52 protein-coding genes (2 of these 52 running past the window's edge) are annotated in these 56,113 nt (G+C 71.4%); 17 read left to right on the top strand and 35 right to left on the bottom strand.

The features are described 5' to 3' along the window. Positions 1–54: the 5' end (the start) of a 50S ribosomal protein L19 gene (rplS, locus tag ABD169_RS12940; RefSeq protein WP_046454561.1), read on the bottom strand. 294 nt of this gene lie to the left of the window's left edge; the window shows 54 of its 348 coding nt (coding positions 1–54); its start codon is at positions 52–54; its stop codon lies beyond the left edge, outside the window. A gap of 266 nt (positions 55–320) precedes the next feature. On the opposite strand from rplS, the gene ABD169_RS12935 reads away from it, so the two are divergent. Further along, a complete protein-coding gene (locus tag ABD169_RS12935; RefSeq protein ID WP_344032823.1) occupies positions 321–2,441 on the top strand; it encodes a RecQ family ATP-dependent DNA helicase in 2,121 nt (706 codons plus the stop codon). 73 nt (positions 2,442–2,514) lie between these two features. On the opposite strand, the gene trmD is transcribed toward ABD169_RS12935, so the two are convergent. The 10 genes from trmD to ABD169_RS12885 all read right to left on the bottom strand — a co-directional run bounded on the left by trmD (position 2,515) and on the right by ABD169_RS12885 (position 13,271). Further along, positions 2,515–3,261: a tRNA (guanosine(37)-N1)-methyltransferase TrmD gene (gene trmD / locus ABD169_RS12930; RefSeq protein ID WP_046454540.1), complete on the bottom strand. Its 747-nt coding sequence runs from the start codon at positions 3,259–3,261 to the stop codon at positions 2,515–2,517. Further along, positions 3,258–3,932: a ribosome maturation factor RimM gene (gene rimM / locus ABD169_RS12925; RefSeq protein WP_046454539.1), complete on the bottom strand. Its 675-nt coding sequence runs from the start codon at positions 3,930–3,932 to the stop codon at positions 3,258–3,260. The genes trmD and rimM overlap by 4 nt, the downstream gene beginning before the upstream one ends. Next, complete coding sequence (locus ABD169_RS12920) at positions 3,929–4,225, bottom strand: RNA-binding protein (RefSeq protein WP_046454538.1); 297 nt, start codon at positions 4,223–4,225, stop codon at positions 3,929–3,931. The genes rimM and ABD169_RS12920 overlap by 4 nt, the downstream gene beginning before the upstream one ends. A 2-nt stretch (positions 4,226–4,227) precedes the next feature. Beyond that, positions 4,228–4,659, bottom strand: a complete 432-nt coding sequence (gene rpsP, locus ABD169_RS12915; RefSeq protein WP_046454537.1) for a 30S ribosomal protein S16 — start codon at positions 4,657–4,659, stop codon at positions 4,228–4,230. Between the two features lie 182 nt (positions 4,660–4,841). Continuing rightward, the gene (locus ABD169_RS12910) at positions 4,842–6,335 is read right to left on the bottom strand and encodes an aminopeptidase P family protein (protein ID WP_344032819.1); all 1,494 of its coding nucleotides are present in this window, start codon (positions 6,333–6,335) and stop codon (positions 4,842–4,844) included. After that, positions 6,332–7,630, bottom strand: a complete 1,299-nt coding sequence (locus ABD169_RS12905) for an alpha/beta fold hydrolase (protein WP_344032817.1) — start codon at positions 7,628–7,630, stop codon at positions 6,332–6,334. Before ABD169_RS12905 ends, ABD169_RS12910 begins: the two co-directional genes overlap by 4 nt. A gap of 34 nt (positions 7,631–7,664) precedes the next feature. Continuing rightward, entirely contained in the window at positions 7,665–8,630 is a 966-nt protein-coding gene (locus ABD169_RS12900) for an ABC transporter permease (RefSeq protein ID WP_046454227.1), read from the bottom strand. Further along, a complete protein-coding gene (locus ABD169_RS12895) occupies positions 8,627–9,592 on the bottom strand; it encodes an ABC transporter permease (RefSeq protein ID WP_231580778.1) in 966 nt (321 codons plus the stop codon). Before ABD169_RS12895 ends, ABD169_RS12900 begins: the two co-directional genes overlap by 4 nt. Next, positions 9,589–11,439, bottom strand: a complete 1,851-nt coding sequence (locus ABD169_RS12890; protein WP_046454226.1) for a dipeptide ABC transporter ATP-binding protein — start codon at positions 11,437–11,439, stop codon at positions 9,589–9,591. The genes ABD169_RS12895 and ABD169_RS12890 overlap by 4 nt, the downstream gene beginning before the upstream one ends. A gap of 71 nt (positions 11,440–11,510) precedes the next feature. Then, positions 11,511–13,271 (bottom strand): ABC transporter substrate-binding protein, encoded by a 1,761-nt coding sequence (locus tag ABD169_RS12885; RefSeq protein WP_046454225.1) that lies wholly within the window; start codon positions 13,269–13,271, stop codon positions 11,511–11,513. Positions 13,272–13,495: 224 nt separating this feature from the next. Between ABD169_RS12885 and ABD169_RS12880 the strand changes: the two genes are divergently transcribed. Together ABD169_RS12880 and ABD169_RS12875 are read left to right on the top strand one after the other, a co-directional pair. Then, a complete protein-coding gene (locus ABD169_RS12880; protein ID WP_344032813.1) occupies positions 13,496–14,647 on the top strand; it encodes a glutamate--cysteine ligase in 1,152 nt (383 codons plus the stop codon). After that, positions 14,644–16,017 carry an extracellular solute-binding protein gene (locus tag ABD169_RS12875; RefSeq protein WP_344032811.1) on the top strand — a complete coding sequence of 458 codons (1,374 nt, stop codon included), beginning with the start codon at positions 14,644–14,646 and terminating at the stop codon, positions 16,015–16,017. Before ABD169_RS12880 ends, ABD169_RS12875 begins: the two co-directional genes overlap by 4 nt. A 37-nt stretch (positions 16,018–16,054) precedes the next feature. Here the strand turns inward: ABD169_RS12875 and ABD169_RS12870 are convergent, their stop codons facing one another. Together ABD169_RS12870 and ffh are read right to left on the bottom strand one after the other, a co-directional pair. Continuing rightward, entirely contained in the window at positions 16,055–17,188 is a 1,134-nt protein-coding gene (locus ABD169_RS12870; RefSeq protein WP_344032809.1) for a hypothetical protein, read from the bottom strand. 42 nt (positions 17,189–17,230) lie between these two features. Next, positions 17,231–18,805, bottom strand: coding sequence for a signal recognition particle protein (gene ffh / locus ABD169_RS12865; RefSeq protein WP_046454221.1), 1,575 nt, complete (start codon positions 18,803–18,805; stop codon positions 17,231–17,233). 44 nt (positions 18,806–18,849) lie between these two features. Here ffh and ABD169_RS12860 point away from each other — a divergent pair, with 44 nt between their 5' ends. From ABD169_RS12860 to ABD169_RS12850, 3 genes are all read left to right on the top strand, one after another. Then, on the top strand, positions 18,850–19,503 hold the full coding sequence (locus tag ABD169_RS12860) for a hypothetical protein (protein ID WP_344032807.1): 654 nt from the start codon (positions 18,850–18,852) through the stop codon (positions 19,501–19,503). A 175-nt stretch (positions 19,504–19,678) separates the two neighbouring features. Beyond that, entirely contained in the window at positions 19,679–20,965 is a 1,287-nt protein-coding gene (locus ABD169_RS12855) for a hypothetical protein (RefSeq protein ID WP_344032805.1), read from the top strand. Positions 20,966–20,984: 19 nt separating this feature from the next. After that, positions 20,985–21,881, top strand: a complete 897-nt coding sequence (locus ABD169_RS12850; RefSeq protein WP_344032803.1) for a GlcNAc-transferase family protein — start codon at positions 20,985–20,987, stop codon at positions 21,879–21,881. Here ABD169_RS12850 and ABD169_RS12845 read toward each other — a convergent pair. The 5 genes from ABD169_RS12845 to ABD169_RS12825 form a co-directional block, all read right to left on the bottom strand. Further along, entirely contained in the window at positions 21,872–22,720 is an 849-nt protein-coding gene (locus ABD169_RS12845; RefSeq protein WP_344032801.1) for a 3-hydroxyacyl-CoA dehydrogenase, read from the bottom strand. The two genes, ABD169_RS12850 and ABD169_RS12845, sit on opposite strands and share 10 nt — an antisense overlap. A gap of 192 nt (positions 22,721–22,912) precedes the next feature. After that, positions 22,913–23,578: a hypothetical protein gene (locus ABD169_RS12840; protein ID WP_344032799.1), complete on the bottom strand. Its 666-nt coding sequence runs from the start codon at positions 23,576–23,578 to the stop codon at positions 22,913–22,915. A gap of 118 nt (positions 23,579–23,696) precedes the next feature. Continuing rightward, positions 23,697–26,921, bottom strand: a complete 3,225-nt coding sequence (locus ABD169_RS12835; RefSeq protein ID WP_344032797.1) for a tetratricopeptide repeat protein — start codon at positions 26,919–26,921, stop codon at positions 23,697–23,699. Positions 26,922–26,940: 19 nt separating this feature from the next. Continuing rightward, positions 26,941–27,816: a signal recognition particle-docking protein FtsY gene (gene ftsY / locus ABD169_RS12830; RefSeq protein WP_046454214.1), complete on the bottom strand. Its 876-nt coding sequence runs from the start codon at positions 27,814–27,816 to the stop codon at positions 26,941–26,943. Positions 27,817–27,858: 42 nt separating this feature from the next. Continuing rightward, complete coding sequence (locus ABD169_RS12825) at positions 27,859–28,782, bottom strand: Lrp/AsnC family transcriptional regulator (protein WP_344032795.1); 924 nt, start codon at positions 28,780–28,782, stop codon at positions 27,859–27,861. A gap of 205 nt (positions 28,783–28,987) precedes the next feature. Between ABD169_RS12825 and ABD169_RS12820 the strand changes: the two genes are divergently transcribed. From ABD169_RS12820 to ABD169_RS12810, 3 genes are all read left to right on the top strand, one after another. Further along, the gene (locus ABD169_RS12820) at positions 28,988–30,343 is read left to right on the top strand and encodes an MFS transporter (protein ID WP_344032793.1); all 1,356 of its coding nucleotides are present in this window, start codon (positions 28,988–28,990) and stop codon (positions 30,341–30,343) included. Positions 30,344–30,418: 75 nt separating this feature from the next. Continuing rightward, positions 30,419–32,050: a thiamine pyrophosphate-binding protein gene (locus ABD169_RS12815; protein WP_344032791.1), complete on the top strand. Its 1,632-nt coding sequence runs from the start codon at positions 30,419–30,421 to the stop codon at positions 32,048–32,050. Positions 32,051–32,053: 3 nt separating this feature from the next. Continuing rightward, positions 32,054–33,043, top strand: coding sequence for a C-terminal binding protein (locus ABD169_RS12810; RefSeq protein WP_344032789.1), 990 nt, complete (start codon positions 32,054–32,056; stop codon positions 33,041–33,043). Between the two features lie 73 nt (positions 33,044–33,116). Here the strand turns inward: ABD169_RS12810 and ABD169_RS12805 are convergent, their stop codons facing one another. After that, positions 33,117–33,578 carry an Lrp/AsnC family transcriptional regulator gene (locus ABD169_RS12805; RefSeq protein ID WP_344032786.1) on the bottom strand — a complete coding sequence of 154 codons (462 nt, stop codon included), beginning with the start codon at positions 33,576–33,578 and terminating at the stop codon, positions 33,117–33,119. A 93-nt stretch (positions 33,579–33,671) separates the two neighbouring features. Between ABD169_RS12805 and ABD169_RS12800 the strand changes: the two genes are divergently transcribed. Beyond that, the gene (locus ABD169_RS12800) at positions 33,672–34,115 is read left to right on the top strand and encodes a rhodanese-like domain-containing protein (RefSeq protein ID WP_344032784.1); all 444 of its coding nucleotides are present in this window, start codon (positions 33,672–33,674) and stop codon (positions 34,113–34,115) included. 118 nt (positions 34,116–34,233) lie between these two features. On the opposite strand, the gene ABD169_RS12795 is transcribed toward ABD169_RS12800, so the two are convergent. From ABD169_RS12795 to ABD169_RS12785, 3 genes are all read right to left on the bottom strand, one after another. Then, a complete protein-coding gene (locus ABD169_RS12795; RefSeq protein WP_344032782.1) occupies positions 34,234–35,652 on the bottom strand; it encodes an HNH endonuclease signature motif containing protein in 1,419 nt (472 codons plus the stop codon). A gap of 177 nt (positions 35,653–35,829) precedes the next feature. Next, positions 35,830–39,525, bottom strand: a complete 3,696-nt coding sequence (locus ABD169_RS12790) for a chromosome segregation SMC family protein (protein WP_344032780.1) — start codon at positions 39,523–39,525, stop codon at positions 35,830–35,832. Between the two features lie 113 nt (positions 39,526–39,638). Continuing rightward, positions 39,639–40,283, bottom strand: a complete 645-nt coding sequence (locus ABD169_RS12785; RefSeq protein WP_344032778.1) for a pyridoxamine 5'-phosphate oxidase family protein — start codon at positions 40,281–40,283, stop codon at positions 39,639–39,641. 144 nt (positions 40,284–40,427) lie between these two features. On the opposite strand from ABD169_RS12785, the gene pdxR reads away from it, so the two are divergent. Beyond that, a complete protein-coding gene (pdxR, locus tag ABD169_RS12780; protein ID WP_344032776.1) occupies positions 40,428–41,909 on the top strand; it encodes a MocR-like pyridoxine biosynthesis transcription factor PdxR in 1,482 nt (493 codons plus the stop codon). A gap of 4 nt (positions 41,910–41,913) precedes the next feature. Here pdxR and ABD169_RS12775 read toward each other — a convergent pair whose 3' ends face one another. Then, the gene (locus ABD169_RS12775) at positions 41,914–42,354 is read right to left on the bottom strand and encodes a VOC family protein (RefSeq protein ID WP_344032774.1); all 441 of its coding nucleotides are present in this window, start codon (positions 42,352–42,354) and stop codon (positions 41,914–41,916) included. A 138-nt stretch (positions 42,355–42,492) separates the two neighbouring features. Further along, positions 42,493–43,035: a hypothetical protein gene (locus ABD169_RS12770; protein ID WP_344032772.1), complete on the bottom strand. Its 543-nt coding sequence runs from the start codon at positions 43,033–43,035 to the stop codon at positions 42,493–42,495. A gap of 123 nt (positions 43,036–43,158) precedes the next feature. On the opposite strand from ABD169_RS12770, the gene ABD169_RS12765 reads away from it, so the two are divergent. The 4 genes from ABD169_RS12765 (at position 43,159) to ABD169_RS12750 (ending at position 45,464) form a co-directional block, all read left to right on the top strand. Further along, positions 43,159–43,791: a DJ-1/PfpI family protein gene (locus tag ABD169_RS12765; RefSeq protein WP_344032770.1), complete on the top strand. Its 633-nt coding sequence runs from the start codon at positions 43,159–43,161 to the stop codon at positions 43,789–43,791. Beyond that, positions 43,772–44,251, top strand: a complete 480-nt coding sequence (locus ABD169_RS12760) for a MarR family winged helix-turn-helix transcriptional regulator (RefSeq protein ID WP_344032768.1) — start codon at positions 43,772–43,774, stop codon at positions 44,249–44,251. The genes ABD169_RS12765 and ABD169_RS12760 overlap by 20 nt, the downstream gene beginning before the upstream one ends. Then, positions 44,244–44,732: a DUF1648 domain-containing protein gene (locus ABD169_RS12755; protein ID WP_344032765.1), complete on the top strand. Its 489-nt coding sequence runs from the start codon at positions 44,244–44,246 to the stop codon at positions 44,730–44,732. Before ABD169_RS12760 ends, ABD169_RS12755 begins: the two co-directional genes overlap by 8 nt. A gap of 102 nt (positions 44,733–44,834) precedes the next feature. Beyond that, complete coding sequence (locus tag ABD169_RS12750; RefSeq protein WP_344032763.1) at positions 44,835–45,464, top strand: GyrI-like domain-containing protein; 630 nt, start codon at positions 44,835–44,837, stop codon at positions 45,462–45,464. On the opposite strand, the gene ABD169_RS12745 is transcribed toward ABD169_RS12750, so the two are convergent. Continuing rightward, on the bottom strand, positions 45,434–46,438 hold the full coding sequence (locus ABD169_RS12745; protein ID WP_344032761.1) for a hypothetical protein: 1,005 nt from the start codon (positions 46,436–46,438) through the stop codon (positions 45,434–45,436). The two genes, ABD169_RS12750 and ABD169_RS12745, sit on opposite strands and share 31 nt — an antisense overlap. Before the next feature lie 170 nt (positions 46,439–46,608). Between ABD169_RS12745 and ABD169_RS12740 the strand changes: the two genes are divergently transcribed. Then, positions 46,609–46,806, top strand: a complete 198-nt coding sequence (locus ABD169_RS12740) for a hypothetical protein (RefSeq protein ID WP_344032759.1) — start codon at positions 46,609–46,611, stop codon at positions 46,804–46,806. 10 nt (positions 46,807–46,816) lie between these two features. Here the strand turns inward: ABD169_RS12740 and ABD169_RS12735 are convergent, their stop codons facing one another. The 8 genes from ABD169_RS12735 to ABD169_RS12700 form a co-directional block, all read right to left on the bottom strand. Further along, positions 46,817–46,990 (bottom strand): hypothetical protein, encoded by a 174-nt coding sequence (locus ABD169_RS12735; RefSeq protein WP_344032757.1) that lies wholly within the window; start codon positions 46,988–46,990, stop codon positions 46,817–46,819. Positions 46,991–47,142: 152 nt separating this feature from the next. After that, on the bottom strand, positions 47,143–47,712 hold the full coding sequence (locus ABD169_RS12730) for a cysteine hydrolase family protein (protein ID WP_344032755.1): 570 nt from the start codon (positions 47,710–47,712) through the stop codon (positions 47,143–47,145). Positions 47,713–47,749: 37 nt separating this feature from the next. Next, positions 47,750–48,712 carry a bifunctional DNA-formamidopyrimidine glycosylase/DNA-(apurinic or apyrimidinic site) lyase gene (mutM, locus tag ABD169_RS12725; protein ID WP_344032753.1) on the bottom strand — a complete coding sequence of 321 codons (963 nt, stop codon included), beginning with the start codon at positions 48,710–48,712 and terminating at the stop codon, positions 47,750–47,752. A gap of 14 nt (positions 48,713–48,726) precedes the next feature. Beyond that, positions 48,727–49,425, bottom strand: a complete 699-nt coding sequence (gene rnc, locus ABD169_RS12720; RefSeq protein ID WP_052961284.1) for a ribonuclease III — start codon at positions 49,423–49,425, stop codon at positions 48,727–48,729. A 16-nt stretch (positions 49,426–49,441) separates the two neighbouring features. Beyond that, entirely contained in the window at positions 49,442–49,645 is a 204-nt protein-coding gene (gene rpmF / locus ABD169_RS12715) for a 50S ribosomal protein L32 (protein WP_046454512.1), read from the bottom strand. Positions 49,646–49,656: 11 nt separating this feature from the next. Then, positions 49,657–50,211 (bottom strand): YceD family protein, encoded by a 555-nt coding sequence (locus tag ABD169_RS12710; RefSeq protein ID WP_344032750.1) that lies wholly within the window; start codon positions 50,209–50,211, stop codon positions 49,657–49,659. A gap of 17 nt (positions 50,212–50,228) precedes the next feature. Then, positions 50,229–50,723 carry a pantetheine-phosphate adenylyltransferase gene (gene coaD, locus ABD169_RS12705; protein ID WP_046454513.1) on the bottom strand — a complete coding sequence of 165 codons (495 nt, stop codon included), beginning with the start codon at positions 50,721–50,723 and terminating at the stop codon, positions 50,229–50,231. Positions 50,724–50,886: 163 nt separating this feature from the next. After that, positions 50,887–53,073, bottom strand: a complete 2,187-nt coding sequence (locus ABD169_RS12700) for an ATP-dependent DNA helicase RecG (protein ID WP_344032748.1) — start codon at positions 53,071–53,073, stop codon at positions 50,887–50,889. Between the two features lie 170 nt (positions 53,074–53,243). On the opposite strand from ABD169_RS12700, the gene rsmD reads away from it, so the two are divergent. After that, positions 53,244–53,825, top strand: coding sequence for a 16S rRNA (guanine(966)-N(2))-methyltransferase RsmD (gene rsmD / locus ABD169_RS12695; protein ID WP_344032746.1), 582 nt, complete (start codon positions 53,244–53,246; stop codon positions 53,823–53,825). 167 nt (positions 53,826–53,992) lie between these two features. Here the strand turns inward: rsmD and ABD169_RS12690 are convergent, their stop codons facing one another. Continuing rightward, entirely contained in the window at positions 53,993–55,459 is a 1,467-nt protein-coding gene (locus ABD169_RS12690; RefSeq protein ID WP_046454516.1) for an NAD-dependent succinate-semialdehyde dehydrogenase, read from the bottom strand. 103 nt (positions 55,460–55,562) lie between these two features. Continuing rightward, positions 55,563–56,113 carry the final stretch of a 4-aminobutyrate--2-oxoglutarate transaminase gene (gene gabT / locus ABD169_RS12685; protein ID WP_046454517.1) on the bottom strand. It continues 793 nt past the right edge of the window, so the window shows 551 of its 1,344 coding nt (coding positions 794–1,344); its start codon lies off the right edge, out of view — the gene reads right to left on this strand; the stop codon is at positions 55,563–55,565.

Below are 56,113 nucleotides of genomic sequence, written 5' to 3'. Positions count from 1 at the left end.
CTCGGGGATGTCGCTCCGGAGCGACGCGGCATCGACGTGATCGAGCTTCTGCATGATGGTCTCTCTCTGCGGCCGCCGCAAGTCGGGGCGCGGATTCTGAAGATTTGAAAAGATGATGAGTGCTGCACGGTGTGTGCGGACCCTTGCGGCAGTACCGCACCGTGGCACGAGGATCTATTATGCCACAGATCCGGGTGCGGTGTCGCCGGTTGCGAGCTTCGGGTCTCCGTCCGGCTCCCCGACCCGCCCGGGCTCCCGGGTTCGAGCGCGCCTGCGCGCGATCCGGGGCCGATGTCGGCGGCGGCTGACATGATCGAGGCATGAGCCCCGAACTGCAGAGCACCACCGCCGCGTCCACGCACGACGAGGCCCTCGCGCTGCTCCGGCGGCTCACCGGTCGCCCCGACGCGGTCTTCCACGACGGCCAGTTCGAGGCCATCAGCGCGCTCGTCGACGAGCACCGGCGCGCGCTCGTGGTGCAGCGCACCGGCTGGGGCAAGTCCGCGGTCTACTTCGTCGCCACCGCGCTGCTGCGGGCGCGCGGCGCAGGCCCGACCCTGCTCGTCTCACCCCTGCTCGCGCTCATGCGCGACCAGGTCTCTGCGGCCGAACGCGCGGGCGTGCGCGCCGCCGCGATCAACTCGGCCACGGCCGACGAGTGGAGCGAGATCGAGGCGAAGCTCGCGGCCGACGAGCTCGACGTGCTGCTCGTCTCGCCCGAGCGGCTCAACAACCCGCGGTTCCGCGAGCAGCAGCTGCCCGCGCTGCTCGCGCGCATGGGCCTGATGGTCATCGACGAGGCGCACTGCATCTCGGACTGGGGGCACGACTTCCGCCCCGACTACCGCCGCATCGCCGCCCTGCTGGCCGAGCTCGACCGCAGCGTTCCCGTGCTCGCCACCACCGCCACCGCGAACGCCCGCGTGGTCGCCGACGTCGTCGAGCAACTCGGCGACGACGTGCTCACGCTGCGCGGCTCCCTGGCGCGCGCATCGCTCCGGCTCGGTTGCCTCCGGCTCCCCTCCTCGCGCGAGCGTCTCGCGTGGCTCGTCGCGCACCTCTCCGAGCTGCCGGGCAGCGGCATCGTCTACGCGCTCACCGTCTCGGCCGCCGAAGACACCGCGCAGCTGCTGCGCGACGCGGGCCACGCGGTCGCCGCCTACACCGGCCGCACCGACCCCGAGGAACGCGCGCAGCTCGAAACCGCGCTCAAGCGCAACGAGGTGAAGGCGCTCATCGCCACCAGCGCGCTCGGCATGGGCTTCGACAAGCCCGACCTCGGCTTCGTCGTGCACCTGGGGGCGCCCTCCTCCCCCGTCGCGTACTACCAGCAGGTCGGCCGCGCGGGCCGCGCCACCGACCACGCCGACGTGCTGCTCCTGCCCGGCACGGAGGACGCCGAGATCTGGCGCTACTTCGCCACGGCATCCATGCCCGATCCGGAACGCGCGACCGCGGTCATCGCCGCGCTGGGCGACGAACCGCTCTCGACGCCCGCCCTCGAGGCCCGCGTCGACATCCGCCGCACCCAGCTCGAACTGCTGCTCAAGGTGCTCGACGTCGACGGCGCCGTGCGCCGGGTGTCCGGCGGCTGGATCGCGACGGGCGCGCCGTGGCACTACGACGCCGAGCGCTACGCCCGCATCGCGGCCGCGCGCAAGGCCGAGCAGCGTTCGATGCTCGAGTACGAACGCGGCGCGGTCTGCCGCATGGAGCTGCTGCAGCGCGACCTCGACGACCCGAACGCCGCGCAGTGCGGCCGCTGCGATGTCTGCGCCGGCGCCTGGTACCCGAGCGATGTACCGAGCGCCGCCGCCGAACAGGCATCCGGCCGGCTCGCGCTCGTCGGCGTCCCGGTCGAACCGCGCGGGCAGTGGCCCACGGGCACCGACCGACGCGGGCTGCCGGTGCGCGGACGCATCGCCGTCGAGGAGCGTCCCGAGCCGGGCCGCACCATCGCACGGCTCACCGACCTCGGGTGGGGCGGTGCCCTGCGCGAGGTCTTCGCCGCGGGCGCGGTCGACCGTCCCATCGACGAACGTCTGCTGAGCGGCGCGCTCACCGCGCTCCGCGACTGGCCGTGGCAGCAGCGCCCCGTCGGCGTCGTCGCGATGCCGTCGCTGGGACGACCGCAGCTGGTCTCGAGCACCGCCGCGGCGATCGCCGAACGCGGTCGGCTGCCGTTCCTCGGCACGCTCGGCGTCGACCCCTCGATCCCTGTCACGGGCCCGGGCGGCAACAGCGCGTTCCGTCTGGCCTCGGTCTGGAACCGCTTCGACGTCTCCCCCGAACTCGCGCAGACGGTCGCGCAGGCGCCAGGCCCGCTGCTCCTCGTCGACGACCTCATCGACAGCCGCTGGACCATCACGGTCGGCGCCCGGCTGCTCCGCGCGGCGGGCGCCCCTGCGGTCCTCCCGTTCGCGCTCGCCTCGGTCGGCTAGGAGCGGGCAGCGGCAGCACCGCGGTCGCGCGAGGGCCGCAGCGGCGGGAACGATTCCGCGCGGAGCACGCGGGCTACGCCTCGCGCAGCTCCTCGGGAAGGAGCTCGGGGCGCACTCGGCGGGTGCGCTCGATGCGCTGCTCGCGGCGCCAACGCTCGACGGCGGCGTGGTTGCCGCTCAACAGCACGGGCGGCACCTCGCGGCCGCGCCACTCGGCGGGCTTCGTGTAGCTCGGGTACTCGAGCAGGCCGTCCTCCTCGTGGGATTCCTCGACCAGACTCTCGGGGTTGCCCACGACGCCGGGCAGTAGGCGGCCGATCGCCTCGATCATCGCGATCGTCGCGACCTCGCCGCCGTTCAGCACGTAGTCGCCGATGCTCACGAGGCGCACGCGCCCGCGCTCGGCGTACTCGTCGAAGACGCGCTGGTCGATACCCTCGTAGCGGCCGCAGCCGAACACCAGGTGGCGTTCTTCCGCGAGCTCGCGCGCCATGCGCTGCGTGAACACGTCGCCGGCGGGCGACGGGAAGATGATGAGCGGCTCCGCGCCGCCGTCGGGCACGGACTCCGAGCCCGCCGAGCCGGAGGCCGAATCCGCCAGGATCCCGTCGAGCATCTCGCCCCACGGCTCCGGCTTCATGACCATGCCGGCTCCGCCGCCCGCGGGAGTGTCGTCGACGGTGCGGTGCTTGTCGTGAGCGGCCTCGCGCAGGTCGTGCACGCGCAGGTCGATGAGCCCGCGGCTCTTGGCCTTGCCGAGCAGCGAGAGCTCGAGCGCATCGAAGTAGCCGGGGAAGATCGAGACGACGTCGATCCTCATGCGGTCGGCCCCGACTCCCCCTCGGCGGGCGACTCGTCGGCGTTCGCGGAACCGCCCGAAGCGGGTCCGCCGGCCTCGATCGCCGCGCTCTCGTCGAAGAGTCCGGGCGGCGGGGTCACGATGACGACGCCGGCCTCGGGATCGACGCTCGGCACGATCGCCTCGACGAACGGGACGAGCACGGTGCCGCCGGGCGTGTGCACCGACAGCAGATCCTGCGCCGGGAAGTGCTGCACCTCGGCGACGGTGCCCAGCTCGACGGTGCCGAGCTCGGGGTCCTCGCGGCGCACCGAGAGGCCGACGAGCTGGTGGTCGTACCAGGCGTTCTCCTCGGCGCCGGCCGCGACGGCGTCCTCGTCGATCCAGAGGATCGCGCGAACGCCGCTCTCGACCGCGGTGCGATCCGGCAGCTCTTCGAAGAAGGCAACGGGCGTCTCGTTGAACCAGCGGAGCTCGCGCAGCGTGAGCGTGCGGCCGAACCACTGCGAGTCCTCGGGGACCTGCAGCTGGAACACGGCGCCCGGCACGAAGCGCAGCTCGGGGTTGTCGGTGTAGAGCTCGACCTTGACGCCGCCCTTGAGCCCGTGGGGCTTGGTGAGCCGACCAACGCGGAGGCTCCCCGCACCCTGAGCGGGTCGGGGAGCCTTCGCGCGGCCTGATGCTGCGCTCACGCGCGAGCCTCGACGTTCGGGGCGTCCGACGTGTCGGATCCGCCCTCGGCATCGGTGTCGACCACGTCGACGCGAACCCGATGACCGTCGGCCAGCGAGCCGATCACGGTGCGCAGCGACTGCGCCGTGCGACCACCGCGTCCGATGACGCGGCCCAGGTCGCGCGGGTTCACGCGCACCTCGAGCAGCTCACCCCGCGGAGTCTCGCGCGCATCGACGCGCACCTGCTCGGGGTGATCGACGATCCCCTTGACCAGGTGTTCGAGTGCTTCGGCGAGCGCGGGGGCAGCCATTCTTAGGCCTCTGCCGTCTCAGCCGCGGCCTCGTCGGCAGCGGGAGCCTCGTCGGCGGCCTCGGCTGCGGGAGCAGCGGGCTTCTCGGCCTTGGGGCGCAGGACCGGCTTCTTGGCCGAGTCGGCCTCGAAGGCGACCTTGGCCTCGGGAGCGAGGATCTTCGACTCGGTCTCGCCCTCGCCGGTGAACTTGCCCCAGTCGCCGCTCAGCTTGAGGATGGCCGCGACCTGCTCGGTCGGCTGCGCGCCGACGCTCAGCCAGTACTGCGCACGATCCGAGTTGACCTCGATGAACGAGGGGTGCTCGGTCGGGTGGTACTTGCCGATCTCCTCGATGACGCGACCGTCGCGCTTGGTGCGCGAGTCGGCGACGACGATGCGGTAGTAGGGGGCCCGGATCTTGCCGAGACGCTTCAGGCGGATCTTGACTGCCATGATGCTCCTTCAGTGATGAGTTCGGGCGCTCGGCCCGATGATGAAAAACGCCGCGACTCGACCGGCGAGGCCGGCGCGGCGCGAAGCTGACGCGCGGATCGCGCGAACCCGTCAATCCTGCCACGATCCCGACAGAAATGCAATTTTTGTCAGGATCAGGGATTTTTCGGACTCGCGGTGAATCAGGCCATCTCCGTCATCCAGCGTTCGATCCCCGCGGCATCGATCGGGAGCCCGTCGCTGAGCACCTCGATGCCGGTCTCGGTGACGATCAGATCGTCCTCGAGCCGGACGCCGATGCCCCGCAGCTCGGGCGGGATCGTCTCGTCCCAGGCGTGGAAGTACAGGCCCGGCTCCACCGTGAGCGACATGCCGGGTTCGATCGTGCCGCCCAGGTAGGCCTCGTAGCTCGAGGCGTCGCAGTCGTGCACGTCGAGCCCGAGGTGGTGGCCCACCCCGCACACGATGAACCGACGGTGCTGCTGCCCCGTCTCTGAGAGCGCCTCGTCGACCGACACCGGGAGCACGCCCCAGTCGGACAGGCCCTGCGCCAGCACCTCCATCGATGCCGCGTGGAAGTCCGCCCAGGGCTTGCCCGGCTGCACCGCGGCGAGCCCCGCCCGGTGCGAGCGCTCGACGAGGTCGTGCACCTGCCGCTGCACGTCGCTGAACCGTCCGCTCGCCGGTACGGTGCGCGTCACATCGGCCGTGTAGCCGCTGCGGTTCTCCACGCCCATGTCGAGCAGCAGCAGCGCTTCCGGATCGATCTCGCCGTCGGCCCGCACCCAGTGCAGGATCGGCGCGTGCGCGCCGGATCCCACGATCGTCGCGTAGCCGGGCGCCTGCCCCACCGTGCGCGCGTGGCGGTCGAAGGTGCCCTGCAGCCAGCGCTCCCCGCCGCGCTCGATCGCGCGCGGGATCTCGCGCCGCACCTCGACGAAGCCGTCGATCGTGTTCGCGACCGCGCTGCGCAGCTCGGCGATCTCCCACGCATCCTTGATCCGACGCAGCTCGGAGAGCACGCGTGCGAGCTCCGCCGAGCGCCGCCGTCCGTCGAGCTGGGCGCCGGCGCCGCGCGCGACGACGGCCGCGCCCGCGATCAGCGCGTCGTCGACGACGTCCAGCTCGGCGATCGGGCGCACGCGGATCCCGAGCGCGGCCTCGAGCTCGGCGGCGCCGGGCTGCGGTCCGACCCACAGTTCGCCGTGCGCCGCGTCGGCGTGGAACGCCGCGTCGCCGGGACGCGCGGGCGGCGTGATGTAGAGCGTCGCGTCGTGCCCGCCCGCGACGGGCCGCAGCACGAGCACCCCGTCCTCGACGGCGTAGCCGACGAGCCAGAGGAAGTCGCTGTCGGCGCGGAAGTCGAAGAACGTGTCGTTCATGCGCAGCTGCGCGCGCCCGGCGGTGACCACGAGGGTCCGCCCGGGCAGCGCCTCGGACAGTCGGCGGCGGTGCGCCTCGGCCGCCGGGATCGCGCCCGACTCCACCCGCGGGGTGCGGTCGGCGTCGCCCCAGCCCGTCTGGATCCACTCGGTGAACCCGGGCGTGGTCGCGAGCAGGGGCATGCGGGGATCCCGGCGCTGCGAGCGGGAGTTCGCCGTGCTCGACTCCCAGTCGACGGCGCGGACCGCCTCCCCCAGGCCGTTCAGTTCGATTCCGTGGTTGTGCGCGCTCATTGCTTCCTCTCGCTGACCGTGCCGCCGAGCCGGTGCTCGAGGGCGGTGAACAGGCGCTCCGCGACTCCGTCGTGGTGCACGCCGTCGTGCTCGTACTCGTTGGTGACCCAGGCGTTCACTCCCGCGACGCGGGAGGCCGTGTCGAGCGACAGCCCCGAATCGACGTAGAGGTCGTCGAAGTACACGGCGGCCTCGACCGGCACCTCGTTCGCGGCGAGCCGCTCGGGGTCGTACATCTCGATCGGCCAGGCCCGCTCGGCCAGCAGCTCGACCCCGGCGCGGAACCCGCGCAGGGCGCGGATCTCGTCGAACATCCAGGGGAAGACCGTCTCGCCGGTGAACAGCAGCGGGCGCGCGGACTCCGCGAATTCGGGGCGCCGATCGCGCTCGCGCTGCGCGGCCCAGGCCGAGGGGCCGGGTCCGTAGATGGCCTCCTGCAGCGCCATGTAGAGCGGATCCGCGGTGAACGCGGATCCCGCGCCGACCGCATCGACGAAGGTGTCGCTCAGGCGCGTCTCGGCCTCGTCCACGAATGCCTCGTCGAGCACCCAGTGGACGCGGTCGAACCCGGGTCCCATGCCGAAGCCCATACCGAGGGTCTGGAAGCGGCGCACCGTGAGGCGGTCGCCGTCGGTCAGGCGCACGTCCTCCGCCTCGAGCAGGTCGGCGATGCGGGCGACCCGATCCGTGAGGTGCGGGGTGCGCTCGCGGAAGATGCGGTTCTTCTCGACCATGCGCGGGAAGGTGCGTCGGTAGACCTCGTCGGGGTCCGGCTCCAGCGCGGCGAGCCCGCCGGTGACGGCCGAACCGATGACCGCCTCGGGCGCGGTCGACAGGTAGTGCATGGTGAGGAACCCGCCGTAGCTCTGCCCCAGGGTCCACCACTGGCGGCCGCCGTAGTGCCGTGCCCGGATCGCCTCGAAGTCCCGGACGATCGAGTCGGCGCGGTGCAGCGAGAGGCGGCGTGCGGCCTCCTCGGCCGGCAGCTCGGCGAACTCGCGACCCGAGAGCGGCGTGGACCGGCCGGTCCCCCGCTGGTCGGGGATCACCAGACGGAACCGCTTCAGCGCGGCTCCCACCCACGAGGAGCGGCCGAGCGGGCGCGTGCCCTTGCCGCCGGGGCCGCCCTGCAGGTGCACCATCAGCGGCAGATCGTCGTTGCGGCGCTCGGCCGCGACCAGCTCGCGGGCGTAGACGCGGATCGTCTCGCCCTCCGGGTCGTTCCAGTCGAGCGGCACGGTGGTCCACACGTCCCGCGCGACGATGTCGGTCCCGATCAGATACTCGCTGCTCACGATCCTGTCCTTCTTCCTCCGGCGTCGCGCCGGATCACTGATTCGCCGTCCGCACCCGCGAGTCGAGCAGCGCGTAGAGCGTGTCGACCACGAGGTTCGAGACCACCACGAACACGCCGCCGAGCAGCACGATCGCGATGATCACGGGGCGATCCTGCATCGCCACGCTCGACACCGCCAGCGCGCCGACGCCCTGGAGGCCGAACACCTGCTCGATGACGATCACACCGCCGAGCAGCATACCGATGTCGATGCCCAGCTGGGTCACGAGCGGCGGCATCGCGCTGCGGAACGCGTGGACGTAGGTCACCCGGCGTTCGGTCAGCCCCTTGGCCCGGGCCGTGCGGACGTAGTCCTGGCCCAGCACGTCGAGCATCTGACCTCGGGTGAGCCGCGCGTAGACCGCGCTCGTGACGAGCGCGAGCGTGATCCACGGCAGGATGAGGTGCCAGGCCCACTGCAGCGGGTTCTCGGTGAAGGGCACGTAGCCCGAAGGCGGGAACAGCGTGAGGCCGATCTTCGTCGGCAGGAAGTACAGGGTGTAGAGGGCCAGCATGCCGAGCACGAAGGTCGGGAAGCTGATGCCCACGATGGCGAAGCCCTGACCGGCGCGGTCGCGCAGGCTGCCCGGGCGCTTCGCCGAGGCGATGCCGATCGGGATGCCGATGGCGAGCCAGACCACGACGGCACCGAACACGAGGGACATGGTGATCGGGATCCGCGCGAGCACGAGGTCCGCGACCGGCAGGTTGGTCCGGTACGAGAACCCGAGGTCGCCCTGCAGCAGATGCCCGATGAATCGGAGGTACTGCTCCGGCATGGGCCGGTCCAGGCCGAGATTGCTGCGGATCTGCGCCATGAGCGCCTCGGTGGCCTTATCGCCCGCGATGATGCGCGCGGGGTCCGAGGGCGTCACGTAGAACAGCACGAAGACGAAGACGCTGAGCAGGAACAGCACCAGGACGCCGAAGCCGATCCTGGAGGCGAGGAAGCGGATCACGACTTCCCTCCCTTCGACGAGGACGGGTCGAGCGCATCGCGCAGCCCGTCCCCGAGCAGATTGAACGCGAGCGTGAGCGCGAGCAGCGCCAGGCCCGGCACGAGCACCATCCAGGGGGCCACCATGTACATGGAGCCGTTCGCGGCGTCGGCCAGCATGTTGCCCCAGCTCGGCGTGGGCGGGACGATGCCGAGCCCCAGGAACGAGAGCGTCGCCTCGAACACGATCGCGGCGGGGATCATGAGGGTGGTGTAGACGATGATGGGCACGACCAGGTTCGGCAGCACGCCGGTGAACATGATCGACAGCCGCGACTCGCCGAGCGACCGCGCCGCCTCGATGAACTCCCGTTCCCGCACCGCGAGCACCTGGCCCCGGATGACCCGCGCGAGACCGGTCCAGCTGAAGAACACGATCACCGCGATCGACAGCTGCAGGCTCGGCCCGAGCACCGAGACCGTCGCGATCGCGACGAGCAGGAACGGCACGCTCATGACGAGATCGATGACGCGGCTGAGGATCGTGTCGGTGACCCCGCCGAAGAAGCCGGCGGTCATGCCGATCAGGATTCCGATCGCCGAGGCGATGAGCGATGCGACGACGCCGACGAGCAGCGAGACCCGGGCTCCGTAGGCGAGGCGGACGAGCACGTCGCGCCCCAGCTGGTCGGTGCCGAGCAGGAACTCGCCGCTCGGGCCGACGGGGATGCCCGCCGCCGACAGGCCGGTCTCGCGGAACTGCTCGGTCGGCCCGTGACCGGTCCACTGCGCGATCAGCGGGGCGGCGATCGCGAACGCGATGAGCAGCAGGATCACGATCGCCGAGACCACACTGGCGGGATCGCGGACGAGCCGCGCGACGGTGAGCTGCCAGGAGCTCCGGGCGCGGATCGCCGCGGCGTTCCGCGCCGCCGCGGCCGGGGTGATGATCACCCGGGTCTCCTTCGAGAAGATTCCGCTCACGATGCCGCCCTCCCCGCGTCGCGGAGCGACCCCTCGAAAGTCGCCACCAGTTCTCGCGCGGACGGGATCCTCGGGATCTCCGGTGCCGCGGCGGACAGCAGCTTGCGCGTGAACGGCTGCTCGGGATTCCGGGAGATCTCCTCGGCGTCCCCGAGCTCGATGATCCGGCCGCCCTCCATGACCGCGATGCGGTCGCACACGTGGCGCACCACGGCGAGGTCGTGCGAGATGAAGAGGTAGGTGAGGCCGAGCTCGCGCTGCAGCTCGTCGAGCAGGTTCAGCACCTGGGCCTGGATCGAGACGTCGAGGGCCGACACCGGCTCGTCGAGGATCACGAGTTCGGGGCGGAGCGCGATCGCCCGTGCGATGCCGATGCGCTGCCGCTGTCCGCCCGAGAACTGGGAGGGGAACCGGTTGTAGTGCTCGGGGTTCAGCCCGACGAGCTCCATCAGCTCCTGCACCCGGCGCAGGCGCTCCGCGCCGGACGCCGCACGGTGGATCCGGAACGGATCGCCGATGATCGAGCCGACCCGGCGCTTCGGGTTCAGGGATCCGAAGGGATCCTGGAAGACCACCTGCACCTTGCGGCGCTGCGCCCGCCATTCCTCCGCACTCAATCGCGCGGTGTCGGCGCCGTCGAAACGCACGGTGCCGGCGGTCTGGCGGATGAGTCCGGCGATGGTGCGGGCGAGCGTCGTCTTGCCGCACCCGCTCTCGCCGACGAGCCCGAGCGTCTCCCCGCGCCGGACCGCGAGCGAGATCCCGTCCAGCACGGTCTTGGGGGCGCCTCTGCGCTGCGGGAACGCGAGCGAGAGATCGGAGACCTCGACGATGGTGTCGTCCTCGCGCGGCTGCAGTCCGGGGAGCTCGGACACGGGCGCCTCGGGTTCGGAGGGTGCGGACTCGAGCCAGCAGAGCGCCTCGGTGCCGTCATCGTAGCGGCGGACCGGCGGCCGGGAGCCGCAGATCTCGCTCGCGTCGGGGCAGCGGCTCTGGAACACGCAGCCGGCCGGCGGCGCGAGCAGGCTCGGGGTGCGGCCGGGGATCGGCACGAGCGGCGTCCCCGGGGCGCTGTTGAAGGAGGAGGAACGGAGCAGTCCGGCGGTGTACGGGTGCGCGGGACTGCCGAGGACGTTCCCGCTCTCGCCGATCTCCATGCGTCGGCCGCCGTACATGACCATCACCCGGTCGGCGACTCGGGCGAGCACCCCGAGGTCGTGGCTGATCATGAGCACCGTCGCGCCGAGGTCGGCGCGCATCTCGGCGAGCAGGTCCAGGATCTGAGCCTGCACGGTCGAATCGAGCGCCGTCGTCGGCTCGTCCGCGATGATCATCGCGGGTCCGAGCGAGAGGCTCATCGCGATCATGACGCGCTGTCGCATCCCACCCGAGAACTGATGCGGATAGGCGTCGAAGCGCGCAGCCGCGTCGGGGATCCTGACCTTCTCGAGCAGTTCGATCGCCCGCGCCTTCGCGGCCTCCTTGGTCACCCGCTCGTGGGCGCGGATCTGCTCGACGATCTGCCACCCGACGGTGTACTGCGGGTGCAGGCTCGACAGCGGGTCCTGGAAGATCATGCTGATCTCCTTGCCGCGCTTGCGGCGCAGCCCGTCCGCGTCGAGCGCGAGCAGGTCGGCGCCCTGGAACCGGACGGTCCCCGAGGTCTTCGCCTGCGGGATCAGACCCATCACCGACTGCACCAGCACGGACTTGCCCGAGCCGGATTCGCCGACGATGCCGAAGAACTCCCCCTCGCGCACGTCGAATGAGACGTCCTGCACCGCGTGCACGTCGCCGTCCTCGGTCGGAATGTCGACCACGAGGCCGGACACTTCCAGAATCGACATCAGTCGTTCCTCCTCCTTCTCAGGGGTTCGGGGGCCGGCGCCGCCGCGCGCCGACCCCCGTCACCGGATCGCTACTTCTTCAGCCAGACGTTCGTCCAGTCGCCGTTCTGGGCGAGTGCGTAGATCTCGAAGTTCTGCACGCGCTCGGAGTGGTAGTTGGCCTTCTTCCGCGCGACGATGCTCACGATCGGCGAGTCCTTCATGACGGTCTCGTCGACCTGGTGCCAGATCTTTCCGGCCTCCTCGGGAGTGCTCGCGGCGAGCGCCTTCGCGGCGAGCGCGTTCGCCTCGTCGTTGTTGTAGTCGACGTAGTTGTACGACTGCGGGGTCCCGTTGAAGGTGAACTGGGGCTGGAACACGCTGCGAGCGGCACCGCCGACCCAGTCGGGCGACCAGCCGACGAGGGCGACGTCCCACTTGCCGTCCTTCGCGTTGGACGGGTTCGTCATGAAGTTCGCGTAGTAGTCGGTCGGTGGGACCGGGAAGAGCTCGACGGTGATCCCGGCCTTCTCGAGGCTCGCCTGCACCGTCTGCGCGATGTCCGGCTGCGCGCCGAGGTTGCGGTACGGCAGCTTGAGCTTGAGGTTCGTGACGCCGGCCTGCTTGAGCAGCGCCTTCGCCTTCTCGGGATCGGCCTTGCCGCTCTTGTCGCCGTAGGGGGCGAAGTCCTCGTAGCCGTTGATGCCGGGGCCGAAGATGCCGTTGGTCACGGTGGCGATGTCGGGTCCGCCCATCACCTGCACGACCGCGGGCTTGTCGATCGCGTACTGCAGCGCTTCGCGGACCTCGGGCTTCTGCAGCGCTCCCCCGTTGTTGCTGGTCTTCGTGTTGATCCACATGAACTGGTCGACGCCGCCGTTGGCCATCGTGGTCAGCTTCTGGTCGTTGGCGGTCTTCAGCTGCTGGATGTTCGCCGGGCTCGGCTGGATGTCGAAGAGCAGGTCGGCGGAACCGGCCTGCAGCTGCTGCATGGCCGCATCGTCCTCGAGCCCCATGGTCATCTTGATCTCGTCGACGTAGGCCTTGCGGAGCGGATCGCTGTCGGCCTTCCAGGACGGGTTGCGCACCAGGTCCATCGAGGCGTCCGGCTTGTACGCGGAGATCTTGTAGGGCCCGGAGGAGATGAAGTTGTTCCGGTATTCGGGCGAGTCCGGCAGGTAGTCGAGCACCTCGATCGGCGCCGGGTTCGCGGTCGGCAGGCTGAGCATCGAGGTGAAGTCGGATGCGGGCTCGGTGAGCTTGAACACCACGGTCTTCTCGTCGGGGGTCTCGATGCCGCTGATGCGGTTCTTCTCGATGTAGTCCTTCATCGGCGCGATCTCGGGCTTGACCTTCGCGAATCCGGCGCAGAAGGTGTCCATGCCCTCGATCAGTCCGGTGAAGTACCCGCCGAGCGCCGCGCTGATCTTGGGGTTGCAGATCCGCTTGATGCCGCGTGCGACGTCCTCGGCGACGATCGGGCGGGATCCGCCCGGAGCGTCCCAGGTCACCCCGTCGCGAAGCTTGATCGTGTAGGTCTTGCCGCCGTCGCTCGCCTCGGGGACCTCGGTCGCGAGGTCGCCGGCCAGCTCGATCCGGGTCTTCTCGTCGTTCGACGATTTGTAGCTGAGGATGGAGCGGGAGACCGTACGGATGACGCCGTTCACCGGGACGTAGGCGGTCAGCTGCGGATCGAGGTGGTCCACGTCCCCGTTCGCCAGCACCTTGAGCGTTCCGCCTTTCTGCCCCTCGGCCGCGGGGGCTCCTCCTCCGCCTCCGCTGGAACAGCCGGACAGCGCGAGCGCCGCGGCCGCGGCGAGGGCGGTGGTCGAGATGATGAGTTTTCGAGCCATTGAGAGTCACCTTTGAGTCATCGAGCTTCGTGCGCCCGACCGTCCGGTCGGCACGCCGAACGGGCCCAATCTCGAACCCCGTTCGCGATTAGTAACATAGTACATGTCATCTTTCGCATTGCATTGACGATGATCTCGAAAAGATCACGATCACCCGAGCCGCACGGCGTCCACCCGCACGGGCACGCACTAGGCTTTTTGCTAGTCGCCGGGAGGAGCCCCAGATGACCATCGATTTCGCGCGGTCCCCCCGCTCGACGCTCGGCATCGAGTGGGAGCTCGCCCTCGTCGATCCCGTCAGCCGTTCCCTCGCGAACACGGCACCGCCGATCCTCGCCGAGCTCGAACGGCGCTGGCCCCCGAGCCCGGGCGCTCCACAGGCGACCAGCGAGCTGCTGCAGAACACCGTCGAGCTCGTCTCGGCCCCGCACCGTCGCGTGGGCGAGGCCATCGGCGAGCTCCGCCTGCTCGCCGCGGACCTGCTCGACCAGGCGCGCGCCCACGGGGTGCGCGTGATCGGCACCGGCAGCCACCCGTTCTCGCGCTGGGAGGACCAGCTCATCACCCCCGGCGAACGCTACGGCCGATTCGTCGAGCGCACCCAGTGGTGGGGCCGCAACATGCTCATCTGGGGCGTGCACGTGCACGTGGGCATCGACCGCCGGGAGCGCGTGATCCCGACCCTGCACACGCTGCTCACCTACCAGCCGGTGTTCCAGGCGCTCTCGGCGTCGAGCCCGTTCTGGGCGGGCGAGGCGACCGGGTACCGGTCCAACCGCACCCTCATGTTCCAGCAGCTGCCCTCGGCCGGGCTCCCGGCGCACGTCGAGAGCTGGGAGGATTTCGAGCGCGTCATCGAGGATCTCACCCGCACCGGGGTCATCGCCGAGCCGACCGAGGCCCGCTGGGATGTGCGCCCGGCTCCCCGCTGGGGCACGATCGAGGTCCGCTTCTGCGACGGCTCGTCGTCACTCGAGACGCTGGGGGCCCTCGCGGCCCTCACCCAGTGCCTCGTCGAGGACTGCGCCCGACGGCTCGACCGCGGCGAGACGCTGCCGCTGCTGCCGCCCTGGTTCGCCCGCGAGAACAAGTGGCGCGCGGCGCGCTTCGGCCTCGACGCCGAGGTCATCTACGACGCCGCGGGCTCGCAGGCCCGACTGCGCGACCGCGTGTCGGTGCTGCTCGACCGGCTCGCTCCGGTCGCCGTGGATCTCGGCTGCGTCGACGAGCTCGAGCAGGTCGCCCGGATCGTCGAGAGCGGCACGAGCGCCGACCGCCAGCTCGAGACCTACTCGCGGCTCGGCGGCACCCTCGACGCGCTCCGCGCCGTCGTCGACTCGGAGGCGGACGCGTTCGAGCGGAGCGTGCGCGGATGATCCGACCCCCTCGCCGAACCCGTCGAGCGCGCCTTCGGCGCATCGGGACGCTGGGGATCGCCGCGGCGCTCGGCCTCGGCGCGCTCGGCCTGAGCGGTTGCGCGCCCGCGGACACGGGCTCGTCCGCGGCCCGCTCGGGCGCGGAAGCCGACGCCGAGGCGCTGCCGCGCCTGGACGGCCAGCGCATCACCCTGCTCACCGGGTGGTCGACGCGGGAACGGGAGGCGTTCGCCCCGGTCATCGCCCGGTTCGAGCAGCGCACCGGGGCACGGGTGAAGCTGACCGACGCGGACGAGCGGATCACGGCGAAGGTGTACCACGCGGTCGACGCGTCGAACCTGCCCGATGTCGCCCTGATCCGGCAACCCGGGCTGCTCCGGGAGCTCGTGGCGAACCGGGCGCTGATCCCGCTCGACACCGAGACCCGCGACCGGGTCGCCCGGCACACCGCGCGGTCGTGGCGCGCGCTCGCGACGGTGGACGGCACCGAGTACGGGGTCTGGTTCGCGGGCAGCACCTCCTCGCAGTTCTGGAGCCCCGATGCCGGGGCCGGCGGCGCGGCACCCGCGACCGGCGACTGGTCAGCGTTCCTGCGCGCGCTCCGCGACCGGCCCGCGTCCGACGGTCCCGCGATCTCGGTGGGCGCGAAGTCCGGCTGGCCCGTCGGCGACTGGTTCGAGAACCTCTATCTCGGCGATGCCGGCGCCGAGCAGTACGAGCGGCTGAGCCGGCACGAGATCCCCTGGACCGATCCGTCGGTCGCCCGCGCGCTCGATCAGCTCGCCGAACTGCGCCGGACCCGGGGCGCTCTGCAGCCGGGCACCGCCGACGAATCGTTCGGAGACTCGCTCGACGCCGTGTTCGGCTCGCCGAGGCTCGCGGAGCGCGTCCTCTCCGGCGGCTCCGCGGTGCCGGAGTCCGCGACCGCCGTGCCGTTCCCCTCCCCCGGGGCCGAGCCCGGAGCGTCCGTCATCGGCGGCACCGTCGCCGTGCAGCTCAAGTCCTCGGACGGCGGAGCCGTGCTCCTGCGCTATCTCGCGGGAACCGAGGCGGCGGAGGTCTGGATCGCCGGCGGCGGGATCTCCCCCCACGGCGACGCCGATCTATCGGGCGCCCCGAACGAGGCGGCACGAGCGACGAACGAGCTGGTGCGCCCCGGACCGGGCGGAACCGGGCGCGACGCCCGCCGGTTCGACCTCTCGGATCTCGCACCGAGCGGGTTCGGCGCGTATCCCGACAGCGGTGCCCAGCAGATCCTGCGCGAGTTCTTCGCGCACCCCTCGGACGTTCCGCGGACGCAGCAGCGCCTCGAGCACGCCGCGGAGGCGGCCTGGAGCACGGCGCTCCCGGCGCCGACCGCCGCGCCGTAGCCGAGGCGCCGCGCGGCGGGGCCACCGGTTCAGGCCGTCAGTTCAGGTCGAGCAACCAGTTCAGCACGAACGGGTAGCCGAGCCAGACCACGAGCACCGCGACGCCGATCGCGGTCGCCCAGACCGCCGGGACGCGCCGCAGCCGACGCCCGGCCGGAGCCACCTCGGTCCGGGGACGGTCTGCTCGGGGGTCCGAGTACGTGCGGGTCTGGTGCGCGAGCGACTCGGCGACCGTCTCCGAGAAGCGCAGCAGCGCCGCGGTCTCGTCGCGGTCCGAGCGGCGGCGGAACCGGTTCGAGACCACGATCAGCAGGTCGTCGACGACCTCGATGTCCCAGTGCCGTCCGTAGTCGATGAGCCCGGCCATCACATCGGGGGTGAGGATCTCGAGCGCGTCCCGTTCGTACCCGCCCGGCGCGTGCGCGACGAACCAGCGGTCGAAGTCGCCCTCGAGAGAGATCCGCTGCGAGCCCGAGAGCGTCCCGCGGATCCGCCCGTTGGAGCGGGAATCGAGCAGCAGGTGCGGCAGGGTGCGCGGGAGTCGGAGCTGGAGGAAGCGGAAGGCGATCCGCGGCCCCTTCGGATCGCTCTTGCCGCCGCGGTAGCGGGCCACCGCGATCTGCAGATCGGGCTCCCAACCCGAGCTCGCGCGCCAGAGCGCGAACCGCGTGCCGAACAGGCGCGGTCGGGTATCGCCGGCGCCCGTCGCCCTGCTGCGCGCGCCGCTCCGGAGCCGGTCGGTGGCGCGTTGCGTCTCGCTCGGCTCGGCGAAGAACACGCCACGGGAGACCGGGGCGGGCCCGTCGAGCGAGCAGTTCAGATCCCGCTCGCGCGCGAACCCTCGGAACGCGATCAACCGCCGGAGTTCGAACGGACGCGCGAGGGCCACGAGTCCGATCACCGCGAGCGCCATCGTGATCAGGATGAGCAGGAACGCCACGAACGGGATCGCCCCGTCGAGCGCCTCGGGAAGCTGCCAGGACTTCGGGAACCCGACGCTGAGCGCGGAGAACGCCAGCGCACCCGTGAGTGCCGCCAGCAGGAGCAGCCCGGCACCGCCGAGCGCGCGCCGGAACACCCCGGCGTCGGACCCGCCGACCTCGCGCCAGGTCACGCGTCGCGGCCACTCCGCGCGGAACTGCGCCAGGCGGTCGTCGACGGGTGCGCTCATAGCGGGTGCTCGGTCGCGGTCAGCGGCCCTGCGGATGCGGGGTCAGCGACGCCCGCGCCCGAGCATCTGCTGCAGCTGCTCCATGTCGGCCTCGCTCGGCATCGCTGCGCCCGCACCGCCGCCGGCCGCGCCGAGGCCGAAGCCCGATCCGCCGCTCGACTCGGCACGCGCGGCGACGCCCGTCGCCTCCTGCGCCCGCTTGGCGGGGTTGCCCGAGCGCTTCGCACCCTTGCCCTTGCCCTGCGGCTGCTTCTTCTTGCCGTACCCGCCCATGCCGGGCACCGGGCCCATGCCGGGGATCTGCGGCACCCCGCCCTTGGCGACGGTCCGCATCATCTTCGCGGCCTGCTCGAAGCGCTGCACGAGCTGGTTCACGTCGGTCACGGTCATGCCCGAGCCCTTCGCGATGCGCAGACGGCGCGAGCCGTTGAGGATCTTGGGGTTGTGCCGCTCGGCCTTCGTCATCGACTGGATGATGGCCTCGGTGCGGACGATCTCGCGCTCGTCGAAGTTGTCGAGCTGATCCTTCATCTTGCCCATGCCGGGCAGCATGCCCATCATCTTCTTGATGGATCCGGCACCGCGCAGCTGCTGCATCTGCTTGAGGAAGTCGTCGAGCGTGAACGAGTCGCTCGCGATCTTCTCGGCGACCTTGCGCGCCTCGTCCTCGTCGAAGGCGCTCTGCGCCTGCTCGATGAGGGTGAGGATGTCGCCGAGGTCGAGGATCCGGCTGGCCATGCGGTCGGGGTGGAAGGGCTCGAACTCGTCGAGACCCTCGCCCGTGGACGCGAAGAGGATCGGCTTGCCCGTGACTCCGCGGATCGAGAGCGCGGCACCGCCGCGCGCGTCGCCGTCGAGCTTGGTGAGCACGACGCCCGTGAAGTCGACGCCCTCCTGGAAGGCCTTCGCGGTGGCGACCGCGTCCTGGCCGATCATGGCGTCGATGACGAAGAGCACCTCGTCGGGATCGACGGCCTTGCGGATGTCCGCGGCCTGCTTCATGAGCTCGGCGTCCACGCCGAGACGACCGGCCGTATCGACGATCACGAAGTCGTGATGGGTGCGCTTCGCCTCGGCCACGCCGTTCTTGGCGACCTTCACCGGATCGCCGACGCCGTTGCCCGGCTCAGGCGCGTAGATGTCGACGCCGGCCTGCTCGGCGACGACGCCGAGCTGGGTGACGGCGTTGGGGCGCTGGAGGTCGCAGGCAACGAGCATCGGGGTGTGCCCCTGGCCCTTGAGCCACTTGGCCAGCTTGCCCGCGAGCGTGGTCTTGCCCGCACCCTGGAGGCCGGCGAGCATGATGACGGTCGGCGGGTTCTTCGCGAACTCCAGACGGCGCTGCTCGCCGCCGAGGATGCCGATCAGCTCCTCGTTGACGATCTGCACGACCTGCTGCGCCGGGTTCAGCGCCTTGTTGACCTCGTCGCCGAGGGCGCGCTCGCGCACCTTGCCGGTGAAGTCCTTGACCACGTCGAGCGCGACGTCGGCCTCGAGCAGGGCACGGCGGATCTCGCGCACCGTGCCGTCGACGTCGGCCGCCGAGAGCTTGCCCTTCGACCGGAGGTTCTTGAAGGTGTCGGTGAGGCGCGTCGAGAGATTTCCGAAAGTAGCCATAGCAGGCCCATCCTACCCGGCTGCGGGAGGCGTATGGTGAGGGCATGGTCGCGGAGGAGCCGGCAGCGGATGCCCGCGGCGCAGCGCGGCTCCCCCGGTGGCCGGAACGGCTCGCGCTCGCGGTCCTCGTCGCCTCGATCGTCGAGCTGCTGGTGCTGATCGCCGCGGACGGCTGGCTCCCCGACGGGCTCGTGCTCCTGCTCGTCAACCTCGTCGTGCTCGGCGCGCTCGCCTCGGGCGCGCGGCGCGGCGCCCGGGAACCGATCCCGGGCGCCGATCCGGCGCGCGCTCCGATCGGCACCCGGTTCGCCACCGCGGTGCTCGGCTGGTGCCTCGGCGCGCTCGTGGTGCTGCTCGCGGCCGCTCCGGACGCGCGCGCGGCGCAGCTCGCGTTCGCGGGACCGCTGCTCCTGCTCGCGATCCCCGCGCCCTGGGAGTTCTGCTTCCCGCGGGCCGGAACCCGCTGGGGACGACGGCACTGGATCGCGCTCGGGATCGCGGACGCCGCCGTGCTCGTCGCGGCGGCGCTGGTGCCGCACTCGGGAGGCGCCGCGGCCCCGCTCGCGTTCGGGCTCGGCGTCGCCGCCACCCTGCCGCTCATCGCGGTCGCGTTCCTCCGCCCCCTCGGCGAGGTGGGATCCGGGCCGGGCGCGGAGCCGGAGACCGGCGCCGGGACCGACCCGTCCGCCGGTGGGTGAAGCGGCCCCGGAGGGGCTCCGAAGCGGGCACGAACTCGGATTCCGATCCGGCGATCCCCACTGATACTGTTCTCTCCCGGTGCCGAAGCCGGGCGCGGCAGGGCACCGCCTCCGTTCGCACCCGGTGCTGCCCGAAATCAGGCGGCACCGCACGACGAACGAGTGGGGGAAGCTCTTGGCTTCGAGGAAGATCCAGACGACGGCCGCGACCGGAGCGGCGGCGATCGTCGGCGTGCTGCTGCTGCCGACGGGCGCGGCGACCGCGACCGCCGCGGGGACCGAGTACACCGCGGTGGGGCACGCGACCTCCGCGTACGGCGCGGAGATGCGGGCGGAGCTCTCGGTGAGCTCCCGCACCGTCACCGCTGCCGGCGAACGGGTCGTCTACCGACTCCGCGTGCCGTTCTCGGAGTTCACGCACCCGCAGCCCGGGTTCTACCCGCTCACCGCGATGCGGGCGACCGTGGACCTCTCGGCGATCGCGGACGACGTCGCGGATCTCGATTCCGTGTTCGACGATCTCGAGACCTCGCCGCTGCCGGATCTGCTGGTGCGGCGCGACGGCACCACTGTGGTCTTCGAGGCGGAGCACGCGGCCGATGCCCGGGAGTTCGTCGCGACCTTCGCGGTCGACTTCGCGCGCGGCGGCGACGGGGACCTCGGCGTCGACGCGACCGTGGCGATGCGCGGCGGCGAGAACCGCTGGGACTACGGCGCGAGCGTCACGGTCGGCGTTCCCGTGATCGCCGCGCAGCCCGCGCCGATCATCCGCAAGACGGTCGACCGTACGCGCGTGACCGCCGCGAACCCGGCGGTGCGCTACACGATCGAGGTGACCCGCCCGATGGGATCCACCGCGACCGCGTTCTCGCTCTCCGACGACCTGGCCGACACGATCGCGGAGGCCGGCGGCGCGATCCCCGCGGACTTCCGCGTCGAGCGCGGCTCGGTGGCGCCCGCGCAGGACGGCCTGCCGGCCGGCGTGTTCGCCGTCGGGAACGGCGTGCTGACCGGACGCGGCGCGTACGACCCCGAGGGGCGCTTCGCCCTCTCCTTCTCGACCGTCCACCTCGGATCCGCCGACGGTGTGCTGCGGAACACCGCCTGCGCGGAAGCCCCGACCCGGAGCATCGGGGCGGTAGAGACACCGGAGTTCGTCGAGGTACGGGGAGACCGCGCGTGCGCCGCCGCCCCCGAAGTGACCATCGACCGGGTGCCGCCGACGCCGGACCCGAAGCCCGAACCGACGCCCGAACCCGAGCCGACGCCGAGCCCGGATCCCCGGCCGACGCCCGCCCCGCACCCCGCGACGCCCACCGCGGACGGCGCCGAGCGGTCCGGAACCCTCGCGACCACCGGTGGCACGGCCGCCGGCGCCGCGACGGTCACCGCGGGCGCGCTCGCGCTGACCGGCGCCGGCGCGCTGCTGCTCCGCCGTGCGCGTTCCCGACGCGACGCCTGAGGCGACGAGGGAGCACCCCGTGTCCGCACCGAGCATCCTCGTCCGGGTCGTGAGCTATCGCGATCCGGAGCTGCTGCGCACCGTCGCGTCGGCCTGGGAGCAGGCCGATCGCCCGGAACGGATCCGCTTCGCGATCGTGCAGCAGTTCGGCCCCGAGACCGCCGAGCAGCTGGAGCCGCTGCGCGGCGACCCGCGCGTGCGAGTGTTCCGCACCGAGTGGTCGAGCACGCGCGGGCTCGGCTGGGCCCGGCGCATGACCGACCGCATGCGCACCGACGAGGCCTTCGCGCTGCAGGTCGACGCACACACCCGGTTCGCGCCCGGCTGGGACACGGCGCTGATCGATCAGTGGGAATCGCTCGACGATCCGCGTGCGGTGCTGAGCTGCTACCCGGGCGCGTTCACCCCGCTGGACGAGCAACGAGTCGAACTGCGGGAGGCCGGGCCTCACCTGATCGTCCCCGCCGGGACCGATCAGTACGGTCTGCCGCGGCAGGACGGGGGCCCGGCCGCATCGGCCGGCACCCCCGGGCTGCTCGTCTCCGGCGGATTCCAGTTCTCGGCCGGCGCGCTCTGCAGCGAGCTCGAGCAGGTGCGCGACGTGATGATCGCCGACGAGTACGTGCAGGCCCTGCGCCTGTTCACGCACGGATGGAACGTGCGCGCGCCGGGATCCGTCCCGCTGTTCCATCTCTATCGGGGGGATCGCCCAATCGACGCGCACGGCTTCGCCCGGGACTTCGCGTCCACGCCCGGGACGGCCGCCGCGGCCGAACGACTGATCGCCCGCAGCCTGGCCGCGGCGCGGGCGATCATCTTGGGTGACGGAGCCGGAGCCCTCGGCGCAGTGCGTTCCCGGGAGGAGTTCGCGGAGCGGCTCGGAGGGCTGAGCGCGGACTCGCTCGACTACTCGTAGTCGTAGAAGCCGTGGCCCGATCCCTTGCCCAGACGGCCCCGGTCGATGTAGTCCCGCTTGAGGATCTCGGCGAACTCGCGCTTCACCGGATCCGCGCTGTCCTTGCCGAGGTAGTACGGGGTCATCATGCCGACGACGTCGAAGATCTCGAAGGGGCCGGACGGCGAACCGGTCGCGATCTTCCAGGTCTTGTCGATGTCGGCGGGAGTCGCCACGCCCTTCACGAAGAGCGCCGCGCCGGCGTCGAGGAACGGGACGAGCAGCGAGTTGAGCACGTAGCCGGGCTGCTCCTTCATGATCCGGATCGGCACCATGCCGATCTCCTCGGCGAACCGCGCCACCTGCTCGAAGACCTCGGGATCGGTGCCCGGGTGCCCCATGACCTCGCCCGTGTTGAACTTCCACACCTCGTTCGCGAAGTGGAGCGCCAGGAACTTCGCCGACCGGTCGACGAACGGTGCGATGGCGCTCGGCAGCAGGGTCGACGAGTTCGTGGCGAAGATCGTCTTCTCAGGAGCGAGCGCGCTGACCTTCTCCCAGGTCTGCTGCTTGATCTCGAGCGACTCGGGCACCGCCTCGATCACGATGTCGGCGTCGCTCAGCGCGTCCGCCAGATCGGAGGTCGCGCGGATCCGCGAGACGGCGGCGTCGAGCTTCTCGGCCGTCGCGTCGGGCAGGTCCCGGAGGTAGGCGGCTTTCAGGTAGTCCCACCGCTCCGGCAGCTTCGCCAGGATCTCATCGCTGAGGTCGTAGGCCACGACGTCCTTACCGGCGTAGGCCGATTGGAAGATGATCTGGGAGCCGAGCACGCCGGTCCCGAGCACGGTGAGGTTCTGCATGGTGCGCCTTTCTCGAACGTCGCCGCGCGGGTGGCGGCGATCCGGTCCGGCGGCCGCTGATCGAGCCGACCGTCAGGCCATGCTTCTGGTCTACTCCTCTTCGGCGAAAAGCACCTTGCGGTTTCGCGATTCGCGATCAGATCGAGAATTCTCCGCAGATTCTGCGGCGAAACCGAGATCTAGCCAGAGAAGCTACACCGCGCCCATCGGCCAGTAGTTGCCGTACTTCACGAGGACAGCCTCCAGCGTGCGGTGGTCGGGGGTCCGATCCCGCTCGAATTCGAGCTGTGACCGGCCGTTGTGCACACGGATGGTGGCTTCGCGCCCCGCGACCTTGCAGTCGGCCCAGGCCGCGTCCCACGCGAGCGAACCGTCGGCGGCGAGCACGCGCACGCCCGCGCCGTCGAGCTCGACCCGCGCGATGCCACGACCGCCCGCCGGGAGCGCCATCGGGAACTCGGACTGCTCGTAGGGGGCGAAGTAGGCGACGAATCCGACGCGCGCGTTCGGGTAGCCCTCGCGGACCTCGCGGGCCACGCGCGACACCCGGAGCGCGCCCCGCTCGACGGGGAGCTCCTTCCCGCTGGGATCGCCGAGCGGCAACCCGGGCACCTCCGTTCCGGGAACGAAGCGCTGCTGGAAGATCTCCCACTGACGCTTGCCGTCATACGCGTTCATCGACGAGGTCGCCAGCAGCGGCTGACCCGCGTCCCACTGCGCGGTGAGCCCGTAGGACGGCTCGGTCGCGCGGTTCTTGCGCCGGCTGCTGCGCACGCCGAGCACGACGATGAGCACGAGCACCAGCGCGCCGATGGCGAGGAAGATGAGGATGGGCAGATCTTCTTCTTGTGCGGGCACGAGGGTCCTTCCGGGATCCGGGGCGCAGGGGCTCCGACGCCGGACCGCGCATTACGCGACAGAGTACCGGAAATCACCGACGCCGCGAAGACTCTCCGACGCCGCGGCGGCGCCCGGATCAGTGCGGCAGATTGAGTATCGCGACGACGATGATCGTGACCGCCGCCACCACCCCGATGGTGATGCTGACGGGGCGGCTCGCGCGCTTCGCCGCGGCGTCGCGGCTCGCGATGGCCCGCTTCACGGGTTTCGCGTTCGCCCCGAGCTCCTTCATCATGCGCGGCAGATTGCGACGGTAGACGCGCAGCGCCTCCCGGTCCTGACCCGTCGCGATCAGCGCCTCGGCGACGTCGTCGAAGAGGTCGAGCGTGAGCCGATGCCGTTCGCCGAGCAGCGCCTCGGAGCGCTCGGCGGCGGCGCGGTACACCTCGAGGGCGAGCCCGTGCTGCCCGCGCCCCGAAAGGCGCCGGCCCAGCCAGGTCCGGTACTTGATCTCCTGCTCCGGCCGATCGCCCTGCTGCTCGGCGATCGCGATCGCCCGCTCCTGCGGCGGCACCAGCTCGTCGACCCGGTTCAGCTGCGCGAGCGCGAAGCTCTGCTGGTCGAGCGCATCCGCGAGCGCCCAGGGCTCCTGCGGGAGCAGACGTTCGATCTGCGGGACGAGCCGCGCATAGCTGTCCGCCGCCTCACGGTAGGCCTGCATCCGGCGATGGCAGTCCGCGATGCCGCGCTCGGCGGCCAACCAGTCGAGCCCGGGATCCCCCGCGAGCCCGTCGCGGGCACGGGTGTACTCGACGAGCGCGTCGGCCACGCGATCCATGCTCCGCAGGTGGTCCGCATAGCGGAGCGCCCGGACCCCGACCGCGTGCGGGTCGGCGGGATCCGCGTCGGCGGCGTCCGCGGCAAGCGCGGCCGTGACCCCCTCGGCCAGTTCTCGACGCTCCGCGGCCAGCGCCTCCGCGCCCGCGGAGCCGTCAGAGGAACGCCCGAGCTCGTCGAGCACGCGGTCCAGTTCCCTGATGCGGCCGAGCGTCTCGGGGTGGGCCTCGCCCAGCACCTCGCGGGACTCGGCGACGACGCGCTCCGAGAGCTGCTTCCCCCGGACGAGGTCGCCCGAGAGGCGGACCGCGCGTGCGAGGTTCGCGAGCGCGCCGAGCGTCTCGGGCGAACGCGGGCCGAGGGCCTCGGTGCGCTGCTCGACGACGCGTTCGAAGCGGTGCGCCGATTCGGCGTACCGTCCGAGGTGGAGTTCTTCGAGAGCGCGGTTGTTCAGGGTCTTGAGCGTGTCCCGGTTCAGCGCGCCGAGTACGCGGACCTGCAGCTCGTAGAGGCGATCCCACTGGGCGATCGCCTCGGCGTGGCGGTCGAGCTGGCAGACCGCGAGCGCGAGGTTGCCCAGCACGCTGAGCCCGGTCGGGGTCTCGAGCCGGCCTTCCTGCTCCAGGCGGGCGCGCACGGGGTTCAGGAGGGTCTCGACCTCGCGGGGCCGGTCCGCGTTCAGGTAGACGACGGCGAGGTCGATCGCCCGTCGGGGGTCGCCGCTGCGTTCGGCGATCTCACGCAGCTCGGCCGCGGCCTCGTCGAAGCGGTCGAGCTCCTGCAGGGCGAGCGCGTGCAGGGTACGGAGGTCGTCCAGCGCCCCGGGCGATGCGCCCGCCGCGACGGCCTCCGCGATCCCGCTGCGCAGGCGCGGTTCGGCCTCGACCGCCCGACCCATGCGACGCAGCGCGATCCCCACGTTCTCGAGGGACTGCGCGATCCGCGTGGCGCTGCCCCGGAGCTCGGCCTCCCCCGCGGGATCCGGGTCGCCCGCGGCGAGCCGCGCGTACTCGTCCTGCTCGAGCTGCAGCGATCGTTCGGCCGGGGGCAGCGCGTCCGCCGGCCGCTCGATCGAGATGAGCATGCCGGCCAGCCGGTCGTAGAGGCGGATCGCGTCGACTCGGAACGGGATGCCCAGCGCGTCGATGCGCGCGGCGCCCGCTTCGAAGAGGTCGGCCGCCTCCTGGGAGCGCTCGGGGAACCACTCGGCCCGGATGATCCAGGCTTCCGCGAGCGCCCGACCGCGGATGCGCAGTTCGTCGCGCGCGGCGGAGCGCTGCACCGCGTCCCGGCAGGCGTCCTCCGCGGCGTCGCAGAGTTCCTCGGCCAGCAGCACGGCGCGGTCCCGGGCATCGCCGGGGGTGGCGGGGTCGGCGGCGGCCCCGTCGAGGTGCGCGCGCAGCAGCCGCTGCTCGCGCAGGCCCGCCTCCACGGCGGGCACGGCGGTGCGGCCGAGTGCGCGAACGGCGTCCTCGCGCACCGCGGTGGCGGCGGTCAGCGCGTCCTCCGTCTGACCGTTCTCGCGCAGCAGCTCGATGATCTCGAACCGGGTGCGCAGCGGCGTCTCGGCGTCCGGACCCAGGAGCACGGTCTCCCGGCCGAGGATCTCGCGCAGGAGCCCCAGCAGGTGCTCCGGGCTGCTCCGCGGGTCGTCGCCGTCGTCGGCGAGCCGGCGCAGCACTCGGACGCGGAACCGCAACCCTTCGAGCGTGTCGTCGGCGTCGCGCCCCAGCGCCCGCTCCATCGCGGGGATCAGGCGGTCGAGCTCGTCCGCCGCCTCGACGGCGTCCTCGGACCAGGCCAGGGTCCGTGCCAGCCAGAACCAGGCGTCGAGGGTGTCGGGATCCTCGAGTCCGAGCTCGATGCGGCGACCCTCGAGCACGCGGCGCCAGAGCTGCGCGGACTCGGCGTCGAAGTCGAGCCGGGACAGCGCCGTGGCCTTGTCGGCGATCGCGCGCAGGTGCAGCAGCGATCCGTCGCCGTGCGCGAGCGCCCGGGCGATCAGCATGTCGAAGGCTTCGAGCCCATCGGCCCCGTCGAATCGGGCGCGCTGCTGAGCGCGCAGCGACAGCATCCACAGCGTGAGCGGGTGGGACGGCCCGAGCCGCCGTTCGGCCTGCCCGGCCAGGGTCTCGAGCGCGTCGAGGTCGCGGCTCGCCGTCTCCGCGCTCGCGCCGACCACCGCCGCGAGCCCGTGCGCGCTCAGGTACTCCTCGAACGCGCCCTCATCGAGCGTCTCGGGCTCCCCGCCGACCTCGCGGATCGCGTCGTTGACCAGCTCGCCGAGCGCTTCGAACAGCTCACGCGAGCGCTCGGTCTCGTCGATGCGGTTGAGCGCCGTCGCGAGCGACGAGATCGCCGAACGGTGCGCCTCGCTCGCGGCTCCGAACACCGCGACGACGCGGGGCAGCAGGATGCGGAGCTCGTCGATCGCCCGCTTCGTGCGTTCCAGGTCCCCGCGCTCCGCGCCGGACTGGGCCTCGGCCAGATCGTCGGCCAGTCGCTCGCGCTCCTCGTCGCTCATACCGTCGCCCGAGCCGGGATCAGCCGATGAGCTGCTGGGCGAACACGTGCGGGGTGAAACCGGTCAGATCGCCGATGCCCTCGCCCTGTCCGACGAGCTTGATGGGCAGCCCGGTCTTCTGCTGCACCGACAGCACGAAGCCGCCCTTCGCCGAGCCGTCAAGCTTCGTGAGCACGAGGCCGGTGACCCCGGCGTGCTCGATGAACGCCTCCGCCTGCGCGAGCCCGTTCTGCCCGGTCGTCGCGTCGAGCACCAGCAGCACCTCGGCGATGGGCGACTGCTTCTCGACCACGCGCCGCACCTTCGAGAGCTCGTCCATCAGGCCGCCCTTGGTCTGCAGGCGCCCGGCGGTGTCGATGATCGCGATGTCGAAGTCGTCGTTCTTGGCGCGCTCGACCGTCTGGAACGCGACCGAGGCCGGATCCTGCCCCTGCTGCTGGGGACGCACGATGTCGACGCCCGCCCGGTCGGCCCAGGTCGCGAGCTGCTCGACCGCGGCGGCGCGGAACGTGTCGGCCGCGCCGACGACGATCTTCTTGTCGAAGGTCTTGAGGTATCGGGCGAACTTGCCGATGGTGGTCGTCTTGCCGACCCCGTTGACGCCGACCACGAGGATCACGGCCGGGCGTTCCGAGAGGTGCAGCGTCGGGTCGAAGGCGGCGAGCCGCTCCTCGATCGATTCGCGCAGCATGCGCCGCAGCTCCTTGACCTCGGTGACCCGGTGCCGGTCGACCTGCGCGCGCAGCTCGCCGAGGATCGCGTCGGTGATCTCGGGACCGAAGTCCGCCGAGATGAGTGCGGTCTCGAGATCGTCCCAGGTGTCCTCGGTGATCTGCTCGGCACCGCGGAACATGCTCTGGAAGACGTTCGAGAAGGACCAGGAGCGCTCTGCCATGGCACGAGTCTATCGGCGGCGGGCCGTCCGTCGCGTCCGCGCTCAGGCCCCGCGCAGGCGGGCCAGGCGCTCGATCCCCCACTCGTAGCGCTCGCACCACAGCGCGGCGTGCACCCACGAGTCGGCGAGCACGACCCCGGGGTGGGCGCGCACCGTTCGGATGATCTCGGTGCACTGGGCGATGCTGCGCACGGCGATCGTCGCGACCATCTCGTAGCGCCCGGTGGTGCGCGCCGCGAACTCGATCGTGGGGATGTCGAGCAGCATCTCCTCGACGGCCTCCTGCGCGTCCTGCTCGCCGACGAGCACGATCCCGATGCCCGCGAGCACCGCCCCCGTCTCGACCCGGCGGCCGCGGACCGCGCCGATGCGCACCATCTGCGCGTCGAGCAGACGCAGCACGCGCGCGCGGCAGGCCGAGGCGGAGCGTCCCGTGTGCCGCGCCAGCTCGCCGAACGTCGAGCGCCCGTCGACCTGCAGCCGCGCGAGCAGGGCGATATCGAAGTCGTCGAACACGATCTCGCCGAGCTCGGGATCCTCGCCGAGGCGCAGGCGGCGCAGCACGCGATCGTAGAGCCCGAACTGCACTTCGACGATCCCGTCGATGGAGCGGATCGCGCGCACCGTGCGCCCGACCTCCTCGTTGTCGGGCGCCCAGATCTCGACGACCGCCTGGTACTGGCCGATGGTCTCGGTGAGGAACACGACGCTGCCGTGCTCGAGCAGCTGCTCGAAGACGGGCTGGGTCGGTCCGGCGATGCGGAGCATGAGATGCACCTGCAGCGGCAGGCCGAGCGCCCGCGGCGGCACGGCCGCGATGATCCGGATCTCGTCGGACTCCAGGAGCTCGTGCACCCGCTGCGCGACGACCGTGCGGTGCACCCCGAGCTGCTTCGCCAGGGCGGAGAACGGGGCGCGCCCGTCGAACTGCAGGGCGCGGATGAGGTCCTCGTCGAACGCGTTCATGGTTCGTATTGTGGCAGATCACTCGCCGTTCATCGCGACAGAAACGCTGTCGAACACGCGTTTCACGCGCGCGTTTCGACCGAAGTGGCGGACCCGATCGACAGATCCGCAATATCAGGTCCCCGTGAGCGTAATTCCGTCTTGCGGCACCGCGAATCGCGATTACGCTCGTACCGAATTCGCTGCCCAGCAAAGGAGCTCGCACGTGTCAGCATCAGCCCCCGTCGTCCCCGAGAATACGCACCGTCGTGCGCTACGAGGCGGCTTCGCCGCCCTCGTCGGCACCTCGATCGAGTGGTACGACTTCTACGTCTACGCCACCGCGGCGGCCATCATCTTCCCGCACGTGTTCTTCCCCAAGGACCTCGATCCGGGGCTCGCCACGCTCGCATCGTTCGGCACCTACGCCGTCGCCTTCTTCATGCGGCCCCTCGGCGGCATCATCTTCGGCCACGTCGGCGACAAGCTGGGCCGCAAGCCCGCGCTCACCATCACCCTCATCCTGATGGGCGTCGCGACCACCCTCGTCGGCGTCCTGCCCGGCTACGCCCAGATCGGCATCTGGGGCCCGATCCTCCTCATCCTGTGCCGCATGGCGCAGGGCCTCGCCGTCGGCGGCGAGTGGGGCGGCGCCAGCCTCATGGCCGTCGAGAGCGCGCCCAGCAAGTGGAAGAACTTCTACGGCGGCTTCACGCAGGTCGGCAACCCCCTCGGCGCGCTCATGGCGACCGGCGCCTTCTGGGCGCTCTCCTCGCTCGGTCAGGACGCGCTGCTGAGCTGGGGCTGGCGCCTGCCGTTCCTCTTCAGCATCGTGCTCATCGCCGTCGGCTTCTGGGTGCGCTTCAAGGTCGAGGAGACCCCGGTCTTCGAGGCCAAGGTCGAGGGCAAGGAGCAGTCCACGCCGCTCCTGTTCGCGCTGAAGAACAACTGGTCCCCGATCCTCCTCGGCTTCTGCATCATCGCGATGTCGTCCGGCGGCTACGTGATCGCCACGACCTTCGTGCAGAACTACGCGGACACCCCCGAGATCGGGCTCGACCCGACCATCATCCTGGGCGCCCTCACCATCGCGTCGCTCATCGAGATGCTCGTCACGCTGCCCCTCGCCGCCCTCGGCGACAAGATCGGCCCGAAGGCCGTCATGTACTTCGGCATCCTGGCCTCGTTCGTCGTGATCATCCCGCTCGTCCTCTCGATCCAGTCGAAGAACGTCGCACTCATCTGGATCTTCGTGATCCTGATCCGCGTCACCCTGAGCGGCGCCTGGGCCCCGCTGTCGACGCTCATGGCGCAGATGTTCCGCCCGCAGTCGCGCTACACCTCGATGTCGCTCTCGTACGGCATCGGCGCCGCGGTCTGGGGCGGCCTGTCCCCCGCCATCGCGTCGGCGCTGCTCCTCGCCACCGGCGGCAACTTCTGGTCCGTGGTCGCCTTCTTCGGCCTGCTGACCGTCGTCGCCTGGATCGGCGTGCGCTTCGCCCCGCAGCACTCCGACACCGCCCCGGTCACCGGATCGTTCAACGCCCGCACGGACACGACCGCGATCCGCACCGACGGCTGATCCCGAGCGGGTTCCGCGCCCCGCGCGGAACCCGCTCCCTTCCCCGAACGCACCACCACGAACGCGAGGAAACGCATGGAAACCACCCGCAAGCGCACGACCGGCTGGGTCGTCATGGAGGCCCTCCGGGCCTACGGCATCGACACCGTCTTCGGCATTCCCGGCACGCACAACCTCGAGTTCTACCGCCCGCTCGGCGCGCTCGGGATCCGCCCCGTCACCACACGGCACGAGCAGGGCGCCGGCTACGGCGCCGACGGCTGGTCGCTGCAGACCGGCAAGCCCGGCGTCGTGATCACCACGAGCGGCCCCGGCCTGCTCAACGCGCTCTCGGCGGCGGGCACCGCCTACTGCGAGTCCCGCCCCATGATCCTGCTCTCGCCCGGCCCCGCGATCGGCGCCGAGTTCGCCGACATCGGCACGCTGCACGAGACCAAGGATCAGCTCGGCGCCGCCTCCGCGATCGTCGAGTGGGGTCGCCGCGTGCGCACCGCGGAGGAGGCCGTGCAGGCCGTCCACGACGCCTTCGAGCTCTTCGCGACGACGCGCCCCCGGCCCGTCTACATCGAGGTCCCGCTCGACGTGCTCGAGCAGGAGACCGAGCTGCCCGACTCGGCGCTCGCCCCCCGCGACTTCGCCGCCCCGGTCGCTCCCGACGCGGCGTCCGTGGCCGCCGCCGCCGAACTGCTCGCCGCGGCGCAGTCCCCCGCGGTCCTCGCCGGCGGCGGATCCCGCGCCGCCGCGACCGAGCTGCGCGCCCTCGCCGAGCGTCTCGGAGCCCCCGTCGTGACCACGCTCAACGCCAAGGGCGTGCTCGACGAGTCGCACCCGCTCGCCGCCGGATCCAACCTGCGCCTCGCCGCCGGCCGGCGCGTCGCGCAGGACGCCGACGTACTGCTCGTCGTGGGCTCCAAGCTCGGCGAGGCCGAGCTCTGGGCGCCGAAGCTCGACGCCCGCGGCAGCGTGATCCGCATCGACCTGCTCGAGAGCCAGATCCAGAAGAATCAGCGCACCGACGTCGGCCTCGTCGGCGACGCCGCCGCCGCGCTCGCGGCGCTCACCGCCGCGCTCGGCGAGGGCGAGGCGCGCGACGCAGCCGGAGCCGCGGCCCGCGTCGCCGAAACGCTCGCCGCCGTCGGCGAGGAATCCGCCGAGCTCTCGGCCGAGAACACCGCGCTCGCCCGGAGCATCGCGGCGGCCCTGCCCGAGAACGCGATCGTCGCGACCGACTCCTCGCAGATCGCCTATTGGGGCCTGCTGAACACCCTGCGCGTCGCCGAGCCGAACTCCACCCCCTACATGGCGACCTACGCGACCCTCGGCTACGGGCTGCCCGCCGCGCTCGGCGCGCGCATCGCGTCGCCGCACCGCCCCTCCTTCGTCGTCGTCGGCGACGGCGCCCTCATGTTCTCGATGAACGAGTTCATCACCGTCGTCGAACAGGGCGAGGACGTGACCGTCATCGTCGTCGACAACGGCGGCTACGCCGAGATCAAGCAGAACGAGGTCGACGCGGGCATCGCCCCCGTCGCAGTCGACCTCGTGCAGCCCGACTGGGCCGCCGTCGCGACCGCGTTCGGCGGCACCGGACGCCGCGCCGCGACCGGCACCGAGCTGGCGGAGGCGGTCGAGTCGGCCGTCGCCGCCGGCGGACTCCAGCTGATCCACATCGACCAGGCCGCGTTCTCGGCCGGCCAGGAGGCCTGAGCCGTGACCGACGCACCCCGCCCCGTCGCCGTCTACACCGACGTCGACGACACCGATCCCACTCCGGGCATCCGGCTCCTCGAGGAGCACGGTTTCGAGGTGCGCGTGCTCGGCACGCGCGATCCCGAGCGGATCATCGCCGGCGCGCAGGACGCGACCGTGCTGATGCCGGGCTACGCGGCGATCTCGCGCGAGGTCATCGAAGCACTGCCGAATCTCCGCCTGATCTCGCTGATGTCGATGGGCTTCGACTACGTCGACATCGACGCTGCGACCGAGCGCGGCATCTGGGTCACCAACGTGCCCGGCGCCGCGACCGAGGAGGTCGCGACCCACGCGCTCGCGATCCTGCTGTCGGCCGTGCGCCAGCTGGACTTCTACACCGGCTCGGCGAACCCCGAGCGGTGGAACGACCGCGCTCCCGCGGCTCCCCCGCGCCTCAGCGAGACGACGCTCGGCATCATCGGCCTCGGCCGCATCGGCCGCGAGCTCGTGCGCCTCGCCGGTCCCCTGTTCGGATCGATCGTCGGATACGACCCGATGCTGCCCGACACCCCCGAGGTGCGCGCCGAGCTGGAGCGCCTGGGCGTGCGGCGGGCCGAGCTCGACGAGGTGCGCGGCGCGGCGGACGTGCTCTCGCTGCACCTGCCGCTCACTCCCCAGACCGAGCGGATGGTCGACGCCGAGTTCCTCGCGGCGATGCCCGCGGGATCGGTGCTCGTGAACGTGTCCCGCGGCGCGCTCGTCGACCACGCGGCCCTCGCCGCCTCGCTCGACGCCGGGCACCTCTCGGGCGCCGCGCTCGACGTGCTCGAGCAGGAGCCTCCTGCCGCGGACCACCCCGTGCTCGGCCGCGACGATGTCGTGCTGACCCCGCACATCGCCTACTTCTCGGCGCGCACCGAGATCGAGTACGTGCGGATCCAGGCGCAGAACGCCGTGACACTGCTCGAGACGGGCGCGCCCGAGTCGCCCGTCAACCGCCCGGCCTGAGCCAGGTCCCGCCCGGCCCGGGGAGAACTCCCGGGCCGGGCGGATCGGCCGATCCGGCTAGCCCGGCCTTCGCTCATGACGGCGGGAGCAGGGGGCGCCGCGGCAACGGCGAGGAGTACACGACGCTCGTGGTGACGCTGCCGAGTGTTCCGACTCTCCCGCTGATCTGTTCGAGGTGCTTCATGTTCGTCGCGACGACCTTCATGATGAAGCAGTCGTCTCCGGTGACGTGGTGCGCCTCAATGACCTCCGGCAGCCCTGCGAGCAGGGCATGCAACGGTTCGTAGGTGCTACTGGGGTAGCGCAGACGCAAGTAGGCGAGGATCGCGAACCCCAGCCGCTCGGGATCGACCTGAGCGCCGTAGCCGCTGATCACCCCGGACTCCTCGAGTCGCCGCACGCGCTCGGCGGCGGCGCTGTGGCTCATGCTGATCCGCCGAGCGAGATCGGCGATGCTCAGACGCCCGTTGCTCTGCAGGATGTTCAAGATCGCCGAGTCGACCCGATCCGGCTCGAATGCAGCATTCGCGGTCATGTGCAGATACTGCCACGAAATTCCCGCCGAACCGAACCGGATGCCACGAAACACGTCTTCAAGTCGCCGTTCGACGCGAATAGCGTTTCAGGCATGACGACTTCCCCGCTTTCGCCCGAAATCCTCGCTTCTCACTTCGCGCGCAAACTCGCGTTCGAGACCGACGCATCCGACGTGCACGCCGCTCAGGAAGGCGGCGCGCGCTTCGCGCTGATCGACTCGCGAGGAACCGCGGCGTGGGCGCAGGGCCGGATCTCCGGGGCAATGCACATGCCCACCTCGGAGATCTCCGACCGAGCACCCGCCGAGCTCCCCATCGACCTGCCCATCGTGACCTACTGCTGGGGCCCCGGTTGCAACGGCGCGACGCGGGCCGCACTCGAATTCGCGCGGCTGGGTTACCAGGTCAGAGAGATGATCGGTGGCTTCGAGTACTGGGCCCGCGAAGGCTATCCCGTCGAGAACGAGCACGGTCCCATCGTGCGCGCCAAGGACCCGCTCACCGCGCCGATGGACTCCATCGCTTGCGCGTGCTGACGAGGGCGAGGCACCGGAAACGGCATGGCGAGCGGCTTGACGGCCGACGGGACGACCAGGGCGTGCAGGCGCGGACGCGGCCCGACACCACCCGGGACCGCGTCACCGGCTTGTACCGTCACGCAGCGCGGCGCGGTTCCCCCGGTTCCGAAGCGTCTTCAGGGCACACTGGTGCGGCGCCGTGGGTCGCAGCTTCGACTCGTCCCAGAAGCGCGGGAGCCTTTTCCCTACGTCGACGCCCCAACCGCGACGTCCACTCGATCTCACCGCCCGGCCACTGCACCATTCCTATGCCGGCATGATGCTTCATCATGTGGTGCCGACGGCACAGCACCGAGAGGTTCGCCACCGTGGTCGGCCCACCGCGCGCCGCGTCAATCGTGTGGTCCTGATCCGCTCGATGCGGGACGATGTTGCACCCGGGAAATCTGCATCGCTGATCCCTCGCGCTCAGGAAGCGCCGCATCTCCTCCGAAGGACGGTATCGGTCGACCCCCAGTACGGCTCCTGTCTGCGGATCGCAGGCGATCCGGTCGAGCCCTGCCGAGAGGCTCGCGAGCATCCTCGCGGAGGTGCCATCGATCGGGCCGTAGCCGGCGAGGATCGCTGCGCCAACCAGTCCCGCCGCAGCGGCCGGTTCTCCCTCGCTCGCGGGTGCCGCGCGCCCAACGGCGGCGTCTGCCGGAAGCGGGTCGGCGGAATGCGCACGCGACGACAGGAGCGAAAGCACTGGGACGGTCACCTGTACGCGGGCCTTCACCGCGCCCAGCTCGATCGCGCCGCGTTCGTTCGCGGGCGTACCGTTCAGCAGCAGATCGCCCAGCAGGTCGGCGCGGATCTGCCCGAGGAGCCGCCGTTCTCCGGGGTTCTCTTTCCCCTGCACATGGCGGGCCTGCCGGGTGAGCCGATCGAACAGGGCGTGCGCGATCGGTGCGCTGAGGACCGCATGCAATTCGGCAAGACCGTCGTCGAGCTCGGACACCCACACCCGACGTTCCACCTGGGCACGTGCGCACCGCTGTTCGAAGCTTCGCTCGGCATACCGAGCTGCCAGCGCCTTCGCTTGGCGACGCGTGCGGTTCGGAGTCTGCTGCTCCGCATACGCGAGCGCCGCGGCGGCGTACTTGACTCTGGCGTCCGGATCGACCGCAAGAGTCTCCGTGTCGATCGCGCGCCCGGCCTCCACGATCGCCGAGGTGTGCGCCAGGGCGATCCGGCCGTCGGCGAGCGCCCCGTGCGCCGCTGGGTACTGCGAGCAGAGGGTGGCCGCGTGCTCGATCAGGCGCTCCGCACTCCGGTCGGCGATCCCCAGCGCGAAACCGACCTCCGCCGCGACGGTGCGGTGCGCCATCTCGGCCGTGCCGCTGATGCCGAACAGCCGTTCCTGCTCGGCTCGGGCGATGCGATCCGCCTCTGCGAGCAGCTCAGCCTTGCGCGCGTCGAGCCCACGCAGCCGGCCCTCGACTTCTTCCAATTCGCGCACCACCTCGGACAGCAGACGGTGCTGCTCGCTGTCAGCGGGGAAGGGAATGCTCATGGGTCAACTCTGCTGCCGACCTCCGACATTTCGGGCCTCGATTCGGCCGTTTCCGTTCCAAAGTTCTGTGCAGATCGTTGTTGAGAGGTCGACAATTCACCGGCCGAACCGGCCAGGCCAGGCCGAACCGGCCGCACCGGCCGAACCGGCCAGGCCGGCCGCACCGATCCCTCGCTGTCAGTCCTCGCGGGCGATGCGCTGGCCGACGACCGCGGAGATGCCGTCCTGCCGCATCGATACGCCGTAGAGCGCGTCGGCGATCTCCATCGTCCGCTTCTGGTGCGTGATGATGATGAGCTGCGAGTTCTCGCGCAGGCGCTCGAACACCTGCAGCAGCCGCCCCAGGTTGGCGTCGTCGAGCGCCGCCTCGACCTCGTCGACGATGTAGAACGGGCTCGGCCGGGCCTGGAAGATCGCCATCAGCCAAGCGACGGCCGCGAGCGAGCGCTCCCCGCCCGAGAGCAGCGACAGCCGCTCCACCTTCTTGCCCGCGGGCTTCACCGTCATCTCGATGCCGGTCGTCAGCAGCTCGTCGGGATTGCTCAGCGCGACCTCGCCCGATCCGCCGGGGAACAGGATCGGGAAGACCTCGGCGAACGCGGCCTGGGTGTCGGCGAACGCGTCGGCGAAGATGCCCTGCATCTTCGCGTCGAGCTCCTCGATGATCTTCAACAGGTCGGCGCGGGTCTTGGCCAGGTCGGTCAGCTGCTCCGACAGGAAGCGGTGCCGCTGCTCGAGCGCGGCGAACTCCTCGAGCGCGAGCGGGTTGATCCGGCCGAGCTGGGCGAGATGCTTCTCGGCCTTCGCGAGCCGGCGCTCCTGCTCGGCGCGCACGAACGGCCTCCCCGCGGGCGATTCCGCTTCGGCGGATGCGCGCTCTGCGCGTTCGCGCTCGCGCTTCTGACGCAGCTCCGCCTCCAGCTCGCGCTCGAGCGCGGTCATCGGGGCGCCCTCGTCCGGGTCGTCCTCGGCGTTCGCCTCGTCCCCATCGCCCGCGTCGCCAGCGGCGGCCGCGGCGGCCGCGGGGTCCGGGAGCTCCGGGATCGGCTGATCCGGCCCGTACTCGGCGATCAGCACCTCCTCGACGAGCCCGAGCTCGGTGCCCGAGCGCTCGAGCAGCGACGACAGCTGCAGCTTCCGCTCGTAGCTCTTCAGCTCGGCTCCGTGCACCCGCTCGGTGAGCGACTGCAGACGCTGCCGCAGCTCCGATTCCTCGGACCGCAGCAGCGTGAGTTCCTGGCTGTGCCGCGCGCGCTCCTGTTCGGCGGCCTGCTGCGCGAGCCTGGCCTCGGCGAGCGAGCGGTCGCAGGCGTCGATCACGGCGGGCAGCGCCCCGGCGACGCGCTCGGCGCGGGCGACCTGACGGGCGCGCAGCACGGATCGGCGGGCCGCTTCCTCGGCCGCGCGCTGCTCGGCCGCGTACTGCTCGGCGAGCATGCGCTCCTGCGCGCGTCCGGCACGGGCGCGCTCGCGCGCGGTCTCGAGGGCGAGCCGCAGCTCCAGCTCGGCGCTGCGGGCCTGCTCGACCTCGGCGAAGGCGCCGTCGCGCGAACTCGCGTCGAGGATCGGGCGGGGCCTCCCCTCGGCGAGTTCGAGCGCGTTCTCGGCCTCGGCGACCGCGGCGCCCGCCTCGTGCTCGGATCCCGCGACGGCGGCGAGCGCCTGGCGCGCGCGCTCCGCCTCGGCGGCCCCGGCCTCGGCACGGGTGGAGAGGCGGTTGCGCTCCTTCGCGGTCTCGGCCAGACGGGCGTCGGCGGCGCGCAGTTCGGTGTAGGCGAGTTCGGCGTCGCGCTTGGCGCGGGCGGCCCGGTCCCGCAGCTCGGCGAGCTCGACGCTCGCGGCGTCGAGCTCGGTCTGCAGGGCCGTGCGGCGTTCGACGGCCTGATCGCGGTCGGCCGTCAGCTCGATGCGCGAGGGCGCGAGGCCGGACCCGCCCGCGGTCGTGTAGCGGGTGGCGACGTCGCCGGACTCGGTGACGACGGTGGCGCTCTCGGCGGGCCAGTGCGCGGCGAGCTCGACGGCGGCGGCCGTCGCGGCGGCGAGATCGGGCGCGATGTAGCTGCGTGCGAGCAGGGCGATGACGCCCTCGGGAGCGGATTCGACGGCGTCGAGCGCCCGGGTCGCCCCGGCCGGTCGGGGCGCGTCCGCGTCCGGGGCCGGGCGCACCTCCAGCGCCCCCGCCACGACGACGCGCAGGCGTCCGAGGTCGCGCTCGTGGGCGGCGGAGACCGCCGCGCGAGCGGCATCGGCGTCGCCGGCGAGCACGGCGTCGGCGAAGAGGCCGAGGGCGGCGCCGACCGCCGCCTCGGATCCCTCGCGCACACGCACGTGGTCGGAGACTCGGCCGAGGATCCCCGCGGGCTGCTGCCCCAGCAGTTCCGCCGATGCGTCCCGCTGGTCGAGGGATCGCGCGAGCGCGCTGATCCGCGCGTCGAGGCCGGCGAGCTCCTGCTCCATGCCGTGCACGCGTTCGCGCGCTTCGTCGCGCCGCTGCTCCGCCGCGGTTCCGGCCTCCTGCGCGGCGCGATAGGAATCGTCGAGTCCGCCCTCGGCGGGCTCGGATCCACCGGCCTCGGCTTCGAACTCCGCGAAGCGCTGCGCGGCGTCCTCCGCCCGGGCCTCGGCCTGCTCGACCGCGAGCTCGCGGCGGCGCAGCTCCTGCTCGACCGCACTGCGCTTCTGCTGCGCCGCGTCGACGCGGCCGCGCAGCTGGGACAGCTCCAGGTCGTGCTTCGACACCAGAGCGCTCTGCGCCGCGAGGTGCTCGTCGATCGCGTCGAGGCCGCGCTGTGCGCGGGCCGTCGCCGCGGTCGCGTTCTCCCAGGACGCCTCGGCCTCGGGGATCAGCGATTCGAGGCGACCGGCCTCGGACCCGGCCTCCTCCACGCTCGCGCGCGTCAGCCGGCCGATCTGCTCGGGATCCTCGGCCTGCGTGGCGAGGAAGGTGAGCCGCTGCTGCGCCTGGGCGTAGAGCCCGCGCAGGCGCGACTGCGACGATTCGAGGGCGATCGTCACGCGGCGCGCGGCGTCGAGCTCCTCGCTCTGCTGGTCCTGCTCGAGCCGCTGGATCCGCAGCTGCTTCTGCTCGATCTGCTCCTGCAGCACGATCCGCTCCGCGTGCCGCTCGGACTCGTCCTTCGCGAGCGCTTCCAGCTCGTTCCGCAACCGGAACACGTCGTCGGCGAGCAGCCGCGCCTTCGCGTCCCGCACCTCGGCGGCGATGCCCTGCGCCTGCCGCGCGACCTCGGCCTGCCGCCCCAGCGGCTTCAGCTGCCGACGGATCTCTCCGGCGAGATCGTTCAGACGGGTGAGGTTCGTCTCCATCGCGTCGAGCTTGCGCAGCGTGCGCTCCTTGCGGCGGCGATGCTTCAGGATTCCCGCCGCCTCCTCGATGAAGCCGCGGCGGTCTTCGGGCGTCGCGCGCAGCACGGCGTCGAGCTGCCCCTGACCGACGATGACGTGCATCTCGCGGCCGAGGCCGGAATCGCTCAGCAGTTCCTGCACGTCGAGCAGGCGGCAGTTCTCGCCGTTGATGGCGTACTCGCTCGAACCGTTGCGGAACAGGGTGCGGCTGATCGTCACCTCGGAGTACTCGATCGGCAGCGCACCGTCGGAGTTGTCGATGGTGAGCCGCACCTCGGCACGGCCGAGCGGCCCGCGGGTGGAGGTGCCCGCGAAGATGACGTCCTCCATCTTGCCGCCGCGCAGCGACTTCGCGCCCTGCTCGCCCATGACCCAGGCGAGGGCGTCGACCACGTTCGACTTGCCCGAGCCGTTGGGGCCGACGATCGCGGTGACCCCGGGTTCGAACTGGAAGGTGGTGGGCTGGGCGAACGACTTGAAGCCCTTGAGCGTGAGGCTCTTGAGGTGCATGCGCCCCGTCCTTCCGCTCGTCGCCGCCCGCGACCGTTGCCGCACTGGGGAAACGGTACCGGATCGGCGCGGAATCGGCATGATCCCGCGCCGATCCGGACCTTCGGAAGGCGCTAGACGATCCGTTCGGGGTGCGCGAGCAGCTCGTGCACCGACGCGGGCGGCTCGATGCCGTCGCGCAGATCGGGAGCCGCCTCGGCGGTCGCACTGGGCGCGCCGAACCGCACGAATCCGGCCCAGGCGTCGCCCGCGATGTCGGACTCCTCGTCCTCGGGCCAGTCGGCCGAGACGCGCAGCGACCAGCGGTCGATCGGCAGGGCGAGCGCGACCGTCGCCGCGAGCTCCTTCTTGCTCGACGGCCGCACCTCGGCGCTGCGGTTCGGGATGAAGCGGTCGGAGAGCGCGTCGAGCACGGCCGGCTTGTCGGCCGGATCGATCGTTTCGAACCGGCCGAAGAACATGGCGCTCCGATAGAGCATCGACGATTCGAAGGTGCTGCGCGCGACGACCACGCCGTCCACCTTCGTGACCGTCACGCTGACCTCCTGCGCAGCGATCGCGCGCATCCAGCGGGATCCCGTCGAGCCGTGGATCACCAGCCGGTCGTCGATCACGGCGAAGCCGGTCGGGAACACGACCGCGCTCCCGTCGACGACGAGCCCGACGTGCGCGAGCACGGTCGAGCCGAGCAGATCGTCGAGCGCCGCGCGTTCCGTCGACATCTTCTCGGGCATGCGTTGCGAGACGAGACTGGGCATTCGGGGGTCCTCCTGGGGTCGTTCGGCGTGAGCGCCGGTTCCAGGATCATCCCGGAAGCGGTCCTCGAAGAAGTCCGATTCGCTACGATTCGAGAGGACCGATCCCGGCAGCGCGCGGGATCCCGATGCGCCCGGGAGGCCACCATGCTCGATGCGTCGATCTGGATCGCGCTCGACCGCGGGACCGGCGAGTCGCTCGCGGCGCAGCTCGTCCGCCGGCTCCGCGACCGGATCCTCTCGGGCGACCTCGCCGAGGGCGAGGCGCTCCCCTCGTCCCGGGCGCTCGCCGAGTCGCTCGGCGTCGCCCGCTCGGTCGTCGTGCGCGCCTACGAGCAGCTCGGAGGCGAGGGATATCTCGATGCCCGGCTCGGATCCGCGACGCGGATCGCCGCCGGCATCGTTCCGGCGGCGATGCCGGTCGTGCCGGCGGTGCCGGTCGTTCCGCGGACGGCTACGGCCGCCTCACCCGGTGCAGCGGGCAGCGGGGATCCCCGGCCCGCGGGCGGGGCATCGCGGCCGGCATCGCCCGCCGCCGACCGCGGCCCGATCGACCTCCGCACGGGTCATCCCCACACCCCGCCGCTCCCTCCCGAGGAGTGGCGGCGCGCCCTCGCCGTCGCGGCTCGCGAGCCGCTGCGCTCGTACGCGCCGCCGCCCCTCGGCGAGCAGCGCCTCCGCGAGCAGATCGCGCTGCACGTCCGACGCTCGCGCGGGGTGCCCTGCGCGACCGAGGACGTGATCGTGACCTCCGGCACCTCCGACGCGCTGCTGCTCGTCTCGCTCGCGCTGGGCGCCGGTGCGCGCGTCGCGACCGAGGATCCCGGATACCCCGAGGCGTCCGCCGTGTTCGAGACCGCGGGCCTGCACGTCGAACCGGTCCCCGTCGGCGACCGCGGCCTGCTGCCGGAACTGCTGAGCGCGGTGCGCCCGCGAGCCGACGCGGTGCTCGTCACCCCCAGCCACCAGTTCCCGCTCGGCGGCCGGATGACCGCTGCCGAGCGCACCGCGCTCGTCGCGCTCGCCGCGCGCACCGGGACCCTGATCATCGAGGACGACTACGACAGCGAGTTCCGTCATCTCGGCGCCGCGCTGCCCGCGATCGCCGCGCTCGACCCCGGCGGGGTCGTGGTCCACATCGGCAGCCTGAACAAGACGCTGTCCCCGTCGCTGCGCTGCGGATACCTCGTCGCCACCGCGGGGAGCCCGATCCACGACCGTCTGACGCGCACCCGCACCGCGCTCGGTCCCACCGTGCCGCTCGTCACCCAGTCGGCGCTCGCGGCGTTCTTCGCCTCGGGCGGGCTGCGCCGCTACGTCGCGCGCACCCGGCGCGAGTACCGGCACCGCCGCGCCCTGCTGCTCGAACGGTTCGCCGAGCACGGCCTGGCCGACCGCCTCTCGGGGCTCGACGGCGGCCTGCATGCGGTACTCGCCCTGCCCGACGGGATCGGTGGCACCGAAGCCGCGGCGACGCTGGAGTCTCGCGGGGTGCTCGTCGAGACCGTCGCCCAGTTCGCGCGGCTCCCCCGCGCCGACGACGCACTGGCCATCGGCTACGGAGCGGAGACCGCGATCCGGCTCGACCTCGGGCTCCGCACCGTGCTCGAGGTCGTGGTCGGGTCCTGACCGCCTACTTCGCCTCGGGGTCGGGCTCGTGGATCCCGAAGACGTTGTTCTCGGTGTCGAGGAAGTACCCCTGCCAGGCCATGCCGGGCAGCGCGTACTTGGGCATCGCGAGCGTGCCGCCCGCCGCGAGGATGCGCTCGGCCGCCTCGTCGAACGAGGCGACCCCCATCGTGAGCACCCCGCCGCCGACCGCAGCGCCGGGCTCCGGGTTGTCGCCGTGCCGCTGCATGATCGCGCCGTCGATGCCGGGGCCCTCGCCGGTGCGCAGGCCGAAGTACGGCATGCCCGCGTACTCGGTCCAGTCCTCGGACTGCCAACCGAAGACCTCGGCGTAGAAGGCCACGGCCCGTGCCGGATCCGCCGCGTGGATCTCGAAGTGGACCGGACGGCCGTTGCCGTACGAGACTTCCTCCTCGGCCGCGGCGTTCTCGACCTGATCGCTCATGATGACTCCTCCTCGCTGAGCAGTGCGCACCCGCCGATCGCGAGCACGCCTCATTCTGCTCCCGGCCGTGCCCTGAGCGGAAGCCTCCGGATCGGACGCGTTCGGTCCGCGTTCGGTCCGCGCGCGTTCGTCGCGCGCTCAGCCCGCGAACGGGTCGGCGTCGAACGCTCCGCCGGCGTTGAGGAACGACACCGCGGCATAGACCAGCAGGACCACGCCGGCCACCGGCCAGCAGACGCGGGACCCGATCCGCGTGGTGCTCCAGATCGCCAACGGGAGCCCGACCGCGCAGGCCACGAACGCCGGCGGGCAGTAGACGAGGAACAGGGCGCCCCAGCTGTCGAACGCGCTGGCGCCCAGGGCGACGAGCGCGAACACCGCGGCGACCGCGAGCCCGAGGAGGAATCCCTGGGTGATCGGCGAGTAGCGGCGCAGGCGTGGGCCCCCGGCCAGGACGATCACGCCGGCGAGCGCCGGGATGCTCGTGAGGGGATGTGCCGCGGTGCCCGAGAGGCCGGAGAATCCGCCGAACCCTCCATCCGGCCCGAGGATGAGCAGCAGGCCGGCCATGGTCGCGGTGAGCACCGCGAGCCAGACGCGCCAGGCCATTCCCCAGCGCGAGCGCCGCATCCACGGATGGTCGAGGCGAACGCCGGGTTCAACGGGGTGCAGATCCACCATGCAGCCAGGCTAGCAGTACGGTTTCGCCCCGATCTCGGCCGCGTCGTCGAGAGCGGACGCATTCGCCATTGCGCATGTGACAGCATGCTGTCAAAATGGACGCACGGACCAGAGGAGGCCCCCATGCACCCCGCCAAGATCGCCCTGTACGCGACCGACACCATGGCCGACTGGGAGTACGCGTACCTGACCACGCAGCTCTCCGACGCCGAGCAGATGAAACCGGGCCGATTCTCGCTCGTCATCGTCGGCGACGGCCTCACCCCAGTCACCTCGATGGGCGGGCTGCCCATCTCGCCGTCCGTCGACCTGGCCGACATCGTCGACGACGGCTCCCTCGCCGCGCTCGTGATCCCCGGCAGCGACCGCTACGAGTCCGGCCACGAGCGGCTCGCCGAGACCACGCGCGCGCTGCTCGACCGGGACGTGCCGGTCGCCGCGATCTGCGGAGCCACGTTCCTGCTCGCCCGCAACGGCCTGCTCGACGCACGCGATCACACCTCCAACGCCGCCGAGTACCTGCAGATGACGGGCTACGCCGGCGGCGAGCACTACCGCGACGCGCCCGTCGTCACCGACGGGGGCATCACCACTGCGAGCGGGATCCACCCCGTCCCCTTCACCGCCGAGGTGATGCGGCGCGTCGGCCTGTTCCCCGACGACGTGATCGACGCGTGGGAGCAGCTCAACCTGACTGCCGATCCGCAGTACTTCCAGGCGTGGATGGAGGCCGCCGATGCCTGGCAGAAGTCCTGAGGGGGACGCCCTCACCGCGCTCGTCCTGCCGGCGTTCGAGCTGAACGGCGAGTTCCTGAGCGCGGCCGCGATGATCAGCGCGCCGCATCAGCTCACCCCGGCGCAGTGGCAGGTGCTCGGCGCCGCGCTCGAGGATCCGATCCCGGTGGCCGAGATCGCGCGCCGGATCGGCCTCGGCCTCACCCGGCAGAGCGTGCAGCGCGTCGCCAACGACGTGGTCGAGGCCGGCTGGGCTGAGTGGCGCGACAATCCGCAGCACCAGCGCGCCAAACTGCTGGCTCCGACCGCCTCGGGCCGCTCGGCGGTCGCCGCGATGGCGACCGAGCAGCACGCCTGGGCAGACCACGTCGGCGCGGCGATCGGCGGCTCCGAGCTGGCCGAGCTGCGCCGCCTGATCCCGCGCGTCATCGCGGCGTCGCGAGCGTACCGCGAGTCGACGGCCGGCGACCGCGATGCCTGATGGCGTAGATGTCCGGTCGCGACGCGCGCTCGGAATGCGCCGCGCGCTCGGCGCGCTCCGCGTCGCGACGCTGGCCTGGATCGGCGGCATCGCACTCACGATCCTGATTGCGTTCCCGAGCCTCCCCGGGACTCTGCCCGTGCACTTCGGGCTATCGGGAGCGGCCGACGCCTGGGGACCCCGAGCGACGGTGTTCGCCCCGCTCGCGATCCTCGTGGCGCTCGGCTGCTCGCTGTTCTGGGCTTCGGGAGACCCGAAGCGGGTCCTGAAACCGGACGAGGAGTCCCCCGAGCGCGCCGAGCGACGGGCGCGGGTCGCCTGCCAGACGCTCATCCTGGCGAACGCGGGGATCGCGGCGCTCCTCAGCGGCGTGCTGTTCTCGATGGCGTTCGACTGGGACGCCGTGCCGCTCCTCGTCGCGGGGGCCTCCCTGCTCCTCGTCGCCGTGGTCTCCGGCGTCTGGCGCGCCCTGCGCGCCTGAATGCGCTCGCGCTCGATCGACCGGGCCCGAATCATCCTTTCGAGACGCCGAACGGATGATTCGGGCCCGGTCGATGTCGGGGGCAGGAACTACGCTGACGCCATGACCGAGAAGATCGACTTCAAGCGCACGCTCGCGTCCTACCGCGCCCCGCGCGGCCGGTTCGAGATCATCGACCTGCCCGAGCGCCGGTACCTCATGATCGACGGCCACGGCGACCCCAACTCCGAGGTCGCCGCCGACGCGATCGCCGCGCTCTACCCCGTGGCCTACGCGATGAAGTTCGCGAGCGCGCGCGAGCTCGACCGCGACTACGTCGTGCCGCCGCTCGAGGCGCTCTGGTGGGCGGACGACATGGACTCCTTCACCTCCGCCCGCGACAAGTCGCAGTGGGACTGGACCATGATGCTGCTGATGCCCGACTGGATCGACGAACAGCGATTCGCCGCGGCGGTCTCAGCGGCGAGCGCCAAGAAGGACGCCGCCGCCCGCATCGGCGATGTCCGGTGTGAGTCCCTCACCGAGGGCCGCTGCGTGCAGACCCTGCACATCGGCTCCTACGACGACGAGACCGACACGCTCGCGGAACTGCACGAGCGATTCATCCCCGGGCAGGAACTCCGCATGACGGGCCGGCATCACGAGGTCTACCTCGGGGATCCGCGCCGCACGGCGCCCGAGAAGCTGCGCACGATCCTGCGTCAGCCGGTAGCGGACGCGGGCACCGCCTGACGCCGGTAGCGGGTCAGACCCGACCGGACCTCGCGCTCGCTCGAGACGTCCTCGAGTCCGGCTGCTTCGAGCAGCCGCTTCGTTCGGCGCGACAGCTCAGGCAGGTTCGGGGCCACGTCCGGCGGCTGCTTCGCGACTCCGACGATGAGGGACCGCCGTTCTCCGCGCGCGCCGAGCTCGATCCGCGCGTACTCGCTCCCCCGCCGCCAGATGAGCTCGTCGAGCTGCACGTAGCCGCACTCGAACACGTCGTCTCCGACCTCGAGCCGCAGGCGCCGGTCTCCGAACAGGACCGAGCAGCGGCGGCTCCGAGCCCGGAACATCGCGCTGATGATCGCGTAGAGCGGCAGCCCGATGACCAGCGCGAGCGCGACGATCACCACCATCGGCCCCGCGTTCATGATCGCGGGGAACGCGAGCATGAGTCCCGCCCCCAGCAGGCTCGCCACGACGATCGTGCCGACGATCACGCCGGTGAGCACGCCGAAACGCATCGGTGCGGCGGAGAAGCGCACGATCGCGCCGTCGCTCTCGGCCGCCTCCCACTCGGGCAGGCGGCGGTCGACCGGCTTGCTGCCGACCTTGACGAGCGCCGTGACCGTGTGGAGCAGTGCGAGCACCAACCAGGCGACGGCGACGAGCCCGGCCATCTGGAGCGCGAAGAACACGCCCCAGCCCGAGTCCGGGAGGATCCCCGCCTTCGCGAGCGGCTTCGTCCAGAGGAACATCGCCCAGATCGCGAGTGCGATCGCCGCGATCGCGCCGATGTGGAGCATGATCCGGATGCGGAACGGCTCGACCCGATTCAGCCCGTCGAGGATCGCGTTGCCCGCGAACCATCCGCCGAGCAGGGTCAGCAGGAACGGCACGATCCAGTCATCGCTGAGTCCGAAGGTGCCGGTCGCGAAGAGCACCGAGGCCGCGGCGATGAGCACGGCCGCCCAGACGATCGGCTTTCCGAAGATCCTGCGCACCGCTCAGCCCGCTCCGCCGTGTTCGCCCATGGTCCGCAAGTCTATTCCGTGATCCGAGTCCGGGTTCTCCCGTCAGCGGCCGGGCCCGAACGCGTGACTCCGTCGTCCGTCGCGCCTACGCTGAGCGCAGGGCCCGGGATGTCGGGCGACGAGGATCGAGAGGATCCGCCATGAACTTCTTCGGCTTCAACGTCTCAGGAGAGCCGCCGACCGAGTACCGCCCCCGCGAGGCGTTCGCGACGCACGAGGAGTTCGTGCGGTGGAACTGGCGGCGCCCCGGCGTCGTCGCCGACGGGGTCACGCTGGTCGAGCTCTACGATCGCATCCGGGCGCTCGAGGCGCGGGTGCAGGAGCTCGAGGGCCGCTGAACGTCGGCCATTATTTGAACGCGTCGCGCAGCAGGAGCAGGTAGGCGAGCGCGAACACGGCCACGATCCCGACGTTCACGCCGAGGCGCAGCCAGAAGTGCTCGCGCAGGAACAGCACGTCCACGCCGACGATGAGCAGACCCATCACGACGAGGTAGACGGTGACGAAGATCGTGTGAGACATGGGATCCCCTCGCTCTCGCTCGGGTCCGTTCTTCCGGGCCGCTGCGCTGAGCATACGCCCGCGAACCTCGGGGTGGCGGCGCCGTCGCTGCGCGCGAGCTGGGAGCGCTCAGGCCTTCGCGCGCAGGCGGAACCCTCCGCGCGGCACGTGGATCAGGCGCCCGATCCGAGGATCTCGCGGGCGCGCAGCACCGTCGCGAACTCGCCGTGCAGGTTCGTCGCGGTCGTCTCCGACAGCGCGGCCGCTTCGATCAGGTTCCCGTCCGGCGAGCGCCGGTCGAAGGTGTGCGTCGCGTCGATCGCGAAGACCGTGTCGTAGCCGAGGTTGCCGGCCATGCGCGCGGTGGTCTCGCAGCAGTGGTTCGTCGTGATCCCGCAGATCACGAGCTGCGAAATGCGCTCCTGGCGCAGCCAGGCGTCGAGATCGGGCGTTCCGTAGAAGCTGGAGTTGACCTGCTTCCGCACCAGCAGGTCGGGATCACCGGTGACGCAGTCCTTGAAGTCGTGGCCGGGCCGACCCGGGTGCAGCGGGGAGTCGGGGTTCGCGGAGTCGTGCTGCACGAACACGAGCGGCCACTCCTGCGCACGCCAGTGCGCGATCAGCGCGGCGATGTTCGCCTCGCACGCGGGGTTGTCGCGCCTCCCCCAGAACGCGGCGTCGTCGAAGCCGCGCTGCACGTCGATCACGATGAGGGCGGGTCGCGCCGCGGGGCTCCAGGACATGCCTGCACGATAGCGCAGCTCACGCACCGGTTGGAGGCTACGTACGCTTCCGCTGGCACTTCGGGCAGAAGTGCGATCCGCGGTTCATGAACGCCATGCGCCTGATCGGGGTGCCGCAGCGCGGACAGGCCTCCCCCGTGCGGCCGTATGCGTTGAGCGAGTGGGCGAAGTACCCCGCCTGCCCGTTCACGTTGACGTACTGCGCGTCGAAGCTCGTGCCGCCCTCCGCGAGGGCTTTCGCGAACACCTCGCGCACGTGCGCGAGCAGCTCGGTGGCCTTCGCCGCTCCGATGCGGGTGCCCGCGGTCTCCGGGTGGATCCGCGCGCGCCACAGCGCCTCGTCTGCGTAGATGTTGCCGACGCCGCTGATGAGCCCCTGGTCGAGCAGCTGGCGCTTCACCGCGACCGGGCGGGCGCGCAGCCGCGCGATGAACAGCGCGTCGTCGAAGGCGGGATCGAGCGGGTCGCGCGCGATGTGCGCCGCCTGCCCCGGGATCAGCGCCTCCGCCGCACCGCGACCGGCGGCGAAGCCGTCGTCGGTGGCGACGAGCGCGTCGATGGCGAGGGAGCCGAACAGCCGCTGATCCGAGAAGTCGAGGCGCAGCTCACCGTGCTCGGGATGCTCGATCCAGAGCCGCACGCGCACGTGCGCGTCATCGGGAGCGTCGTGTGCGCGCAGCAGCATCTGCCCGCTCATGCCGAGGTGGGCGAGCAGCGCGACCGGAGGGCCGTCGGCGATCGGCACCCACAGGAATTTGCCGCGCCGGGCCGGCGCGGCGAACGATACGCCGACGATGCGACGTTCGAAGTCCGCGGCGCGCACCGCAGCCGCGGCGGCGTCGAGACTCACGCCCACGCCGCCGACCCCGGCTTCGTCCGAGAGCGGCACGTGGCGCTTCAGCGCCCGCGCGTCGCGCACCTCCGCGGCGACGACGCTCGCGCCGTTCAGCGCGGGCGCGAGGCCCGCGCGAACGACCTCGACCTCGGGGAGCTCGGGCATCGCGAACGCCTCGCCTACCGGCCGTTGCGCAGCTGCGCGACGGCGTCGCGGGCGGCCGCGAGCTCGGCGGCCTTCTTGCTGGTGCCCCGGCCGGTACCGACGGCGCCCGCGAGTTCGACGCGCGCGGTGAAGCGGCGATCGTGGTCGGGCCCCTCACCCGTGACGTCGTATGCGGGATGCGGCAGACCGCGGGCGGCCGCCTCCTCCTGCAGCGAGGTCTTGGGGTCGAGTGCGACCGTGAAGCGGTCGGGATCCTCGAGCAGCGGTGCGACGAGCTGGCGCACGAACTGCGCAGCCGTCTCGGGATCGGTCGACAGGTAGACGGCGCCGATGGTCGCCTCGACGGTGTCCGCGAGGATCGAGTCCTTGTCGCGACCGCCCGTCAGTTCCTCGCCCTTGCCGAGACGCAGCTCGGAGCCGAGACCGAGGCCACGAGCGATCTCGGCGAGCGCGACCGTCGACACCAGCGCGGCGCGCCGCTTGGCGAGCTCGCCCTCCGACAGATCAGGGTAGTCGCGGTACAGCTTGACCGTGACCGCCTGGCCGAGGATCGAGTCCCCGAGGAACTCGAGGCGCTCGTTGTGCGGCGCGCCCCCGTGCTCGTAGGCCCAGGAGCGGTGCGTCAGCGCGAGCTGCAGCAGCTCGGGATCGATCGCGACGCCGAACGATGAAAGAAAGCCGCCGGGCTCCCCCGAAGGGGATCCCGGCGGCATCTCAGGTGCCTGCACCTTAAACGTCGGCGACCTTGCGGCCCTTGTACTCGAGGAACAGGGGGGTGCCCTGCGAGTCCTCGACCACGCGAGCGCGGTGCGGGAGGCTGTAGACGGTCTTACCGTTCTCGACGGTCTTGACCAGCTTCGGGGCCTCGGCCTTCCACGCCGAACGGCGGTGACGGGTGTTCGAACGCGACAACTTCCGCTTGGGAACAGCCATGATGTTCTCTCCTACTTGCTATCCGGCGCGGGCTGTTCGCCCTCGCCACGGTCTGGGTCGGCCACAAAATTGGCCAGCATCGCCCATCGCGGATCAACATCCACGCTGGACACGGCTGCAGCTCCGGCCTCGCGCAGCTCACCGGACTCGGGATCGAGCCCCGGGCAGTCCGGGCGACACACAGGCTGAAACGGTAGTGCGAGCACTACCGCGTCTCGGAGCGGAGGTTCAAGATCCACGTGATCACCGTGAACCTCATACTCGTCGGCCTCCGAAGGAGTATACGCGAAAAGCTCTTGAAAATCGACTTCGAACGGTTCGGTGAACTGCGTGAGGCAGCGACCGCACTCCGCATGCATGGTCGTGCGGGCGGTTGCAGAGACGAGGATGCCCTCGTGGACGGACTCCAGACGCACCGCGAGGTCGAGCTGCTCGCCCGCCGGGATGCGGGCCAGAGCTTCGCCGAGCTGGTCGGGGACCTCGAGGGTGCGCTCCCGCTCCCGCATCTCGCCGGGGCGATTGATGAGGTCGCGGATGTTCTCCTGATAGACGCGGGTGTGATTCACCGATCCAGGGTACCGGATCAGGCTGGGCGCGTCTTCTCGAGGTAGCGGCCGACGGCCGGAGGCACGTAGGACGCGACGTCGCCGCCGAGCGCCGCGACCTGGCGCACGAGCGAGCTCGACACGTGGGCGTGGCCGGGATCCGGCAGCAGGAACACGGTCTCGACGTTCGCGAGGCTGCGGTTCATCAGCACCATCGGGGTCTCGTAGGCCACGTCGATCTGCGACCGGATGCCCTTCACGAGGACGGACGCACCCACCTCGACGCAGTAGTCGACCAGCAGGCCGACCGACCACGAGGCGACGACCACGTTGCTCGGGATCGTCTCGTCCTCGTCGATGGAGCGCTGCAGCAGGTTGACCCGCTCGGCGATGGGGAGCATGGCGTGCTTGTCGGGGTTGTGTACGACGAGCACGTGGACCTGGTCGAAGATCGCGGCGGCCCGGCGGATCACGTCGAGGTGTCCGAGGGTCACCGGATCGAAGGAACCGGGAACGACGGCGATTCTGGTCATGCGGCCAGCCTAGAGGCTCCGATATCGACGCCGCGGCATTTTGCGGGTTCGCGCAGAATTCGTTCAGCGGTTCCGGATCGAGGTGCACGATTGCTCGCAGATCCTGCGACGCGACGGCGTGTCGCGCACCTCCGGATCGCACCGGAGGGGCCGCCGGGACGCGTCAGGACTTCGCGAGGTTGTCGAGGTGGTCCTGATCCCCCGCGATGAGCGCGGCGAGCAGCGGGGCGCCGTGGAGCTCGGGATCCGCGTCGAGCAGCGCGGCGGCGACGTCGCGCGCGTGCGCGATCAGCTCGCCGTGCTCGACCACGCGCAGGAGGCGCAGCGTCGAGCGTCCACCCGACTGCTCGGTGCCGAGGATGTCGCCCTCGCGCCGCAGTTCGAGGTCGACCTCGGCGAGCACGAACCCGTCGCGGGTGCCCGCGACCGCGTCGAGGCGCTCGCGCGCCACCGTGCCGTCGGCCGCGGTGGTGAGCAGCAGGCAGAGCCCCGGATGCTCGCCCCGGCCGACCCGACCGCGCAGCTGGTGCAGCTGGGAGATGCCGAAGCGGTCGGCGTCTCGGACAACCATCATCGACGCGTTCGGCACGTTGACCCCGACCTCGATGACGGTCGTCGCGACGAGGAGCTGGATCTCACCGGCCGAGAAGGCCCGCATGACGGCATCCTTCTCGTCAGGTTTCATCGCGCCGGTGAGGCCGGCGGTCGTGATCCCGGCGAAGTCGGCGCGCGCCCGGAGCTCCGCCAGCGTGTCCTCGACGTTGGAGATCTGCGGCGGGGTTCCCCCGCCGCCGACCTCCGGCTCGACCGGACCCGGATCCTCGACGCCTTCCTCTTTCGCGCCCGCCGCGATCGCAGGGCACACGACATAGACCTGGCGTCCGGCGGCGATCTCCTCGAGGGATCGGAGCCAGGCGCGGTCGGCCCACTTCGGCCGTTCGAACACGGGGACCACGAAGGTCTCGATGCCCTGACGCCCGGCCGGGAGGTCGCGGATCGCGGTCACCTCGAGGTCGCCGAATGCCGTGAGCGCCACGGTGCGCGGGATCGGCGTCGCGGTCATGGCGAGCACGTGCGGCTCGTCGCCCTTGCGGCGGAGTGTCTCGCGCTGCTCGACGCCGAAGCGGTGCTGTTCGTCGATGACGACGAGGCCGAGGTCGGCGAAGGTCACGTTCTCGCTGAGCAGCGCGTGCGTGCCGACGACGATGCGGGCGGAGCCCGCGGCCGTCGACAGCAGGGCGCGCTTGCGCTCGGCGGTCGGCATCTTGCTGGTCAGCAGCACGGGGTTCAGCAGCGGTGCCAGCTCGGGGCCCAGCGACTCGACGATCGACCGCAGGTGCTGCGCGGCGAGCACCTCGGTCGGCGCGAGCAGGGCGCTCTGTCCGCCGCCCTCGGCGACCTGCAGCATGGCCCGCAGCGCGACCAGGGTCTTGCCGGAGCCCACCTCGCCCTGCAGCAGGCGGTGCATGGGGTGCGGCTGCGAGAGCTCCTCGGTGATCGTGGAACCGGCCGCCCGCTGCCCGGCCGTCAGCTCGAACGGCAGCGCCGCGTCGAAGCGGTCGAGCAGACCGCCGGCCTTCGGCGGACGCGGGGCGCTCGGCGCGATGCCCGCGCGGCGCCTGCGGTCGAGCAGCGCCAGCTGCAGTTCGAACGCTTCGCGGAACCGCAGGCTCTGCTGCGCACGCTGCCAGTCGTTGGTGCGCTGCGGCCGATGCACGAGTTCGAAGGCCTCGCGCAGCTCCAGGATCCCCTCGGCGTCGCGGATCGACCGCGGCACCGGATCCTCGAGGGGGCCGAGCGCGTCGAGCGCGAGCCCCACCGCGCGCTGGATGGTCCAGCTGGGCAGCTGACCGGTCGCGGGATAGATGGGGATCGGCGTCTCGGACCAGGCCTTCGCCGCCGCCTCGTCGAGTTCGGCGCCGTTCGTCACCGCGTCGTCGTCGAGCAGCTCGTAGTCGGGATGCTGCAGCTGCAGCTGACCCCGGTACTCGCTGACCTTGCCCGCGAAGATGGCGCGCTTGCCCGGCAGCAGCTCGTTCGACCGCCAGGCCTGGTTGAAGAAGGTGAGAGAAAGGAAGCCCGTGCCGTCGGTGATGCGTACCTCGAGCAGTTTGCCGTTGCGGCGCTGCATGCGACGCTCGCGCACGTCGAGCACCTGCGCGACGACGGTGATCTGCTCGCCCACCGGCAGGCCGGTGAGCGCGGTGAGTTCGCCCCGGCGGGAGTACCGCCGCGGCACGTGGAGCAGCAGCTCGCCCACCGTGCGCATCTCGAACGCGCGCTGGAGCGCCTGGGCCGTGCGGCCGCCCACGACTCCCTCGAGTCGGGTCTCCAGGCTCGTGTCGTTCACATCCCCAGGCTATCGGGCACCTCCGACACCCGGCTCCGCACGGCTCGCGCCTTCGGCCAGGGAAGGAGTTCCGGGTTCAGAAGGACGTTCTGGCGAGAAACGTCCTCCTGAACCCGGATCTCCTTCGGAAGCGCCCCGAGGCCGAGGGCACGACCGGGTACGCTCGTCCGGTGACCAGAATCATTGCGGGCAGTGCGGGATCGCTGCGACTCGAAGTCCCCAAGGCGGGCACGCGCCCGACGAGCGACCGGGTGCGCGAGGCGATCTTCTCGGCGCTCGATTCCTGGGGCCTCATCGAGGGCGCACGCGTGCTCGACCTCTACGCGGGGTCCGGCGCGCTCGGCCTCGAGGCCATCAGCCGCGGCGCGGCGCGCGCGACCCTGGTCGAGAAGCATCCGCAGGCGGCGCAGGTCGCGGGCCGCAACGCCCGCACCGTCCTCGGCGCGTTCCGCACGGCGGCCGCCTCCCCCGAGGTCGACGTCGCGCGGCAGTCGGTGCAGCACTTCCTCGACGGGCAGGCGGCCGTCGCCGCGTGGGACGCGATCCTGCTGGATCCGCCCTACGACCTGAGCGAGGAGGAGCTCACGGCGAACATCGCGGCGCTCCCGCCCCTGCTGGATCCCGACGGCGTGGTGCTCGTCGAGCGATCGAGCCGCAGCCCCGAGCCGAGCTGGCCGGAGGGCCTCGTCCGGATCCGCGAGAAGCACTACGGCGAGACCGTGCTGTGGTGGTCGGAGCTCGCCGGGCGCTGAGCCTCCAGCATCACGGCGCAGCGGCGCCACAGCCGCGCCGTAGACGCGCCACAACGGCGAACGGGCGCCGGAACCCGGAGGTTCCGACGCCCGTCCGATCATTCAGATCGCCGTCATGCTGCGCGAGGAACGAGTCGCAGTATCGCGCAGGATGACGTTCCCGGTCGTTAGCGCGGGATGAGGGTGTACTTGGTCGAGAGGAACTCGTGGATGCCCTCGGCACCGCCCTCGCGTCCGAGACCCGACTGCTTCACGCCGCCGAACGGAGCCGCCGCGTTCGACACGATGCCCGTGTTGAGGCCCATCATGCCGCTCTCGAGCTTCTCGATCATGCGGTGACCGCGCGCGATGTTCTCGGTGAACACGTAGCTCACGAGACCGTACTCGGTGTTGTTGGCGATCTCGACGGCCTCGTCCTCGGTGGAGAAGCGGATGATGCCGAGCACCGGTCCGAAGATCTCCTCGCGCATGATTGCGGCCTGGGGGCTGAGCTTGTCGATGACCGTGGGCTGGAAGAAGTTGCCCGGGCCGTCGATGATCTCGCCGCCGGTGACGACGGTGGCGCCGTTCTCGACCGCGTCGGCGACGAGGCGAGCGGAGTTCGCCACGGCCTTGTCGTCGATGAGGGCGCCGATCTGCACGTCCTCCTCGGCGCCGCGGCCGATCTTGAACGCCGCGACCTTCTCGGCGACCTTCTTCGCGAACTCGTCGGCGACCGACTCGTGCACGATGATGCGGTTCGCGGCGGTGCAGGCCTGGCCGATGTTGCGGAACTTCGCGAGCATCGCGCCCTCGACGGCCTTATCGAGATCGGCGTCCTCGAAGACGACGAACGGGGCGTTGCCGCCGAGCTCCATCGAGGTGCGGAGCACGTTCTGAGCAGCGGCCTCGAGCAGCTTGACGCCCACGGGGGTCGAGCCGGTGAAGCTGAGCTTGCGCAGGCGGGTGTCGCTGAGCAGCGCGCTCGACTGGGCGCTGGCCTTCGACGTGGGGACCACGTTGACGACGCCGGCGGGCAGGCCCACCTCTTCGAGCAGCTGCACGAAGAAGATGGTGGTCAGCGGGGTGAGGGCTGCGGGCTTGATGACCACGGTGCAGCCGGCCGCGAGCGCGGGGGCGATCTTGCGGGTCGCCATCGCGAGCGGGAAGTTCCACGGCGTGATGAAGTAGCACGGGCCGACGGGCAGATGCGAGACCATCATGGTGCCGGTGCCCTCGGGGTTCTGGCGGTAGTCGCCGTGCACGCGCACTGCCTCTTCCGAGAACCAGCGGAGGAACTCGCCGCCGTAGTTGACCTCGCCGCGGGCCTCGCTGATGGGCTTGCCCATCTCGATGCTCATGAGGAGCGCGAACTCCTCCTTGCGCTCCATGAGGAGATCGAAGGCGCGGCGCAGGATGTTGGAGCGCTCGCGGGTGGGGGTCGCGGCCCAGGCGTCCTGAGCGGCGACGGCGGCGTCGAGCGCGCGCACGGCGTCCTCGACGCTGGCGTCGGCGATCGACTTGATGACCTCGCCGGTGGCGGGATCCTTGACGTCGAAGGTCGCGTTCGACGAGGAGGGCTGCCAGGTGCCGGCGATGCCGAGGCCCGACTGGACGCGGTCGAGCAGGTCCTGCTCGTTCTGCTTCAGTGCCATGAGGGGTGTCCTTTCGGTGTTCTGAACTGCGGGTCGAGCGGGCGGTGCGGATCCGGGATCGGTGTTCGATCCCGGGTCCGCGCCGCCCGCTCGGTGCGCGTCGTTAGTTGGCGGCCAGCGCGTCGGCGACGATCTGCAGGCCCTCGCGGAGCAGCTCGTCGGAGATCGACAGCGGCGGGAGGAAGCGGATCACGTTGCCGTAGGTACCGCAGGTGAGAAGGATGACACCCTGCTCGCCGGCGTACTTGGCGATCGCGCCGGTGAGCGCGGCGGCCGGGGTCTTCGAACCCGACTCGACGAGCTCGATGGCCTGCATGGCGCCGCGGCCGCGGATGTCGCCGATGCGGTCGTCGGACTTCGCGAGCTCGGTGAAGAACTCCTCGATGATCGCGCCGATCTCGCGGGCGCGCTCGACGAGGTTCTCCTCCTGGTAGGTCTCGATCGTGGCGAGCGCCGCGGCGACCGCGGTCGGGTTGCCGGTGTAGGTGCCGCCGAGGCCGCCCGCGTGCGCCGAGTTCATGATGTCGGTGCGACCGGTGACCGCCGAGAGCGGCATGCCGCCGGCGATGCCCTTCGCGGTGGTGACGAGGTCGGGGACGACGCCCTCGTGGTCGGCGGCGAACATGTCGCCGGTGCGGGCGAAGCCGGTCTGCA

This window comes from Leucobacter iarius (genome assembly GCF_039530105.1).
Taxonomy (GTDB): Bacteria; Actinomycetota; Actinomycetes; order Actinomycetales; family Microbacteriaceae; genus Leucobacter; species Leucobacter iarius.
This window is presented reverse-complemented; position numbering and strand designations above follow the sequence as displayed.

What these genes read in the sequence shown, in the direction of transcription:
- ABD169_RS12935 (WP_344032823.1), top strand. Translation starts at nt 321, where the DNA reads ATGAGCCCCGAACTGCAGAGCACCACCGCCGCGTCCACGCACGACGAG.
- trmD (WP_046454540.1), bottom strand. Translation starts at nt 3,261, where the DNA reads ATGAGGATCGACGTCGTCTCGATCTTCCCCGGCTACTTCGATGCGCTC.
- ABD169_RS12920 (WP_046454538.1), bottom strand. Translation starts at nt 4,225, where the DNA reads ATGGCTGCCCCCGCGCTCGCCGAAGCACTCGAACACCTGGTCAAGGGG.
- rpsP (WP_046454537.1), bottom strand. Translation starts at nt 4,659, where the DNA reads ATGGCAGTCAAGATCCGCCTGAAGCGTCTCGGCAAGATCCGGGCCCCC.
- ABD169_RS12910 (WP_344032819.1), bottom strand. Translation starts at nt 6,335, where the DNA reads ATGAGCGCGCACAACCACGGAATCGAACTGAACGGCCTGGGGGAGGCG.
- ABD169_RS12890 (WP_046454226.1), bottom strand. Translation starts at nt 11,439, where the DNA reads ATGTCGATTCTGGAAGTGTCCGGCCTCGTGGTCGACATTCCGACCGAG.
- ABD169_RS12885 (WP_046454225.1), bottom strand. Translation starts at nt 13,271, where the DNA reads ATGGCTCGAAAACTCATCATCTCGACCACCGCCCTCGCCGCGGCCGCG.
- ABD169_RS12880 (WP_344032813.1), top strand. Translation starts at nt 13,496, where the DNA reads ATGACCATCGATTTCGCGCGGTCCCCCCGCTCGACGCTCGGCATCGAG.
- ABD169_RS12875 (WP_344032811.1), top strand. Translation starts at nt 14,644, where the DNA reads ATGATCCGACCCCCTCGCCGAACCCGTCGAGCGCGCCTTCGGCGCATC.
- ABD169_RS12870 (WP_344032809.1), bottom strand. Translation starts at nt 17,188, where the DNA reads ATGAGCGCACCCGTCGACGACCGCCTGGCGCAGTTCCGCGCGGAGTGG.
- ffh (WP_046454221.1), bottom strand. Translation starts at nt 18,805, where the DNA reads ATGGCTACTTTCGGAAATCTCTCGACGCGCCTCACCGACACCTTCAAG.
- ABD169_RS12860 (WP_344032807.1), top strand. Translation starts at nt 18,850, where the DNA reads ATGGTCGCGGAGGAGCCGGCAGCGGATGCCCGCGGCGCAGCGCGGCTC.
- ABD169_RS12845 (WP_344032801.1), bottom strand. Translation starts at nt 22,720, where the DNA reads ATGCAGAACCTCACCGTGCTCGGGACCGGCGTGCTCGGCTCCCAGATC.
- ABD169_RS12835 (WP_344032797.1), bottom strand. Translation starts at nt 26,921, where the DNA reads ATGAGCGACGAGGAGCGCGAGCGACTGGCCGACGATCTGGCCGAGGCC.
- ftsY (WP_046454214.1), bottom strand. Translation starts at nt 27,816, where the DNA reads ATGGCAGAGCGCTCCTGGTCCTTCTCGAACGTCTTCCAGAGCATGTTC.
- ABD169_RS12825 (WP_344032795.1), bottom strand. Translation starts at nt 28,782, where the DNA reads ATGAACGCGTTCGACGAGGACCTCATCCGCGCCCTGCAGTTCGACGGG.
- ABD169_RS12815 (WP_344032791.1), top strand. Translation starts at nt 30,419, where the DNA reads ATGGAAACCACCCGCAAGCGCACGACCGGCTGGGTCGTCATGGAGGCC.
- ABD169_RS12805 (WP_344032786.1), bottom strand. Translation starts at nt 33,578, where the DNA reads ATGACCGCGAATGCTGCATTCGAGCCGGATCGGGTCGACTCGGCGATC.
- ABD169_RS12800 (WP_344032784.1), top strand. Translation starts at nt 33,672, where the DNA reads ATGACGACTTCCCCGCTTTCGCCCGAAATCCTCGCTTCTCACTTCGCG.
- ABD169_RS12795 (WP_344032782.1), bottom strand. Translation starts at nt 35,652, where the DNA reads ATGAGCATTCCCTTCCCCGCTGACAGCGAGCAGCACCGTCTGCTGTCC.
- ABD169_RS12790 (WP_344032780.1), bottom strand. Translation starts at nt 39,525, where the DNA reads ATGCACCTCAAGAGCCTCACGCTCAAGGGCTTCAAGTCGTTCGCCCAG.
- ABD169_RS12785 (WP_344032778.1), bottom strand. Translation starts at nt 40,283, where the DNA reads ATGCCCAGTCTCGTCTCGCAACGCATGCCCGAGAAGATGTCGACGGAA.
- pdxR (WP_344032776.1), top strand. Translation starts at nt 40,428, where the DNA reads ATGCTCGATGCGTCGATCTGGATCGCGCTCGACCGCGGGACCGGCGAG.
- ABD169_RS12775 (WP_344032774.1), bottom strand. Translation starts at nt 42,354, where the DNA reads ATGAGCGATCAGGTCGAGAACGCCGCGGCCGAGGAGGAAGTCTCGTAC.
- ABD169_RS12770 (WP_344032772.1), bottom strand. Translation starts at nt 43,035, where the DNA reads ATGGTGGATCTGCACCCCGTTGAACCCGGCGTTCGCCTCGACCATCCG.
- ABD169_RS12765 (WP_344032770.1), top strand. Translation starts at nt 43,159, where the DNA reads ATGCACCCCGCCAAGATCGCCCTGTACGCGACCGACACCATGGCCGAC.
- ABD169_RS12760 (WP_344032768.1), top strand. Translation starts at nt 43,772, where the DNA reads ATGCCTGGCAGAAGTCCTGAGGGGGACGCCCTCACCGCGCTCGTCCTG.
- ABD169_RS12755 (WP_344032765.1), top strand. Translation starts at nt 44,244, where the DNA reads ATGCCTGATGGCGTAGATGTCCGGTCGCGACGCGCGCTCGGAATGCGC.
- ABD169_RS12750 (WP_344032763.1), top strand. Translation starts at nt 44,835, where the DNA reads ATGACCGAGAAGATCGACTTCAAGCGCACGCTCGCGTCCTACCGCGCC.
- ABD169_RS12740 (WP_344032759.1), top strand. Translation starts at nt 46,609, where the DNA reads ATGAACTTCTTCGGCTTCAACGTCTCAGGAGAGCCGCCGACCGAGTAC.
- ABD169_RS12735 (WP_344032757.1), bottom strand. Translation starts at nt 46,990, where the DNA reads ATGTCTCACACGATCTTCGTCACCGTCTACCTCGTCGTGATGGGTCTG.
- ABD169_RS12730 (WP_344032755.1), bottom strand. Translation starts at nt 47,712, where the DNA reads ATGTCCTGGAGCCCCGCGGCGCGACCCGCCCTCATCGTGATCGACGTG.
- mutM (WP_344032753.1), bottom strand. Translation starts at nt 48,712, where the DNA reads ATGCCCGAGCTCCCCGAGGTCGAGGTCGTTCGCGCGGGCCTCGCGCCC.
- rnc (WP_052961284.1), bottom strand. Translation starts at nt 49,425, where the DNA reads ATGCCGCCGGGATCCCCTTCGGGGGAGCCCGGCGGCTTTCTTTCATCG.
- rpmF (WP_046454512.1), bottom strand. Translation starts at nt 49,645, where the DNA reads ATGGCTGTTCCCAAGCGGAAGTTGTCGCGTTCGAACACCCGTCACCGC.
- coaD (WP_046454513.1), bottom strand. Translation starts at nt 50,723, where the DNA reads ATGACCAGAATCGCCGTCGTTCCCGGTTCCTTCGATCCGGTGACCCTC.
- ABD169_RS12690 (WP_046454516.1), bottom strand. Translation starts at nt 55,459, where the DNA reads ATGGCACTGAAGCAGAACGAGCAGGACCTGCTCGACCGCGTCCAGTCG.